The organism is Streptomyces sp. CA-106110 (assembly GCF_050936285.1).
Taxonomy (GTDB): Bacteria; Actinomycetota; Actinomycetes; order Streptomycetales; family Streptomycetaceae; genus Streptomyces.
This window is the reverse complement of the sequence record NZ_JBNJNB010000001.1, coordinates 682,248-738,816: the sequence shown is the minus strand read 5'-3', so window position 1 is coordinate 738,816 and position 56,569 is coordinate 682,248. Positions and strand designations below refer to the sequence as shown.

General features: G+C 70.9%; 56 protein-coding genes (2 of these 56 only partly in view). 39 read left to right on the top strand and 17 right to left on the bottom strand.

What is annotated here, in order from left to right; genetic code table 11:
* Positions 1 to 339, bottom strand: the 5' portion of a protein-coding gene (locus ACQEXA_RS03615) for a hypothetical protein (protein WP_432940090.1). 198 nt of this gene lie to the left of the window's left edge; only the first 339 of its 537 coding nucleotides appear in the window; the start codon lies at positions 337 to 339; the stop codon falls past the left edge of the window.
* Between ACQEXA_RS03615 and ACQEXA_RS03610 the strand changes: the two genes are divergently transcribed.
* A complete protein-coding gene (locus tag ACQEXA_RS03610) occupies positions 338 to 1,900 on the top strand; it encodes an ISKra4 family transposase (RefSeq protein ID WP_433128638.1) in 1,563 nt (520 codons plus the stop codon). The two genes, ACQEXA_RS03615 and ACQEXA_RS03610, sit on opposite strands and share 2 nt — an antisense overlap.
* Before the next feature lie 384 nt (positions 1,901 to 2,284).
* Here ACQEXA_RS03610 and ACQEXA_RS03605 read toward each other — a convergent pair whose 3' ends face one another.
* The 4 genes from ACQEXA_RS03605 to ACQEXA_RS03590 form a co-directional block, all read right to left on the bottom strand.
* Positions 2,285 to 2,506: a hypothetical protein gene (locus tag ACQEXA_RS03605; protein WP_433128636.1), complete on the bottom strand. Its 222-nt coding sequence runs from the start codon at positions 2,504 to 2,506 to the stop codon at positions 2,285 to 2,287.
* Positions 2,507 to 2,557: 51 nt separating this feature from the next.
* Positions 2,558 to 2,989 carry a DUF6233 domain-containing protein gene (locus tag ACQEXA_RS03600; RefSeq protein WP_432937973.1) on the bottom strand — a complete coding sequence of 144 codons (432 nt, stop codon included), beginning with the start codon at positions 2,987 to 2,989 and terminating at the stop codon, positions 2,558 to 2,560.
* Positions 2,990 to 3,021: 32 nt separating this feature from the next.
* Entirely contained in the window at positions 3,022 to 3,417 is a 396-nt protein-coding gene (locus tag ACQEXA_RS03595) for a helix-turn-helix transcriptional regulator (protein WP_432937976.1), read from the bottom strand.
* A gap of 357 nt (positions 3,418 to 3,774) precedes the next feature.
* Positions 3,775 to 4,056 (bottom strand): hypothetical protein, encoded by a 282-nt coding sequence (locus ACQEXA_RS03590; RefSeq protein WP_432937981.1) that lies wholly within the window; start codon positions 4,054 to 4,056, stop codon positions 3,775 to 3,777.
* A gap of 395 nt (positions 4,057 to 4,451) precedes the next feature.
* On the opposite strand from ACQEXA_RS03590, the gene ACQEXA_RS03585 reads away from it, so the two are divergent.
* Together ACQEXA_RS03585 and ACQEXA_RS03580 are read left to right on the top strand one after the other, a co-directional pair.
* Positions 4,452 to 5,381 carry a transposase gene (locus tag ACQEXA_RS03585; RefSeq protein ID WP_432937983.1) on the top strand — a complete coding sequence of 310 codons (930 nt, stop codon included), beginning with the start codon at positions 4,452 to 4,454 and terminating at the stop codon, positions 5,379 to 5,381.
* Positions 5,382 to 5,403: 22 nt separating this feature from the next.
* The gene (locus ACQEXA_RS03580; RefSeq protein WP_433128634.1) at positions 5,404 to 7,290 is read left to right on the top strand and encodes a reverse transcriptase domain-containing protein; all 1,887 of its coding nucleotides are present in this window, start codon (positions 5,404 to 5,406) and stop codon (positions 7,288 to 7,290) included.
* Between the two features lie 229 nt (positions 7,291 to 7,519).
* On the opposite strand, the gene ACQEXA_RS03575 is transcribed toward ACQEXA_RS03580, so the two are convergent.
* A complete protein-coding gene (locus ACQEXA_RS03575; protein ID WP_433128633.1) occupies positions 7,520 to 8,818 on the bottom strand; it encodes an ISAs1 family transposase in 1,299 nt (432 codons plus the stop codon).
* Between ACQEXA_RS03575 and ACQEXA_RS03570 the strand changes: the two genes are divergently transcribed.
* From ACQEXA_RS03570 to ACQEXA_RS03535, 8 genes are all read left to right on the top strand, one after another.
* The gene (locus ACQEXA_RS03570; RefSeq protein ID WP_433128631.1) at positions 8,775 to 9,326 is read left to right on the top strand and encodes a group II intron maturase-specific domain-containing protein; all 552 of its coding nucleotides are present in this window, start codon (positions 8,775 to 8,777) and stop codon (positions 9,324 to 9,326) included. The genes ACQEXA_RS03575 and ACQEXA_RS03570 overlap by 44 nt on opposite strands.
* A 491-nt stretch (positions 9,327 to 9,817) precedes the next feature.
* Positions 9,818 to 10,045, top strand: a complete 228-nt coding sequence (locus ACQEXA_RS03565) for a hypothetical protein (protein WP_432937994.1) — start codon at positions 9,818 to 9,820, stop codon at positions 10,043 to 10,045.
* A 186-nt stretch (positions 10,046 to 10,231) separates the two neighbouring features.
* On the top strand, positions 10,232 to 10,672 hold the full coding sequence (locus tag ACQEXA_RS03560) for a hypothetical protein (RefSeq protein ID WP_433128629.1): 441 nt from the start codon (positions 10,232 to 10,234) through the stop codon (positions 10,670 to 10,672).
* 205 nt (positions 10,673 to 10,877) lie between these two features.
* Positions 10,878 to 11,003: a hypothetical protein gene (locus ACQEXA_RS03555; protein ID WP_433128627.1), complete on the top strand. Its 126-nt coding sequence runs from the start codon at positions 10,878 to 10,880 to the stop codon at positions 11,001 to 11,003.
* A complete protein-coding gene (locus ACQEXA_RS03550) occupies positions 11,003 to 11,134 on the top strand; it encodes a hypothetical protein (protein WP_433128625.1) in 132 nt (43 codons plus the stop codon). The genes ACQEXA_RS03555 and ACQEXA_RS03550 overlap by 1 nt, the downstream gene beginning before the upstream one ends.
* 150 nt (positions 11,135 to 11,284) lie before the next feature.
* Positions 11,285 to 12,553, top strand: coding sequence for an ISL3 family transposase (locus tag ACQEXA_RS03545; RefSeq protein WP_433128623.1), 1,269 nt, complete (start codon positions 11,285 to 11,287; stop codon positions 12,551 to 12,553).
* Between the two features lie 197 nt (positions 12,554 to 12,750).
* Complete coding sequence (locus ACQEXA_RS03540; protein ID WP_433128621.1) at positions 12,751 to 12,876, top strand: hypothetical protein; 126 nt, start codon at positions 12,751 to 12,753, stop codon at positions 12,874 to 12,876.
* A 233-nt stretch (positions 12,877 to 13,109) separates the two neighbouring features.
* Positions 13,110 to 13,331: a hypothetical protein gene (locus ACQEXA_RS03535; RefSeq protein ID WP_433128619.1), complete on the top strand. Its 222-nt coding sequence runs from the start codon at positions 13,110 to 13,112 to the stop codon at positions 13,329 to 13,331.
* A 388-nt stretch (positions 13,332 to 13,719) separates the two neighbouring features.
* On the opposite strand, the gene ACQEXA_RS03530 is transcribed toward ACQEXA_RS03535, so the two are convergent.
* Complete coding sequence (locus tag ACQEXA_RS03530; RefSeq protein ID WP_433128617.1) at positions 13,720 to 17,460, bottom strand: carboxypeptidase regulatory-like domain-containing protein; 3,741 nt, start codon at positions 17,458 to 17,460, stop codon at positions 13,720 to 13,722.
* Positions 17,461 to 17,662: 202 nt separating this feature from the next.
* A complete protein-coding gene (locus tag ACQEXA_RS03525) occupies positions 17,663 to 18,124 on the bottom strand; it encodes a hypothetical protein (RefSeq protein WP_433128615.1) in 462 nt (153 codons plus the stop codon).
* A 194-nt stretch (positions 18,125 to 18,318) separates the two neighbouring features.
* On the opposite strand from ACQEXA_RS03525, the gene ACQEXA_RS03520 reads away from it, so the two are divergent.
* From ACQEXA_RS03520 to ACQEXA_RS03435, 18 genes are all read left to right on the top strand, one after another.
* Entirely contained in the window at positions 18,319 to 19,317 is a 999-nt protein-coding gene (locus ACQEXA_RS03520; RefSeq protein ID WP_433128614.1) for a helix-turn-helix domain-containing protein, read from the top strand.
* A gap of 578 nt (positions 19,318 to 19,895) precedes the next feature.
* Positions 19,896 to 20,030 carry a hypothetical protein gene (locus ACQEXA_RS03515; RefSeq protein ID WP_433128612.1) on the top strand — a complete coding sequence of 45 codons (135 nt, stop codon included), beginning with the start codon at positions 19,896 to 19,898 and terminating at the stop codon, positions 20,028 to 20,030.
* Positions 20,027 to 20,479 (top strand): hypothetical protein, encoded by a 453-nt coding sequence (locus ACQEXA_RS03510; RefSeq protein WP_433128610.1) that lies wholly within the window; start codon positions 20,027 to 20,029, stop codon positions 20,477 to 20,479. Before ACQEXA_RS03515 ends, ACQEXA_RS03510 begins: the two co-directional genes overlap by 4 nt.
* Positions 20,480 to 20,771: 292 nt before the next feature.
* Complete coding sequence (locus ACQEXA_RS03505; RefSeq protein ID WP_433128608.1) at positions 20,772 to 21,167, top strand: hypothetical protein; 396 nt, start codon at positions 20,772 to 20,774, stop codon at positions 21,165 to 21,167.
* Positions 21,168 to 21,325: 158 nt separating this feature from the next.
* On the top strand, positions 21,326 to 21,694 hold the full coding sequence (locus ACQEXA_RS03500; protein ID WP_433128606.1) for a hypothetical protein: 369 nt from the start codon (positions 21,326 to 21,328) through the stop codon (positions 21,692 to 21,694).
* A gap of 323 nt (positions 21,695 to 22,017) precedes the next feature.
* Positions 22,018 to 22,506 carry a hypothetical protein gene (locus ACQEXA_RS03495; RefSeq protein WP_433128604.1) on the top strand — a complete coding sequence of 163 codons (489 nt, stop codon included), beginning with the start codon at positions 22,018 to 22,020 and terminating at the stop codon, positions 22,504 to 22,506.
* Between the two features lie 261 nt (positions 22,507 to 22,767).
* The gene (locus tag ACQEXA_RS03490; protein WP_433128602.1) at positions 22,768 to 23,064 is read left to right on the top strand and encodes a hypothetical protein; all 297 of its coding nucleotides are present in this window, start codon (positions 22,768 to 22,770) and stop codon (positions 23,062 to 23,064) included.
* Between the two features lie 148 nt (positions 23,065 to 23,212).
* Positions 23,213 to 23,767 carry a hypothetical protein gene (locus tag ACQEXA_RS03485; RefSeq protein ID WP_433128601.1) on the top strand — a complete coding sequence of 185 codons (555 nt, stop codon included), beginning with the start codon at positions 23,213 to 23,215 and terminating at the stop codon, positions 23,765 to 23,767.
* Between the two features lie 143 nt (positions 23,768 to 23,910).
* Positions 23,911 to 24,336 (top strand): hypothetical protein, encoded by a 426-nt coding sequence (locus ACQEXA_RS03480; protein WP_433128599.1) that lies wholly within the window; start codon positions 23,911 to 23,913, stop codon positions 24,334 to 24,336.
* A gap of 288 nt (positions 24,337 to 24,624) precedes the next feature.
* Positions 24,625 to 24,900: a hypothetical protein gene (locus tag ACQEXA_RS03475; protein WP_433128597.1), complete on the top strand. Its 276-nt coding sequence runs from the start codon at positions 24,625 to 24,627 to the stop codon at positions 24,898 to 24,900.
* A gap of 342 nt (positions 24,901 to 25,242) precedes the next feature.
* The gene (locus ACQEXA_RS03470) at positions 25,243 to 26,466 is read left to right on the top strand and encodes an IS110 family transposase (protein WP_433128595.1); all 1,224 of its coding nucleotides are present in this window, start codon (positions 25,243 to 25,245) and stop codon (positions 26,464 to 26,466) included.
* Positions 26,467 to 26,851: 385 nt separating this feature from the next.
* Positions 26,852 to 27,922 carry a hypothetical protein gene (locus ACQEXA_RS03465; protein WP_433128593.1) on the top strand — a complete coding sequence of 357 codons (1,071 nt, stop codon included), beginning with the start codon at positions 26,852 to 26,854 and terminating at the stop codon, positions 27,920 to 27,922.
* Between the two features lie 198 nt (positions 27,923 to 28,120).
* Positions 28,121 to 29,452 carry a hypothetical protein gene (locus tag ACQEXA_RS03460; protein WP_433128591.1) on the top strand — a complete coding sequence of 444 codons (1,332 nt, stop codon included), beginning with the start codon at positions 28,121 to 28,123 and terminating at the stop codon, positions 29,450 to 29,452.
* A gap of 135 nt (positions 29,453 to 29,587) precedes the next feature.
* Positions 29,588 to 30,295, top strand: coding sequence for a hypothetical protein (locus ACQEXA_RS03455; RefSeq protein WP_433128589.1), 708 nt, complete (start codon positions 29,588 to 29,590; stop codon positions 30,293 to 30,295).
* Between the two features lie 171 nt (positions 30,296 to 30,466).
* Positions 30,467 to 30,847, top strand: a complete 381-nt coding sequence (locus tag ACQEXA_RS03450) for a hypothetical protein (protein ID WP_433128587.1) — start codon at positions 30,467 to 30,469, stop codon at positions 30,845 to 30,847.
* An 87-nt stretch (positions 30,848 to 30,934) separates the two neighbouring features.
* The gene (locus ACQEXA_RS03445) at positions 30,935 to 31,339 is read left to right on the top strand and encodes a hypothetical protein (RefSeq protein WP_433128585.1); all 405 of its coding nucleotides are present in this window, start codon (positions 30,935 to 30,937) and stop codon (positions 31,337 to 31,339) included.
* A gap of 126 nt (positions 31,340 to 31,465) precedes the next feature.
* The gene (locus ACQEXA_RS03440; RefSeq protein ID WP_433128583.1) at positions 31,466 to 32,041 is read left to right on the top strand and encodes a hypothetical protein; all 576 of its coding nucleotides are present in this window, start codon (positions 31,466 to 31,468) and stop codon (positions 32,039 to 32,041) included.
* 212 nt (positions 32,042 to 32,253) lie between these two features.
* The gene (locus ACQEXA_RS03435; RefSeq protein WP_433128581.1) at positions 32,254 to 32,664 is read left to right on the top strand and encodes a hypothetical protein; all 411 of its coding nucleotides are present in this window, start codon (positions 32,254 to 32,256) and stop codon (positions 32,662 to 32,664) included.
* Positions 32,665 to 32,745: 81 nt separating this feature from the next.
* Here ACQEXA_RS03435 and ACQEXA_RS03430 read toward each other — a convergent pair whose 3' ends face one another.
* On the bottom strand, positions 32,746 to 33,216 hold the full coding sequence (locus ACQEXA_RS03430) for a hypothetical protein (protein WP_433128579.1): 471 nt from the start codon (positions 33,214 to 33,216) through the stop codon (positions 32,746 to 32,748).
* 425 nt (positions 33,217 to 33,641) lie between these two features.
* Between ACQEXA_RS03430 and mobF the strand changes: the two genes are divergently transcribed.
* The 7 genes from mobF (at position 33,642) to ACQEXA_RS03395 (ending at position 42,517) form a co-directional block, all read left to right on the top strand.
* On the top strand, positions 33,642 to 35,024 hold the full coding sequence (mobF, locus tag ACQEXA_RS03425; RefSeq protein ID WP_433128577.1) for a MobF family relaxase: 1,383 nt from the start codon (positions 33,642 to 33,644) through the stop codon (positions 35,022 to 35,024).
* Positions 34,928 to 38,338, top strand: coding sequence for an AAA family ATPase (locus ACQEXA_RS03420; protein ID WP_433128575.1), 3,411 nt, complete (start codon positions 34,928 to 34,930; stop codon positions 38,336 to 38,338). Before mobF ends, ACQEXA_RS03420 begins: the two co-directional genes overlap by 97 nt.
* An 11-nt stretch (positions 38,339 to 38,349) precedes the next feature.
* A complete protein-coding gene (locus tag ACQEXA_RS03415) occupies positions 38,350 to 38,817 on the top strand; it encodes a hypothetical protein (protein WP_433128573.1) in 468 nt (155 codons plus the stop codon).
* A 2-nt stretch (positions 38,818 to 38,819) separates the two neighbouring features.
* The gene (locus ACQEXA_RS03410) at positions 38,820 to 39,119 is read left to right on the top strand and encodes a hypothetical protein (RefSeq protein ID WP_433128571.1); all 300 of its coding nucleotides are present in this window, start codon (positions 38,820 to 38,822) and stop codon (positions 39,117 to 39,119) included.
* A 269-nt stretch (positions 39,120 to 39,388) separates the two neighbouring features.
* The gene (locus tag ACQEXA_RS03405) at positions 39,389 to 40,756 is read left to right on the top strand and encodes a sialidase family protein (RefSeq protein WP_433128569.1); all 1,368 of its coding nucleotides are present in this window, start codon (positions 39,389 to 39,391) and stop codon (positions 40,754 to 40,756) included.
* Positions 40,698 to 41,465, top strand: a complete 768-nt coding sequence (locus ACQEXA_RS03400) for a methyltransferase (RefSeq protein ID WP_433128567.1) — start codon at positions 40,698 to 40,700, stop codon at positions 41,463 to 41,465. The genes ACQEXA_RS03405 and ACQEXA_RS03400 overlap by 59 nt, the downstream gene beginning before the upstream one ends.
* Before the next feature lie 434 nt (positions 41,466 to 41,899).
* Positions 41,900 to 42,517 carry a hypothetical protein gene (locus ACQEXA_RS03395; RefSeq protein ID WP_433128565.1) on the top strand — a complete coding sequence of 206 codons (618 nt, stop codon included), beginning with the start codon at positions 41,900 to 41,902 and terminating at the stop codon, positions 42,515 to 42,517.
* 311 nt (positions 42,518 to 42,828) lie between these two features.
* Here the strand turns inward: ACQEXA_RS03395 and ACQEXA_RS03390 are convergent, their stop codons facing one another.
* Positions 42,829 to 43,983, bottom strand: coding sequence for a hypothetical protein (locus tag ACQEXA_RS03390; protein ID WP_433128563.1), 1,155 nt, complete (start codon positions 43,981 to 43,983; stop codon positions 42,829 to 42,831).
* 347 nt (positions 43,984 to 44,330) lie between these two features.
* Between ACQEXA_RS03390 and ACQEXA_RS03385 the strand changes: the two genes are divergently transcribed.
* The gene (locus ACQEXA_RS03385; RefSeq protein ID WP_433128561.1) at positions 44,331 to 44,897 is read left to right on the top strand and encodes a hypothetical protein; all 567 of its coding nucleotides are present in this window, start codon (positions 44,331 to 44,333) and stop codon (positions 44,895 to 44,897) included.
* A gap of 210 nt (positions 44,898 to 45,107) precedes the next feature.
* On the top strand, positions 45,108 to 46,667 hold the full coding sequence (locus ACQEXA_RS03380; protein WP_433128559.1) for a hypothetical protein: 1,560 nt from the start codon (positions 45,108 to 45,110) through the stop codon (positions 46,665 to 46,667).
* A gap of 49 nt (positions 46,668 to 46,716) precedes the next feature.
* Here ACQEXA_RS03380 and ACQEXA_RS03375 read toward each other — a convergent pair whose 3' ends face one another.
* The 6 genes from ACQEXA_RS03375 to ACQEXA_RS03350 all read right to left on the bottom strand — a co-directional run bounded on the left by ACQEXA_RS03375 (position 46,717) and on the right by ACQEXA_RS03350 (position 54,637).
* Positions 46,717 to 47,412 (bottom strand): NUDIX domain-containing protein, encoded by a 696-nt coding sequence (locus ACQEXA_RS03375; protein WP_433128557.1) that lies wholly within the window; start codon positions 47,410 to 47,412, stop codon positions 46,717 to 46,719.
* Positions 47,409 to 48,590: an aminotransferase class V-fold PLP-dependent enzyme gene (locus ACQEXA_RS03370; protein WP_433128555.1), complete on the bottom strand. Its 1,182-nt coding sequence runs from the start codon at positions 48,588 to 48,590 to the stop codon at positions 47,409 to 47,411. Before ACQEXA_RS03370 ends, ACQEXA_RS03375 begins: the two co-directional genes overlap by 4 nt.
* Before the next feature lie 576 nt (positions 48,591 to 49,166).
* Positions 49,167 to 50,573, bottom strand: a complete 1,407-nt coding sequence (locus ACQEXA_RS03365; RefSeq protein WP_433128553.1) for an IS1380 family transposase — start codon at positions 50,571 to 50,573, stop codon at positions 49,167 to 49,169.
* Between the two features lie 344 nt (positions 50,574 to 50,917).
* Positions 50,918 to 51,103, bottom strand: a complete 186-nt coding sequence (locus tag ACQEXA_RS03360; RefSeq protein ID WP_433128552.1) for a helix-turn-helix domain-containing protein — start codon at positions 51,101 to 51,103, stop codon at positions 50,918 to 50,920.
* 193 nt (positions 51,104 to 51,296) lie between these two features.
* The gene (locus ACQEXA_RS03355; protein WP_433128550.1) at positions 51,297 to 52,940 is read right to left on the bottom strand and encodes a hypothetical protein; all 1,644 of its coding nucleotides are present in this window, start codon (positions 52,938 to 52,940) and stop codon (positions 51,297 to 51,299) included.
* A gap of 269 nt (positions 52,941 to 53,209) precedes the next feature.
* Entirely contained in the window at positions 53,210 to 54,637 is a 1,428-nt protein-coding gene (locus tag ACQEXA_RS03350; RefSeq protein WP_433134442.1) for an IS1182 family transposase, read from the bottom strand.
* 371 nt (positions 54,638 to 55,008) lie between these two features.
* On the opposite strand from ACQEXA_RS03350, the gene ACQEXA_RS03345 reads away from it, so the two are divergent.
* Positions 55,009 to 55,821 carry a COG4705 family protein gene (locus tag ACQEXA_RS03345; RefSeq protein WP_360974067.1) on the top strand — a complete coding sequence of 271 codons (813 nt, stop codon included), beginning with the start codon at positions 55,009 to 55,011 and terminating at the stop codon, positions 55,819 to 55,821.
* A gap of 260 nt (positions 55,822 to 56,081) precedes the next feature.
* Here the strand turns inward: ACQEXA_RS03345 and ACQEXA_RS03340 are convergent, their stop codons facing one another.
* Positions 56,082 to 56,569, bottom strand: the 3' portion of a protein-coding gene (locus tag ACQEXA_RS03340; RefSeq protein WP_433134440.1) for a transposase. 133 nt of this gene lie beyond the right edge of the window; the window shows 488 of its 621 coding nt (coding positions 134–621); its start codon lies beyond the right edge, outside the window — the gene reads right to left on this strand; its stop codon occupies positions 56,082 to 56,084.

The following is a 56,569-nucleotide window of genomic DNA, read 5'->3' as shown; positions in this document are numbered from 1 at the left end:
GGCCTCCAACTTCCAGTGGTCGTGGATGAGCTTCGCGAGTTGGGTGGGGGTGGCTTGCTCGGCGGTCAGGCTGGTGACGGCATAGACGGTCTTGACGGTGATTCTGCCGGTCTTGCGGTCGGTGCGGCGTCGAAGTTGAACCGGCTGGATCAGCGCGGCTGAGCGAGCAAGACGGCTGAGGGCCGCTTCACCGTCACCGCCGAGGTGCGCGCCCAGGTCAACGCAGGCGCCTGAACGCGCCTCACGGCCGTCAACGCCCCCTGGTAGCGGGCTCTTTCTCCCCTCTACCGTGGAGAAGTCACCATCATCCGCGCGGGGAAGAAGGAGCCCTGCTGCCATGGAACCGCACGACGTCGCCACCGTCGAGACCGCCTTCGCCTCCTCCCTGATGGCTTTCGCCGATCTTGCCGGGCACCTGTTCGACCCGGGTGCCGAACGACTGGACCATGCCGCGCTGGAGGAGGTGATCGACCACCGCGGCCGGGAAGTGCTGCGGCTGCTGCTGCAAGACCACCTGGATTTACGCGCGATCCGTGAGGAAGCCGCGGCCACCGCCGGTTTGCACCCGCTGCCGACCGGGACCGATGCCATCACCCGCACCCGCAGGGAGAAGGGGCGCCGACGCCAACTGGCCACGGTGTTCGGGATGGTGGAGATCACCCGCATCGCCTACCGGGCGTCGAGGGCGCCCGATCTGCACCCCTTCGACGCGGCGTTGAACCTGCCGGCAGGTCTGCACTCGCACGGGCTGCGGCGCCGGTGCGTGCAGGAGGCGGTGCGCGGTTCCTTCGACCAGGTGGTCACGACGGTCACCGCAACGTGCGGGCCGGTGGTGGCCAAACGACAGGCCAGGGGGCTGGTGGCGGCCGCGGCGGTGGACGTGGCCGCCTTCTACGACCACCGGATCGCCGCGCCGGCCGGCGACGACACCGTGCTGGTGCTGACGTTCGACGCCAAGGGCGTGGTGATGGTCCCCGGCTCGCTGCGCGAGGCCACCCGCAAGAAAGCGCAGGCCAAGGGCGCCGGGGTCTATCGCACCCGGCTGGCGTCGGGGGAGAAACGCGGGCGCAAGCGGATGGCGCAGATGGCGGCGGTCTACGACGCCGAACCGGCCGTACGCCGCCCACACGACATCATCCGCCTGACCGCCGACGAGGATACTTCCGGCAGCGGCAGCGGCAGCGGCAGCGGCAGCGGGCGCCGCACAGGGCCCAGGGCGCGGGGGAAGTGGTTGACCGCGTCGCTGTCGCGGTCCGCGAAGCAGGTGGTGGCCGAGGCGTTCGACCGGGCCCAGGACCGCGACCCGCACCACCGGCGCACCTGGGTGGTGCTGCTGGACGGCGACAACCACCAGATCGACCTGGTCACCGCGGAAGCGAAGCGGCGCGAGGTGGAGGTGCACCTGGTGGTCGACTTCGTTCATGTGAGCGAATATCTGTGGCGCTGCGCGTGGTGCTTCTTCACCAGCGGCCAGCAGGAGGCCGAGCGGTGGGTAGGGGTGCAGCTGCTGGGTATCTTGTCCGGTCGCCTGGAGGCGACACTGACCGCCATCCGGCAGCAGGCCGCCGCGGCCGGACTGACCGGACAGCAGGGCAAACCAGTGCGGGAGGCGGTCGGCTACCTGGAGGCGAAACGGCCCTACCTGGACTATCCCGCGGCGCTGGAGCAGGGGTGGCCGATCGCGACGGGAGTGATCGAGGGAGCAGCGCGCCACCTGATCGCCGACCGTATGGATCTGTGCGGAGCACGGTGGGGACTGGCCGAGGCCGAGGCGGTGCTGGTGTTGCGCGCGGTCGAGGCCAACGGGGACATGGACGCATACTTCCAGTTCCATATCGGGCAGGAGCTGGTGAGGAACCATCAGGCCCGCTACCAGGACGGATACGGCCTCACAGCTTGATCACCGAACTCCCCTGGAAGGACCCGCACCCTTCTCCAGCCGCGTCAAGATGGCCTGGAGGTACTGCTGTTCGTCGTCGGCGCTGATCGTCACGGGATGAGAGTATTCGCCGGGCTCGCCCGCCTGCGACCGACTTTGAAGGGCGGGTGCAGAGCGTACGCGGCTGCGAGGGCGGCCAGGCCTTCAACGATGCGGGGTGGCTACACCACCGGTCGAACTTGCGGCCGGCCTGGAGCATGATCGGCCCCGCAGCCTGTGTGGCCGGGGGCCGATTGCCGATCTGTGTGGCCACCCACTGACCTGCGGTTTCGCCGATTGGCCGATTTTCGTCGCCGCCCGAAGCGTCCACGACAGCGCCGTCAGTCGCCGAGCTCGAGGTCGGGCCTATCGCTCCGAGGGGCGATCTGGGAACGCACGACGCTTATCGGGCTTCGGAGTCGTGGGGCCGCGCCAGACTTCGCGAGCGATCCAGAGGAAGAGTAGGCCGAGGACGACAATGCCGATGCGGGCCCCGATGCTGGCCCCCGGCTGGAACACGCCGATGACGCTGCTCACGCCCGCGAACCCGAACCAGATGGCGATGAGCACTCTGACGAGCTTTCTCATGCGCGGATCGTGGGGCCGCCGTGCCGTCTCGGGAAGGCTCGTACACCGCGGTCACTCGTCGAAGGACAGGTCGATGTCCGGTCGGCAGACGGAGCACGCGTCCAGGCCCTCGCGCAGCGCCGCGAGGGCATCGTGCGCGTCGACCTGGTGGGCCGGACCGTCGTCGACGTCGCAGGCGCCGATGTGCAGGGTCAGCCGTGCCGGTTCGTTCTCGCCTCCCTGCTCGACGACCTTGAAGGCGGGCCTGTGATCGCCGGTGAAGGTCGGCAGCGAGGTGGGGCGCGGCGGCTTCGCCGGCGGCGCTGGCGGCGCCGGCGGGGGCGTGGCCGGCTGCTCGCTCTCGGCGGCCTGGGCGAGGGCCTGGGCGACGGTGTCGCGTTGGAGCCGTAGGAAGATGCCGACGGTCTCGTTGTCGGTGACCTGTTCCTCGAGCCAGGCCAGGATGACGCGCAGGCGCGCGGGATCCGGGGGCAGCTCGTTCATGCGGTCATTCTGCCTGGCGGTGTCGGGGGCCGTCAGTCGTCGGCCTTGTGGTAGCCACGGCGGCCCGCGAGGGCGCGGGTGACGGTGGCGCCGTACCAGCGGTGCGCGCGCTCGGACTCGTCGTCTGGGGCGGGCCAGCGGCCCCGGGTGCGGTCGGAGCGGATCGTGGCGGCCTTGACCCCGGTGAGGTCTTCGATCTCCCGGGCGGTGTACAGGCGGCGCGGCTCGAGCTCGACGGCCGGGCGGTCGACGTGATCACGGACGAACGCGGCGACGGAGGCCGCGTCGTACGTCTGCTGTTTCCGCGCATGCCGAGAGGGGCGACCAGGCTTCGTCCTTGTTTGCCCACGAGCTCGCTGCAGCTCTGCGGCGCCCCACCAGCCTCGCCGGAGCCGCGTGAGACCAGGGGTGGACCAGACCCGAGTCAACCTGCTCGAGTGAACGCAGGTAGGAGTCCGCGGCGAAGACGGTGATGACCCGGTGGCCTACATGCCTCCGGTGCCACTGACTGGTACTTCCTAGCGAGCGGTCGGCCCACTCTCCGTCTCAGACGGTGCGCCCCGGCCGTGAGGGACGGCTGGCCGACCGTCCTCTCAGCCGCCCCGCTCGGGGTGCCGACCATGTCGATGAGAACGGTCACCGAGGTCCACGCGCGGGTTCGAGCACACATCTCAGCACTCATGACCTGCCGCTCGAGAGGGGGCGGCACGGCGTCCGAGGGGTCGATTTCTTATGGCTTCTGGCGACGCCGATGTGGCACAGCCGTGGACTATCGCGCCTGCTCCCTACTTCACAACCCGGCGTCGCGAAGCCAGCCAGAACGCCAGAACTCCGAAAGCGACGCCGCCCACGACGGCGCCAACCGGGGCGGCGGCCAAATAGTCCTGATCGGGGCCGCCCTTGACCCACGGAATCCAGGCGCTGCCGATATTGCCGCCCACGATGAAGCCGACGATGAAGCCCACGACCACGCCAACCATCGCGCCGCCAATGCCAATGGCGACAGTGCCCCAGGTCAGACCCCTACGAGCACCCCGACCGGCGAACGCCGTTCCGTTGCGCGACATGACCGCTCCCTTCGATCACGCACCAATGTGCTAAGACCATCGTCCAACCGTGGACACCGCATCACCAGAGCCCGAGGTCATGCAGTGACCCAGGACCGCGAGGACAGCCAATCCGCGCCGGCGGCCGGCCGCTGCGACGTGTGCTTCCAGCGTGCGCGAGGCTGGTGCAAGCGTGTTCTGCCATTCTGTTCGGGCGGTGATGGACGGGATCCGCCGGGCCGTGGGCCAGCCGATGGTGCACGACCTGCGAGCCACGGTCGACGCGATCGGGCCCTTGGCCTCATGTGTTCAGCTGCGGTCGTGACCTGACGCTCCGACAGAAGAAGGGTGCCTCCCACCTGCGATGATCTGGACTGTCTAGATCAAAACCGTCGCAGAGATGAGGCACCCAGCAGGTGCAGGTTACCGAATGGGATCACCGGCTTGCCGTGCGGGCCGACGGCAAGAACCTGATCGGCCACGCGGGCGTGGTGCTGCTGCGGAAGGTCGCCGACCGCGTCGGCCTGGCCACCGCGCTGAGTGCGGCGTTGCCGAGGGGTACCGGGCCGGGCTGGCGGGATCGGGGCATGGCGCTGGTCCAGCTGGCCTGTGCGATCGTGCTCGGCGCGACGAACATCCTGGAGGCCGAGCAACTCCAGTACCACTGGCGGCCGGTGTTCCCGCGGCCGATCTCGGACAGCACCCTGCGCCGTGCCCTGGCGGCGATCGACGCCCCGGTCGCGGCCCGGGTGGAACGCGCCCGCGCCGCGATACGCCGCGTGGTGTGGATGTTGCTCGCCCTGCGCCCCGGCGGCTTCCCCTGGATCTGGGTGTGCGGCCGGGAGGTGACCGGCTGGTACGTCCTCGACCTGGACCCGACCATCGTCACCTGCACCAGCGGGAAGGAAGGCGCGGCGGGCACCTTCAAGGGCAGCTTCGGCCACATGCCGCTGGGGGCGTGGGTGGCCAACACCCGCGAGTGCGTCGCCATGCTGCTGCGGCCCGGCAACGCGCCGCCCAACGACGTCGCCGACCATAAGACGGTCCTGGCCGCAGCGCTGCGGCAACTCCCGCTGCCGCTGTGGTCGAAGCTGCTGATCCGGATCGACGGCGCGGCCTTCAGCCACGACATCCTCGACCACCTCCAGACGCTGACCACCAGTCGGCGCCGGGTGCGCTGGGTGACCGGCTGGGCCATCAACGAGAGGGACGAGCAGGCCATCGCGTTGCTGCCCGAGAAGGTGTGGACGGCCGCGCTGCGGCAGGACGGCGAGGTCCTCGAGATCCAAGGGACCCACCGGCGAATGGATCTCCTACCAGGTCGCCGAGCTGACCGGGGTCCGTGACCTGACCGGCTGGCCGCAGGGGATGCGGCTGATCGTGCGCCGGGTCAAGCCCTCGCGGCGGGATGCAAAGAAGCTGACCGCCTTCGAGAAGCGCACCGGCTGGCGATACCAGATCATCGCCACGAACATCCCCGCCCACCAGGGACTTTCCGGGGTTCCCGCCTCCGGGCAAGTGTGGTTCGTCGACGCCCTCTACCGTGATCACGCCGAGGTCGAGGACCGCGTCAAAGCGATCAAGCGGGTCGGCCTCGGGCTGCTGCCCTCGAAGTCCTGGCAGCTGAACGCCGCCTGGGTTCTGGCCGCCACGATCGCCGCCGACCTCGACGCATGGACCCGGCTCCTCCTCCTGCACGACGAGCCCGAACTCGCCGCCGCGGAGCCGGAGACGATCCGCATGAAGCTGTACCACCTGCCCGCCCGGCTCACCGCCCACGCCCGCCGGCGCACCCTGCACCTCGACCGCACCTGGCCCTGGACAGCAGCGTTCGCCACCGCCTGGCAGCGGGCCAACCAGCTTCCGGCCCACACCTTACGGCCGGCCACCACCCCGGTGCTGGCGGACCGCGTGCAGCAGGCACGTGTGAAGAACGCGCTGGAGCCCGAATGGGAGGCCCGGTTCGAGCCGCGATCCTATGGATTTAGGCCCGGACGGGGTTGCCACGATGCGATCGAGGTCATCTTCAAGACGCTGTGCGGCAATCGCAGCCAGCGTCGGTGGATCTTGGACGCGGATCTGGCCGGGGCGTTCGACCGGATCGACCACGAGCACCTTCTCGACAGTCTCGGCACCTTCCCCGCGCGGGGCATGGTCCGGGCCTGGCTGAAGGCCGGCATGATCGAGTCCGGCGAGTTCTCGCCGACCGACGAGGGAACCCCTCAAGGCGGTGTGATCAGCCCCGTGCTGCTGAACGTGGCGTTGCACGGGATGGAGAAGGCGGCAGGGGTCCGTTACCGGCCCAGTGCCCGCAGTGGCGCTGAGACGGTCAAGGGATGCCCTGTGCTGGTCAGGTACGCCGACGATTACGTGGCGATGTGCCACAGCCGTGAGCAGGCCGAGCAGGTCAAGGCCGATCTCGCGGCGTGGCTGGAGCCGAGAGGACTCCGCTTCAACGAGGACAAGACGCACATCGTCCACGTCGAGGACGGATTCTCCTTCCTGGGCTTCGACATCCGCCGCCGTGTCGACCGGCAGGGCAGCGGAAAGCTGTTCATCACTCCCAGCAAGGAGTCGGTCAAGCGGCTCCGGAAGCGGCTGTCCGCCGACGTGCGTTCCATGCGCGGCGCGAACGCGGCCGCGGTGGTGTTCCGGCTCAACCCGGTCGTCCGGGGATGGTCGGCCTACTACCGGAGCGTGGTCTCCGGCCGGGTCTTCACCGGCCTGGACCACCACGTCTGGCACCTCACCTACCGGTGGGCCAGACGCTCGCACCCGAACAAGTCGAGGGGCTGGGTCGCCAGCCGCTACTTCGGCAAGTTCCACAAGTCCCGGCAGGACCGGTGGGTGTTCGGTGACCGCGACAGCGGCGCCTACCTCACCAAGTTTGCCTGGACGAAGATCGTCCGGCACGTCCCGGTCTACGGCGGAGCCTCTCCGGATGACCCCGCCCTGACCGAGTACTGGGCCGATCGGCGACGCAAGAAGAAGGCCCCGCCCGTGGACGAGCACACCGCCCGGCTTCTGCGAGGCCAGGGCGGACGCTGTCCCGCCTGCGGGGAATTCCTTCTGCACGCCGAACACGAACCGCGCAGCCCACGCGAGTGGGAACAGTGGTTCATGACCGTTCGGCGCGTGCTGGCCAAACAGCACATCGTCGAACAGGTCGACGGCCAGGACCGGACCTCCTACCGGCTCCTCCACGCTCACTGCCGACGGCGGAACCTCGCCGGAACGGCGGTGCACCAGCCATGACGCCGACGCGGAATCCTCGTCGTCCTCGGGGCTTGCTTGAGCCGTGGTGCCTGGAAAGCGGGCATGCCCGGTTCTGAGGGGGGACCGCCGCAGCAATGCGGCGGTCCTACCCGACGCTTCCACGTCAAGTGGATGCATAAACGAGGAACGGACAAGTGCTACGTCTACACCTTCATCGCGGACCACGGCCCCGGCGTCGTTCCGTTACGCCCGACTTCGTAGTAGTTGATCAGATGCCGTAGACGGCGAAGACGTCGTTGTGGTTGAGGAGATCGCGGCGGGCGTGGGCGATGTTGGCTCGTCCGGCGAGGCGGAAGGTGCTGATGGCGAGGTTGCGGAAGCTGGCCAGTGCGCGGGGTGCTGTTCCGGTCCTGAGCTGGGAGTTGTCCTCGTGGAAGGTGACGTCCCGCACCCAGTGGATCTTGTTCTCGATGGACCAGTGGGCCCTCTCGTAGTGGTTGAGGTGAGCGGGGCCGGCGAGGCGAGCGGGCATGCTGGTGACGCCGAAGACGATCTCCTTCCTGGTCCAGGTGCCGTCGAGGCCGCCGGTGTCACGGCGCAGGCGGAAGACCTGTCCCGCGCCGGGGAAGAGGGTGTCGTCGGCTTGGGCGGTGCGGATCGTGCGGCGCTCGGTGCGTCCGTGCCCACGGTCGTCCTCGGCCTCGGTGGTCTGGGTCCACTCCGCGTCGGTGCCGGCCAGCAGTGCTTGGGCGGCGGCGCGGGCCAGCGGCTGGTTCCCCTTCAGGATCAGGACGTAGTGGGCGTCGAGCCGGTTCGTGATCAGGCGTGCGGTCTTCTTTGTGGTGTGCAGGGCATCCAGGGTGAAAACCCATCCGGGTAGAGCGAGTTGGGTCAGCAGGGTGCGGGCCGCTTCGCCCTCGCCGTGCTTGTCCGGGACCTGGGTCTGGCCGAGGACCGCGCCGCTGGCATGGGCGACCGCCCCGACCAGGAAGATGCGCCCCGATTCGGTGCGGGCGCCGGTGAGGGCCTTGCCGTCGACAGCCGCGGCGGGCAGGAGGCCGGCCGGCGCGGGGTGTTCCATGGCCCGCTGGGCGGCGCGGCGCTGTTCGCGCTCGATGGGTCCCGGGGTGCACGGGATTTTGGGCGCCGTTGCGGTTCCGGCCGCGACCTCGGTGACGTATGCGCAGGTCGCCGCGTCCAGGGCGTCGGCGTCCAGGTCGGCGAGCACGCGGCGGAAGGTGCGTTCGCTGGGTACGAGGTACTGGCCGGTCAGCGGGTCGTACCGGGCGCCGATGCGTGCCAGTTTGATCTGCGGGGCGCGGGTGGCCCACTGCCAGATCGCGGTCATGGAGTCGCCGCCGACCACCAGCGTCGCGCACGCGGCCAGTACCAGGATCACCACCAGAGGATGCCGCCGCCCTCGCTCCGCGCGCCGGTCCGGGACCTGTCGCAGCCTGCCGACCAGCGCAGACTCCACCGCCGCAGGATCCGCGGCGAGCTCGGACTCCCACAGCGCGAGGTCGGTGAGCTGGCCAAGGACAGGGCTGATCAGAGAGGATGCGGACACGAGCGCGGCTCCTGAGACGATCTTCTGGCGTGAGAACCTGAAAGATCATCAGAGGCCGCGCTCGCCTTGCAACTCGCCACCTCACCCCACGGACAAACAACCCGAAACCCGTCAAAGATCAACTACGCCGGGGCCGTGCATCGCGGACAAGCCCGTCCGTGAGCTGAAGCGGAAGATCAGGGCACTGACCCACAGGAGGTCGCAGGTCCCGTTCGCCGCCGTGCTGTCGAGGATCAACCAGATCCTGCGCGGCTGGGCCAACTACTTCAAGCACGCCGTCGCCAAGCACACCTTCAACGCCCTGCGTTCGTTCGTGTGGTGGCGGGTGGTCAACATGATCACGTATCGGCGGCGCATGACGTGGACAGCCCTGCGCCGACAGTTCAAAGGCCCCCAGGGCTGGCGGCAAATCGCTCTGGATGGAGTCGAACTGTTCAACATCGCCGCATTGGCGGTCACCCGCTACCGCTGGCGCGGACTGAGCATCCCGACACCATGGGCCGCATAAAGATCATCGCCTCAGCGGCAGTGACCCGTGGAGAGCCGGATGCGGTGAGAGTCGCACGTCCGGTTCGGTGAGCGGCTCGGGGAAACGGAGCCGGGGAAACCCTGCTACCGCGCCCCGAGTCGACTCTCCACCCTGTCGTGGATCTCCCAACACCGCCGCTGCGTACGTGACTACGAGCGCTTACCCGAGCACCACGAGGCCATGGTCCTGTGGTCCATGACCATCCTCATGCGGCGCAGACTCGCCCGCGTCAACGCGCGCACAGCCCGGAAATGATCAGTTCACGGACAGGCACTCATTGCCGGGGGCGGGCCATCGGCCTGTCCAGACCGCGGCCCGCGACGGCGCCGCGCGCACCGGCAGGGCGCCAGGCATCCGGCGGGCCCGACTGCACCGCGCCGCGCTGTCCGAGGTCACGGGTTGCCGGGCTTGCTCCCTCTGCCGGGAGTGTCTCCGTCACACTCCCTGCTTCTCGAGAGGACACCTGGCCCATGCATTCCACATCCGAGACCGTGACGGTTCCTCAGCACCCCAACGGGGACCTGTTCACGATCGCCCTGTTCACGGTGGACGGCACCGCCTACGGCCCCTACGTCGGTCTGCCGCTCCACTCCTGGATGATGCCGGATTCCGCGCACCTGTTCACCCGCGCCACGGCCGAACGCATCGTCGACGACCTGAACGAGCGCGACGCCGACTGCGGCCTGACCGGCCAGTAGGGCGCGGACGGATCCCTGACGTTCACCTGGGACGAGCGCTACCGCGACACCCCGGGCTCCCAGACCGTCCTCCCGGACGAGTACGACCGTTTCGAGATCGGCGGACTGTGGCCGTGGGACGAGTGGGAAGACCACCACGAGGCCACTCCCGGGCAAGAAGCGTTCGCCAACGGTGCCCTCCACTACTTGGAGGCCGACGAATCCGAAGCGCAGGACGAGCCGCTGAAGACCCCGTACGCCCGTGGCCGCGCCGAGGCGCACGCGGTGACGCTGCACCTGGAGGAGCACCCCGATCAGGCCCTGCGCCGTGCCCTGGCCGTGCACGGGCTGAAGGCGTATCTGGACGAGGACTGCGGCAATTCGTGGTTGCGGATCCCGTTCGACCAGACCCGGGACTGGGACGGGGTGGGCTGGCACCTGGTCGTGTTCGTGACGGTGGACGGCGACGACGCGACGTTCGTCGACGAGCCGGTCGGGGACCGCACCGCCCACTGGCACCTCAACCGCGGTGTCGGTGACGGGACGGGGCGGGAGACGCGCCTCCTCGTGAGCCCCTACACAGCCACGGATCAGGTCGCCAAGGTCATCGCCGCTCTACTGGGGACGCCGCAGCGCCACGAGCTGTGACCTCACGGCCGGGGCGCGACGGTCACTGCCGCTCCCCGGCACCTCACCGCCCCGTTCGGACCGGCCGCTCCCCGGCGCCGGCGGGTTGCGGGGCTAACCCGCCGCCCGGCGAGGGTCGTTCCTGCCGGACCGCACTCACGCAGCCCCCTCTTCCCGGGTGCGGTCCGGCACCCCCAAGGAACGCCGACCACGGAAGGGCCCCCGTATGGCCAACCCCAACGACCCCGGCGCCCGAACGCGACGGCAGCGGATGCCGGACGACTACACGGCCCAGGAGATCGCCCTCTTCGAGAACTGCGAGCCGCCTGGGAGAGCCTCGACAACGGCGTGATGCCTCTGGTGCGGGCCCTGTACTCGCTGCCCGGCATCGTCACGATCTCCTCGTGCGAGGGCCACCCCGAGCGCGACGGCGATACCGCCGAGTCGCACGTCGGATGGAAAATTCGGGCTCTCCGGGCATGAGTGTGGGCTGGTGGGTGGGATCTCGGGGTCAATGTATTGATCGGGTTGGATCGTTCCGCCTGGGGTGGTGAAACGTAGGACGCGCACGGGGCGGACCGTAGATTCGGAGGCTGTCGAAGGCCGTACCGAAGCTACAGGAGTCCACGCACCGTGCGCGTCACCACCGCATTCAACCGCCTCCTGGAGCTTCCTGGCGTGAGCGTCACCGACGTGTCGTTCGGCGAGGACCGGGTGATCGTGGACGTGGCGCTGACCCGCCGGTGTCTGGCCTGCCCGGAGACCGGCTGCGGTTTCACCACCCGCACGCGTTACGACACCAGGCCGGTGTCCTCCTGCTGGAGGCACCTGGACCTGGGCCGCTGGGGCCTGGTCGTCCGGGCCGGCCTGCGCCGCCTGCGCTGCCCCGAGCACGGCGTCAAGATCGAAGCCGTGCCCTTCGCCCGGCACCACTGCGGCTTCACCCGCGACTTCGAGGATGTCATCGCCTACCTGGCCACCCGCACCGACAAGACCACCATCACCCGCCTGCAGCGCATCGACTGGCACACCGTGGGCCGCATCTGCGCCCGCGTCGTCGCCGACGGCCTCGACGAGGACAGACTCGACCACCTGGTCACCATCGGGGTGGACGAGGTCAGCTGGAAGAAGCACCACAACTACCTGACCCTGGTCACCGACCACACCGGCAAGAAGATCGTCTGGGGATCCGAGGGCAAGGACAGCGAGACCCTGGACGAGTTCTTCGATGAACTCGGCCCCGAGCGCGCTGCAGAACTGGCCGCGGTCAGCATGGACATGGGGCCGGCCTTCGCCAAGAGCGTTGGCGAAGAAGGCCACGCCCCGCAGGCCGTGATCTGCATCGACCCGTTCCACGCGGTCAAGCTCGTCGGTGACGCCCTGGACGCCGTGCGCCGCGAGGCATGGAACGAGCTGCGCCAACTCGGCGATCAGGCTGCGGCAAAGAAGTTCAAGGGCGCCCGCTGGAGCCTGCTGAAGAACCCGGAGAACCTCACCGACGAGCAGGCCACGACCCTGCGCAAGCTCAAACGGAAGGGCGGCGGAGTCTGGCGAGCCTACCGGCTCAAGGAATCCTTCCGCGCGATCTTCGCCGGGGACCTGGACGCCGGCGAGGCAGGCGAGTTGATCGACCGCTGGATCTCGCAGGCCCAACGCTCCCAACTGCCCGCGTTCATCAAGGCAGCCAAGACCATCCGCAAGTTCCGCGACGGGATCCTGGCCTCCATCCGCCTGAAGATCAACAATGGTCGGGCCGAAGGCCTCAACAACCACGTCAGGCTACTGATCCGCCGCGCCTACGGCTTCCACACCGCCACAGCCGCCCTCGCCCTCGTCATGCTCACCTGCGGACCCATCACCCTTGTCCTACCCCACGAACGACCCCGAACCCGGACCGGCTGACCCACATCCATGCCCGGAGAGCCAAAATTCGTTCCGCCGACCCAGAAGCCAGTATCAGGGACGCCGGACCCTCACCCGAGGGATGGCTGGTCACCGAGTGGTTCACCTCGCACCTCCAGAGCATGAAGGCAGCCGGATTCCCCATCCGTCACTTCTTCCAGTCCCCTCCGCCCTACCTGAACCGGCCAGGCCGGTCCATGACGTTCTGGATTCGCGGAGCGGTGACCGGCGAGCGGACCCTGACCCCCGAGCAGTACCTGAAATGCCTGATCCACGCCTGGGACCGGACGGGCTACGACTACCCGATCACCACGGGCACCTGACCGTCTGCCGCGCCACTCCGGGCCCGCCCCCGCCGTACGTGTCCGGCGGGGGCGGGCCCGACCCGTTCCACCACGCGCCGGCCATCGCGCGGCGGCCGGGTGGTGGGTTGCGGTGGTAACCCGGCGCCGGGTGAGGGTCGTTGTTGCCGGGCCCCACCCCCGACGTCCCCTCCCTCACCTGGGGTGTGGCCCGGTACCCGGTTGGAAGTCTCCGTATGAAGGGTCCACACATCGTGCTCGACAGGCCGTGTTCTTTGACTCAGGAAATCCACGCCGAGTACCGCGCCGAGCAGGAGTTCACCTGCGAAGGCTGCCGCGCAACGATTGCTTCCAAGGACGTGGGCTGCCACGCCGAGGATCCCGGCAGTGAGATGGTCGGGGGCCGTCAGTTCCTTGTGGTGACCGTGGTGGTGTTCTGCGATGGCTGCCACGAGGACAGCCGCTGCGACTGCTGACATCCGCAGAGCCGGAAGCCGCCGCTCCTAGCGCCGACACCCCGTCTGATGGCCCGACCCCTCTTCTCCGGGGCGGGCCATCAGGTGTGTCCGGGGCCGGTACGCCGTGCAAGCGCGTGCGGGCGGGCAGCGGCCGTCAGGTGAGGTGAGGCGAGGTGAGCGCGGAGCCAGGCAGCGGTGACTGCGAGGGATGCGAGGGTGTCGAACTCCGGGTCCTCGTGGCCGGCGCCGGCCCGCAGTTCAAAGCGGCTGCTCGCCCTGGCATGACTCAGGGCCTGGTGGAGCGACAATGCCCTCGCACGGCGGGATCCCGCCCGATCGGCTGATCGGACGGGATCCCGTCGGGTTTTGGCGGACACGGCGGGGCCGAGTGCCTGCCCGCACAGGTTCACTGCGTGGCGGACCCGCTCACCTTGAGGGTCACGGGGACAGGCGCCAGCGCGTATGGGGTGTCGTCCTCCTGCTCGAGCGTCGCCGTGTACGTGCCGGCCAGGCTGAGGTCCTTCGCGTCCAAGGTGACGGTCACCGTGGCGCTCTGACCCGGCTTGAGGGTGACCCGCTGGGGGCTTTCCGACAGCCAGGTGACATCGGATTCGGTCTCGTCGTAGCCGCGCAGGACTTCGGCTGTGGCGACCACGTCGAACTCGCTACGCACGTCCTCCTTCACTCCCCCGGCGCGGTACATCCCTGTGCTGCCGCCGCCTCGGGTCATGGTGGTCGGCGTGTCGGGCAGCGCGCTCCAGGTGCCCTTCTGCGGGTCGTAGGCGTACCCGTGCGGCGTGGAGACGTTGATCGAGCCCTTGGGTGTACTTCCCCCAGAGAGGAGCAGTTGACCGTTGGCCGCGGTGTAGGAGGATTGGGCCAGCGGGATCGGCAGGTTGGCTATACGTGCCCAGCTATTCGAGGACGGGCTGTACACGAAGGCGTCCTTGACCGCCCCGAAGTTGGTGAAGCCGCCGGCGCAGTACAGCTTGCCGCCGATGGCGCCGCAGGCGCCCCCGGTGATGGTCTGGGGGTAGGCAGCGGCAGTGGACCAGGCGTTGGTCGCCGGGTCGTAGACCTGGACGTGGGTGGTGCCGTTTCCGCCTCCGACGACGTAGAGCCGTCCGTCGAGTACTGCGCTCGCCGCGCCCGAGGAGGGGGTGGGCTCGTCGGCGGCCTTTGCCCAGGTGTCGGTCGCCGGGTCGTAGACCTGCGTCGTGGCGATCGCCCTCCCGGACTGGCTGCCGCCGGCGTAGTAGATCTTGCCGTCGATGACGCCGTGGGCGGGCGCCTCGCTGGCCTGCGGCGCCGAGGCGCGCTGGCTCCAGGTGCCGGTCTGCGGGTCGTAGGCGTACAGGGAGTTCAACTCCCTGTCGTACTGCTGTGCCCCGAGCGCCGAGTACACGGTTCCCTGGACGGTGTCGACGGCGTTGTCGTAGACCGCCGCCGGCAGGTCGGCGATGGGCTGCCAGGCGCCAGCGGGAGTACCGGAGTTCGGCGATCCGGGTTCTGTACCGGTGCGTTCGGCCGCTGTCCAGGTGGCCGGCGCGTTACCGGTGTTCTTGATGGTCAGGCGCTTGGTGACCTGGTGGCCCGACTGCACGTCGGCGCTGATGGAGCTGGTGTCGACCACCAGGTGGCCTGCTTTGAGGACGAAGTCCTGCTGTACGGCCTTGTCCGCGGCGATCTTCACGGATTTTTCCGTCTGCGTATAGGAGGGCATGGTCGCCGTGAAGCCCTGGTTGCCGCTTCCCGGTACGAAGGCGGCGTAGAAGCCGTCCCCGATGGCGGGGTCGTCGGGGGTCGCCGACGTCATGGCCCGCACTGAGGAGTCGGCGTTGGTGACCGTCGCCCCGACGATGCCCTGACCGGTGTTGCCGTCGGCCACGGTGCCGCTGATCAGGCCACCGGGCACGGGAGTGAGGACGCGGTCCACCATCGAGACGTCGTCCACCTCCCAGTAGACGCCGGGGCTCGTGTAGTGGAACCGCACCCGGACGTCCGACTGCCCCGCATAGCCGGTGAGTGGGATCTCGACGTGGCTGGGGCCGAAGACCCACTGGAACGTCTGGTGCCAGAGGGTCGTCCAGGTCTTGCCGCCGTCGGTGGAGACGTCGACATCACCGGTCTGCGTGGAGCTGCCCCGGTAGTCGGTGTCGAAGGCGATTTCCGGCGAGACGTCCTTGGACAGATCGTAGGCGGGACTGATGAGTTGGGTGTCCTCGGCCATGCGGGGACTGGGGTAGTTGCTGTCGGCGATGGCGAAGCCGCCGGTGCCGCCGGTGTGGTTTGTGCGATGGCCCGGGTCGCCGAAGACCCAACCCTGGTTCGTTCCTGAGGCGTTGACCACGCTCCAGCCTTGCGGGGCGGAGTCGGTAGAGTCGAACGGTTCGGTGTTGCTGGTCTTCAGGCTGAGCGTGTAGCCCGGGTTGTTGCCGCCCCAGGTGTCGCCCTTCAGCGCGAAGTCGGCTTTGGCGCTGCCGGTGGAGACCGCCACGTCCCTGGTCACCGGCAGGTATCCGGGTTCAGCGGAGGTGACCTGCAGGGTGTACGTGTGGTTCTCGGGGAGTTTCACGGTGTACGCGCCGGTTCGCGGATCGGTCCACACCGGGCCACCGGGCACGCCCTTGACCGAGATCTCGGCATAGAGCGGCCACCCGTGGCCAGCACCGTCCCGTACCGTCCCGGAGACATTCTCGACCGCCAACTGCCGGAGCCTGGCGTCCAGCCGCGTGCTGCCGCCGTCGGCGACCATCGCCGACACGGTCGCCTGGGCATAGCCGTAGGCGTCGATCGTGATGGTGTACGTGCCGGGCTTCACGGTCAGGGTGTAGGCGCCCTGGGCGTCGGTCGTGGCCGTGTAAGGTCCGGAGCTGACCACCGCCCCGGAGACGGGCTTGCCGGCGTTATCGGTGACCGTGCCGGACACCACGCCGTGCGCACCCAGTCGGAAGGCGTCCAGCCCGTCGGGGGTGCCGAGGCCCGTCGGGCCGTCGTAGCCGGTACGGGCTGTGCACAGGTAGGAGGCGGCACCGGCGCAGGTGCCGTCGTTCCCGCTGGTGACGTCGTTGAGTGCGGACGACGGAGCCAGGTACGGATACTCGTTCGGCTGCGTCCCGGCCACCGGGGTGCCCGCGTCGGCGTATGTCGCCGTGATGATCGGTGCCGCGGCGCTGGTTCCGCCGATCACGATCCAGCCGCCCCCGGAGGTGTCGTAGACGGCGAGTCCGGTGGCGGGGTCGGCGACCGCGGAGACGTCGGCGACGGTGCGGTGGGTGCAGCCCGAGTCCGTCTGGAAGGACGGCTTCGGCTCGTAGAGCGAGCAGCCCGACCCCGGGGCCCCTTTGCCTTGGCCGCCGTTCCACACCGACTCCGACCAGCCGCGCGCGGTGCCGGGGTCGCGGACCAGGGAGGTCCCGCCGACCGACGTCACGTGCGGGGAGGCCGCGGGGTACGAGACGCCGTAGCCCTCGTCGCCGGAGGAGGCAACGATCGCGACACCCGGGTGGTCGAAGTGCCGGTCGAGGGAGGTCTCCGCCGGGTCCTCCGGGGAGAACTGGTAGTTCGTCCCCCACGAGTTGGAGACGTACTTGGCGCCGAGCGCCACGGCCTCGTCCTCGGCCGCGAGGAGGTCCGGCTCCGTGGCGCTGTCGGCCTCCACGAGCAGGATGTGGGCCTTCGGGGCGGCAGCGGACACCATGTCGAGGTCGAGCGAGATCTCGCCCGACCAGCCACTGTCGGCGATGGGGTAGTCGCTGCCGCCGCGCTGGTCGACCTTGCTGAAGCAGCCGTTGGCGGTGGTGCAGGCAGGCAGGCCGAACTGCTGGCGGTACAACGCCAGGTCCGCTTCGGCCTGCGGATCGTCGAAGGCATCGACGATCGCGATGGTCTGGCCGGCACCGCCGTCCGACGGCAGCTTGTAGGCACTCTGCAGATCGGCCGGGCCCAGGCCGCTGGGCTCCGCAGCGGCTGCCCGCAGCCCATTGAACGGCTTGACGTCGGTACGCCGCAGGGCAAAGCAGGTGAAGTCGCCAGGCTTGGCGGTCCCGCACAGGCTCTGTACGTTCCCGACGGGCGAGGGCTGCGCAGGGGCGGCCTGGACTGGTGCCGACGTTCCGGCCAGCCCCGCGACGGCGGAGGCGAGCACGGCGAGGCCGGCGAGTATGCGCCGGCCTGAACGTGGCCCAGATGGTTGTCGTGATCTCAACGAGTGCTCCATAAGTCAGCGGTTCGCACCGGTGGGGGCCGGACCGTCCGGCTCCGCACGGCGATCAGGTGCAGGTAGGGTTGGGTGTGAGGGTGAAGTTGGCCGTCCTCGTCTGCAGTTTGACGATCTTGACTGAACTGGTCTACGGAGCCCAGCCGTCCTTGGCAGCGATCAGGGTGAGCGGGTTGTTCCGGGGGTCGAGCCAGAGCACGTACTGACCCGAGCTGTCGGTCTTGAGCGTGTAGTTCGCATTCCCGGAGTTGATCTGCACCGTCGCCCCGGCCAGCGGACTGGAGGCCGCGCTGCAGGCGGCACCGGCCACGGTGCCCGTGATCTTGCCCCAGCTCTTCAGCGGGTCCACCGTGAGCGTCACCGTCACCGGCGCCATCCTGTACGGGGTCTTCGCGCCGACGGGGAGGGTGGCCGTGTAGGAGCCCGGCTGGGAGATCGCAGGGACATTGGCGTCGAGCGTCACCACGAGCTTGGCGCTGGCCCCGGGCTGGATAGTCATGTGGGGATTGTCGTCCGAGAGCCAGTTGACTCCCGGCGTGCTGGTGCACTGGCCGTAGCCGGGCAGCACTTCCGCGGCCTGCGACACAGACATGAGTGCCCCTCCCCAATCGTGCCGGCACCGAGCGTCGCGGTAGTCACGGGTCGTCATGACGGGATTTCGCATGGTTTCCGTGGTTTCCGTGCACCTGGCACACCGGCGGCGAAACGGTAGCAGCGGGACGGCGCGCCACGGTGCCCGATTCGGCCAGGTGCCTGTTCCGGACGCAAGGGCCTATACTCACGGCCGTGACGGACACCGGAGAGCGGGGCGCGTGGGACTTGGTCGGTCTGTCCGACCTGGACCAACAGGTCTACCGACGGCTCCTGTTCGACCCCAGAGCCGACACGGAGTCACACGGCGACGCGCTGGGGTGCTCGGCCGCGCAGGTACGCGCCTCGCTCGACCGTCTGGTCTCCTTGGGCCTGGTCCGCCACGACACTGGGACCGGCGACCGTTACCAGGCAGTGGACCCACTCGTCGGCCTCGCCGCATTGGTGCGGGAACGCCGACATGCCCTGGACCGGCTAGAGACGGCGTCGTACGAGCTGTCACGGGTGTTCACCGCCGGACTGATGCGCACCGAACCACGACGGCTGTTCGAGGTGGTCGAGGGACCCACGGCGACCGCGAGGCGCATCCACGACCTGCTCGGCTCGGCGAGGAAGGAGGTCATCGGGATCGACAGCCCGCCGTACGTCGCGCCGAGCAGCGCACACGTCAGCGACGCCGAACTCGGCCTGCTGCGCCGAGGCGTCCGGTTCCGCTCGCTGTACGCCAGCCAAGTCCTCGACGAACCGGCGCTCGTCGCCCGTATCCAGTGGATGGTCGAATCCGGGGAGGAAGCCCGGGTACTGCCGCAGGTACCCATGAAGCTGCTGGTGGTCGACCGGGAGATCGCCGTGGTACGCCTCACCGGCGAGGAGACCGCGCCGGAGACCCTCTCGATCGTGGCGGCGCGTTCAACGCTGACTGACGGCCTGCAGGCGATGTTCGAGCAATTCTGGTCTCACGCCAGCCCGATCCGGTTCGGGTCGGGCCGCCATGGCGCCACGCTGGCGCGCGACGTCGACACGACCGAGCTTCTCGACCTGCTCACCGCGGGGATGAAGGATGAGTCGATCGCACGCCATCTCGATGTGAGCGCACGCACGGTCCGCCGTCGGATCGCTGCGCTGCTCGACGAGCTCCACGCCACCGGCCGGTTCCAGGCTGGTGTCCGCGCGGTCAAGCGCGGCCTGCTCTGATCCACGCGCCCGTGCTGACGCGCGACTCGATGCTCAGGTCGCCAGTTTCCACCAGTGAGCTGCGGAAGCCGGTCGGGAAGACGCAGGACTGACGGGCGTCAGCCGGATGCCGGTGCCCGGGCTGTGGATTCCGCCGTCGGCGAGGGGATGCGGGGCATCCGCCGGGTGACTACTGGTAGTTCGCTAAATCCGGCAGTAGAGATCAAGACCGTGTCCGGTGGTGACCGCGTCGATCAGGGCCACCTTCACCCCGACCTGGCGCGACCCGCCCCCGCCATCCCCGACCAGCGGGAGCGTCGATGAGGGAACTCCTGGACAAGATCGAGACCCGGCGGCAACTCGTCCGGGAGACGGTCGAACGGCTGCGTGAAGAAATCAGGCTCTCCGGTCGGATCCGAGGGTCTGCGGTTATGCGGTTTGACGGCCTGGTAGGTGGGGGCGGTGTCCGCCGAGGCTGAGCCTCGATCCACCGCGTGGTGATCGGCCTGTGGACGGAGAAATATGAAGAGGTGCTTGCTGACCTGCGATGATGTGGGTTCCGCGCTTCCACCACGCACGATCGGCAAGGCACCTCTGAAGTGAAAGTCTCCCACAGGCCCGCGGAGCTGTTCGCCGTGTTCGACGACGCCGACCTGATCGCACATGCCGGGCTGGTCCCCACGATCCGTTTGGCGAGCGGCGCGGGCTGGCCGCTCTGGTGGCCGCGAAGGTGAAGTTGACCGGCGCGAAGAACGGCGCCGGGACGGCGGCCGAGGCGAAGGTCATGAGCATCGACGTACGCGGCACCGAAACCCTGCACACCAGCCCGCCACCGCAGCCAGCCGCCGCCGTACTGCCCACCCTGGCCCCGCAGGCGGTCAGCTTGGTCATCGCTGGTCGGCCGATCAGCGAGTACCGGACCGTGCGCGAGTACCCCGGCCATTCCCACAGCAACGACGTGATCGTCGGCTACGTCGTACGCGAGACCATCCGCGACGGAAACCCCCTTTTCCACGGTGAGCCGGACGAGCACGGCCACCATGCAGGCTGCGGCTACGACGTGTTCGCTGTGGACGGCGCGCACCGCTACGCCGAGACGTTCCCGGCACGGGACGCCTTCCGGCAGCAACCCGGCGGGTACGCGGTCGTCGACACCCTCTACAAGTGCGGCTGCCGCTCCTGACGAATCCCGAAACGACGCCTGTCGGCCCGGTACGGCGTTGCAGCGGTGCCGGGCCGACTGCATGCCCACCGGCCCGGCGCAACCGCGCCCGGCGCGGTTCCGGTTCCTGGCCGGTTCGGTTCCGCCGCCGGGCGCAATGCCGGTTGTTGGCCGGTGGGTTGGCGGGGGTTGCGGGGGTTGATAGCGGGCGGGTCAGGGTCTGCATCAGCCGGGCCGGAGCAGCGGTGATTAGCCCCGCTCCTTCGGCCCGGACCCACCCCCCTTTCTTCTTCCGTTCTGGAGGTAGTTGTTCATGTCCACGTCCATAGCCGCCCCCGCCCCCGCCGCCGCTACTCCCGCCGCCGCGACCGTTGGTGGGCGGGTGTGTCACCCGCAGATCCCGGCCCAGGCCGGTAACGCGCCCGTCCGGCAGGCGCTTGCCGCCGGGGTCCACCCGGCCAGCCGCCTGCCGCTCCTGAACCCCGACACCCCCGACACCCCCACCGGGTGTGGTGGCTGCGCTCTGGCCTACGTCCTGCCGCTGGCCGCCCGGGACGGCCAGACCGCCCCCACGAGCCGCCTGAAGTGCTCGAAGGCGCCCGTCAGCAGGCGTGGCCGCCAGGGTGTCGACCTGCGGCCGGGCACTCCCGCCTGCACCAGCTACACCACTGCCGAGGGCGGTGAGAGCTCCGGCGCCGCCACTGCCTGACCCGTCCCGGGCGCGCGCCTCCTCGATGGCCCGACCCCTGTTCCCGGGGGTTGGGCCATCGGCTTGTTGCGCGGCTTGCTCCCGCACCGGTCACGGTCCGGCCTGGGCTCCAGGCGACCCGCCTGGCCTACCCCAAGACCTCGATTCGAGAAGGACGGATGCCGATGATCCCCGTCGCTTTGCTGCTCCTGGCCCTGTTCCTGCACGCACTGCCCGCAGGCGTGCTCCTCGTGGAAGCCATCGACGATCCGGGCCGCCCAGGCGCCTCACACCCCGTCAGGGCGTTCCTGCTCGGCCTCATGGTGCGGGAGCAGCCACGCCGTCCCGGGTTCGCCCGCGTCTACGCCCTCGCCGCGGTGCTCCTCGCCGTGGCCGCGGTGCTCAGCTTCGCCCAGTACGACCCTCGCTGGGCGAGCATCGGCTACGCGGTCCTTGCTGGTCTCACCCTGCTCGGCGCGATCGCGTGGAGCGTGCCGACCGGCCAGCCCGCCGCCCAGGACCCCGGCAGCCCTGACACCACCGCCTGACCGCCCGCGACGCTCGATAGCCCGATCCCTTCCCGGGGGTTGGGCCATCAGCACGTCCGGACCGGGGCCCGGGCGGGTGGGGGAGTGTCGTACATCGGCCGCGTCGAGTGCCGCGTTCCATCACCCTGCCCGCCGGTGCCCGGCCGGGCGGCCCGATCCCGGCCGGACCGGCCCGCGCCCGCACGGTGCGGGCCATCACGCATACCCGCACGTCATCACGGGCTGGTGGGGTTGCGGCGGTAGCCGGCTGCGGTTCCACGGTCATGACGGTCCGGCAGCACGCCGGGCACTCTCCTCCGCCCAGCAGCAAGGGAGCTTCGGCCATGACCACGCTCGTCCAGGCGCCGTCCGTGACCGCCCGTATCACCCCCGACAGCACGATCCCCGGCGCCCCCACGACCGTCGCGCCGACCGGCCCGGCCGCCTACACCGTGATCGTGCTGGTGAACGTCGCCGAGAACCACTACGACGGCTACCAGGTCGGGCACCACGTCGCGGAGGTCACCGCGACCGAGCACGACACCACGCCGCTGGCGCTGGTGTTCCACGCCGCCCCGTACACGAAGGTCGACGCGGTGGCCGACGCCGCGTGGGTGGTCGGTAACCGGATGGGAGCCGACGACGCCGGGCAGACCTGGCCCCGCGATGTGCGGTCGGTGTCCAAGGGTGACGTCCTGGCCGTCACCGCCCCGGACGGCACCACCGTCCACCTGTGCGTCGGCTCGACCCGTTTCTCCCCGGCGGAGCCGCCGATGCCGCACTGCATGGTGCCGCTCGCCGGAACGGACGCCTCCAGCCGCCGCCGGACCTGACCGAACCGGATCCGCGCCGTCGGGCCCGCCGCACCCCTCACCCGGGCGTGCGGCGGGCCCTTGCGTGTACCCCCGGCCACGGTGGCGCGATGCCCGGCCGCCCCGAATCCCGGCTGGCCATGCCGCTGTTGCGGGCCTTGCTCCAGCCGCCGTCATCGTCCAGACACCGGGCCGCGCAGAGGCAGCCGCCCCGCCCCGGCAAGCAGCCACCGCCCGGCCTCGGCACCCGCCCCCTGGCCCGACACACGATGAGGACGACCCATGCCGACGCTCACCCGTCTCACGTCCCTGACGTCCACCAACCGGCCCCGCCCCGGCGCAGGCATCGGCCACGGCGACATCGTCCAGTTCACCACCCGAGGCGGTCTCCGCTCCGAGGGCATGGTGACGTCGAACGCCTCCACCCGCGACAGGAACAACATCAGCTGGATCACCGTCCGGGACAAGAACGGCCGCGCCCACCCCGCCCAGTTCTCCGAGTGCGTCCGTGTCGACCCGCCGATCCAGCCCGAGGACGACAGCCCCCGCCGCCCGTTCGACGACCGCAACGGCCACTGACCCCCCGAACCCGGCACAGCCCCCGCACCCCGCCTGCCGGGGGGCGGGGGCTGCCGCATTTGCGTCGCTAGCCGGCCGCGCCGCCACCGTCCGTGCACACCCAGCCCCGCCAGCACAGGCACTCGACCCCGAAGGAGCACACCCCCGCATGGCCGAACGACTCGAATGGGCCGACCACACCAGCAGCGCTGAAATCCTCTTCCCCGGCGAGGACATCGACGGTGCCACGGTCGACAACGGCGAGATCGCCGTCGCCTTCTGGACCGGCAGTAACGGCATCGCCCTCAGCGGCCCGCCGCAGGACCTCGCCCGCCGCCTCGAACAAGCCGCCACCGTCGTCCGAGCCGCCGCACGACTCCTTCAGGAACCGCTACGCCATCTCCCCGACGGACTCGACCCCTGGGCCTGGATCCTCCTCGGCACCGACGCCGACTCCTGCGAGGAACACAACAACACCCTCTGCCGCACACCCGGCATCACCGTCGCAGACCCGCGCCGCGTCACCTGCGGCGACTGCATCACCGTGTGGAACGCCCGCTGGTCCGGCGAGTTCGCCTTCCCCGTCACGCTGCGCATCCCCGCCGACCCGGCCGACTCCCGGATCGGGGACCACCTGCCGTACGCGTCCATCACCTGGATCAGCACCACCGACGACGGCAACGGGCAGGACCCGCTGCCGGACCCCGACGAGCCCCGACAGTGACACCAGCGACGCCCCCGCACCCCCGCCTGCCGGGGTGCGGAGGCCGTCGCGTTTGCGCCGGTAACCGGCCGCCCCGGCACCGTCCGTGCACACCCGCCCCGGCCAGCACGGGGCCGACGCCACGAGAAAGGCGCCCACCGGCCATGCACCAGCCCGACCTGCCCATCCAGACTGACGACACCAGCCCAGGCCGCCGTCACGCCGCCGACGCTGACGAGGTCACCCACACCCGGGTCCACGTCCTCGGCCTGGATCCGGTCCCGCCGATCAGCATCAGCCACGACGACGACGGAGCCGCCGTCGTCCACGCCCGCTGCGCCTGCCCCCGCATCGCCGACCTGGCCGCCCAGTTCGAGCACATCAGCCTCGCCGCCGCCGACTGGCTCGACCAGAACACCCGCCCCTGGCGCTTGTGCCCCACCTCCCAGACCCGCGTCACCGCCCCCACCGCCCACGGCCGGATCACCGCTACCCACCGCAGCAGCGACGGCACCGCCCTGATCGAGATCGAACAGCCCGACGGGCAGCGCACCACCGTCCCGCTCCACCAGGTCACCACCCAACCCTGACCACCCAACCCTGACCGCCCAACCCTGACCGCCCCAACCCGCCGCCGCGCCACCGTGCCGGGCACGCCACGCCCGCCCCGGCGCGGTGGGCCCGGGGGTTGCGCCGCTTACCGTGCCGCGTACGACAGTGGCCTCGGCCGGGAACGCCCCGCACGAACCCCCTCTCGTCGCTGGCAGGCGACCGGCCCCGGGCCGGGCCGCGCCGTAGTGCGGACCCCCTCCCTTTCCGCACCGCGCGGCCCGGCCCCCGCCCGTCCCACCACACCGTCACGCACGAGAGGTCACGACATGAGGAACCGGTTCACAGGACTGGAGACCGAACCCGTCGCCCACAACGGCCGCAGCCTCGGATACGTGGAGACCCACGGGCCCAACGCCCACTCGGCTGTGACGTCCAAGGGAGGACGCCTCACGGCGCCCAACGACCGGGGAGCGGGATTCTTCTTCCCGTCCGTGCAAGCGGCCCGCACCGCCCTGATCAAAAAGTTCCAGCGATCCCCGTGGCCCACGATTCCCGCCCAGGCCACACCGCGTCAGACAGCGGGCCGCCCGCGCCGCACCTGAGCCGACCCCCGCGGCCCCGGCACCCGCGCATCGGCGTGGGGCCGGGGCTGTCTCGTGCCATCACCGGCCGCTGCCCCCCGTTACCTTTTCCGTGGCCCCGCAATGGGGCGCCTGGCCCCCGGGCCCGGTATGGCTGTTTGCCCCCTGTCGAGGTGATGACCTGGGGGGTGTTGCCGCCGGGCTTTGGGGCACCGCTTGACCGCTGATGAGGGGCCTGACGACCGCCTGGCCCGGTGCAACGCCGGACCGCTTGTGGGCGGGGATGTCTGCGTAACGTGGTTGCCGGCGTGTGGTGCCGCAGGGACGGCCGGGGGGAGCACGAGTGACGAGGGGCACGCGTACATGGTCGACACCGCCGGGATAGATCTCTTCCTCGGCCTGGACCTGGGCAAGGAGTTCCACCACGCCCACGGTCTGACGTGCGAAGGGAAGACCGTCCACGACAAGAGACTGCCGAACACCGAACCGAGGCTGCTGGAGCTGTTCAGCCGGCTGGTGACGAAGTTCGGCACCGTCCTGGTGATCGTGGACCAGGTCGCCAACATTGGCGCGTTGCCGCTGACGGTGGCCCGCGCGGCAGGCTGCCGGGTCGCCTACCTGCCCGGCTTGTCGATGCGCCGGGCCGCCGATCTGCATCCGGGCGAGGCCAAGACCGACGCCCGTGACGCCTACGTGATCGCTGAGACCGCCCGGAGCATGCCGCACACCCTGCGCGCGGTGGACCGTGACGACGAGGCGCTGGCCGAGCTGACCATGCTCACCGGCTACGACAACGACCTGGCCGGCGAGGTCAACCGCACCACGAACCGGCTGCGCGGCCTGCTCTCCCAGATCCATCCTTCCCTTGAACGCGTCCTCGGCCCCCGCCTGGCCTACCCCTACATCCAGGTTCTCCTTCAACGGCACGGATCCCCGTCCAGGCTGAAGAAGCTGGGCCGTGCCCGCTGCGAGGCCCTGCTCAAGGCCCACGGCTCACGCAAGGCCCACCACCTGACCGCAGAGATCTTCGACGCGCTCGCCGAGCAGACCCTTGTCGTTCCGGGCACCGAGGCCAGCGCCGTGATCGTGCCGGGACTCGCCGCCCAGCTCGCCGCCGCCCACACCCAGCGCCGCCAGGCCGAGCAGGAGATCGCCGCCCTGCTGGAGGCCCTCCCTCTTTTCCACCTCCTGACGTCCCTGCCCGGCCTGGGCGTCAGGACCACAGCCGCCGTGATCGTCGCGATCGGTGACGGCACTTCCTTCCCCACCGCCGGACACCTCGCCTCCTACGCCGGACTCGCCCCGGCCACGAAGTCCTCGGGCACCTCCATCCGCGGCGAGCACGCACCCCACCGCGGCAACCGACTCCTCAAACGCGCCCTGTTCCAGGCCGCGTTCGCCGCGATCGGCTGCAAGTCCGACCCGTCCTCCCGGATCTACTACGACCGTCAACGCGCACGCGGCAAGACCCACACCCAGGCGATCCTCCGCCTGGCCCGCCAGCGCGTGAACGTCATCCACGCGATGATCCGCACCGGCGCCCTCTACGAAGCACGCACCCCGGGCGACGTCGGCCTCGCCGCCTGACGACCCCACCGCCCCGCCCTCCAGGCCCCATCACGCCCGCGCACCGGCATGGCCACTCCGGCTCCGCCGGCCACCGGGCTGCCCATCAGCCACCCGATCCACCGGGAACGTCCCGATCCCGCTTCGCGGGACGTTCCCGAAAACCAGGATCAACCCCTGCGAACCGACCCCACCGGGGTTGACGAAACAGATAGGGGCACCCCCCCCCGCACCGCCGAACCGGCGCCGCACGCTCCGCCCCTGGCCGGCCGGGGCACCCGCGTCCGGCCCGGTGGCCCGGGGGATTGCGCCACTAACCCGCCCTCCCACCACCGTCCCTGCCTGCCGGGCCACGCCCCGCACACCAGTCCACCGCCCGTCCGTTCACGCAGGGAGCCCACCGCGCATGACCACCACCAGCACCATCCCCGCCGCCGACACCGTCCCGGCCGTCGACTTCTTCACCCCGGGGGCCAGCTACCTCCAGTGCCAGGACCTCTTCAAGGCCCCCGAGCAGACCGCCAACTTCCAATGCGTGCACGTCGCCCGCCACCCGCGTCCCGGCGCCGGTCTGTACGCCTTCGGTTTCCGCCGCATCAACCACCCCGACGCCGGGTGGGTGTCCGTCGCCCTGACCGTGGCCGACTTCCCCGACTGGACCGCCACCACCACCACGGCCACCGCCACCGACGACGCCGTCGCACCGGCCGCCGACTTCCTCATCCCGGGGACCGACTACACCAACAGCCAGGACGGCTCCAAGGCGCCTGTGGAGACCGCCGTCTTCCGCTGCGTGCACGTCGCCCGCCACCCGCGTCCCGGCGCCGGTTGGCGCGCCTTCGGTTTCCACCGCCCCAACCGCCCTGACGCCGACTGGAAGCCCTTCGCCGTGACCGAGAGCGACTTCCCCCGCTGGACCGCCCTCCCCGCCACCGCCATGCCCGCCACCACCGCCACGCCCGCCGCCACCGCACCGGCCACCAGCACCGCACCGGCCACCAGCACGGCCGCCGACACCAGCACAGCCGCCGACGCCGCGCTGGCCGTAATCGACCCGGACTGCCCGGCCCCCGGCGAGGAGTACCCGTTCAGCATCTCCGACCTCGCCCACGCCACCGCCCGACTCCTCGGTGACGGCTGGAGCGCCGAGTCCGGCCCCTGGGGCACCTCCGGCACCCTCTCCGGCCCCTACACCACGTCCTTCGAGTGCGCCGTCGACTACGAAGGCGACCTCGTCATCCGGTACAAGAGCTACCCCGACGACGGCTTCCCCGACGAGCCGGACCTCCCCGACGACGTCCGGGACTACAAGGACGGCGTCTACCTGTACCTGGCCTGCGCCACTGACGGCCTGGACTACCTCGCTCAGCTGTCTGCCGCCGCCATCCGCGCCGTCACCGGCCAGCGGGACACCGGCACCGCCACCGCCACCGACACCGGCCGCCACCTACCCCACGGCGAGGCCGAGGAGGCCTGACCCGAAGACCGTCGCGCTCCGGGGGCCCGGCCACCGAGCCGCCCCCGGAGACCACCCCCGAGCCAGCGCGCGGCGCCCCCGGTCCGGCCATCAACCGGCCGGGGGCGCCCGCGGCTTGCACCGCTAGCCGGCCGCCGCGCCACGGTCGCCCCACACCACCCCCGGCAGGCCGACCGGCCACGACGCAAAGGGACTCCCATGCCCAACCCGACCGCCCCCACCGCGACCGCGACCGCGACCGCGACGCCCGGCGTGCACGCCGTCAGCGCCCACGCCACCCACCTCGACGTCCGCGACGCCACCACCGTCCTGGCCGCCGCCGACCTCACCGTCCTCACCCCCGACACCCCCAACATCACGGGCGTCCGGATCCGCCCCGCACACCACCACACCGGCGACGCCCGGATCATCGTCGTGCCCGTCGTGGACGGCCAGGAACAGCTCCCCCCGGCCCACCCAGCCCACAACGACCGCCGCGCCACCTGGACCCACCTCATGGCCGCCACCCGCCTGGCGCTCACCGCCGCCGGATGGGAAGGACGCGGTGAAACACCCACCGGCGGAGAGTTCCTCGCCCACACCCCCGCCGTACGGATGGCCCGCGCCGTCCTCACCGCCGCCGGAATCCCGCTCCTGCCGACCGGCGCCAGCAGCGGCGCCGGCGCACTCGTCCACCCCGTCGACGGCGACCAATACCAAGTCCGCATCGCCGCCTGGGCAGCAGGCCACCGCCACACACCGCTCTACCCCGCTGACGAGTCCCCGGAGGCAGAAGCCTGGCGCACGCTCATGCGCCAGGTCCTCGCCGCGATGGCCGCCGCCAACTGGCACGACACGACCAGAGGCGCCATCTACGACTGCGCCCAGCACGTCGTCCCCGACGACACCACCCTGCTCCCGGAACGCCCCACCCCCGTCCTGGGCTGCGACCCCGAAGAAGACGCCACCGTCCACCAGATCGCGCGCCTCCTGCGCGCCGAAGGCTTCATGCCGCTGGCCGCCTTCGCCCGGCTGGACGGCCCGGCATGGGGATTCGGGGTGAGCAGCACACCCGCCGCCCCCGACCACGTGATGGTCACCTACGACCACCGGGGGCTCGCACCGGTCTCCGCCCGCTTCCAAGGCCACGACGTCCCGAAAGTGCACGCCATGCTCGCCGCCTACGAGGCCACCCTGAACCGCCATGGCATGACGTGCGCCAACACCGACGCCGACGGCACCGTGCTGTGGGTGAACCGGCCCACCCCGCGCTCCGCCCGCGCCCGTATCCACGTGGCCGACACCACCGGCTTCGCCTGGCTACCCGACCTCACCGCCACCTACCAGCACGAGACCCGCCGGACCGACGACCAGCCGTGGGAGCCCCAAGCAACCGTCACCCAAAAGTCCATGCTGTCCGTGCTGGAACACGGGCTGCGCCGGGGATGGCTGACCGCCGACGTCGAGGACCGCACCATCTACGCCACCCTCACCGACCCGTACGACGAGTTCGCCCGGTACTCCCGCTACGTGCCGTCCGACACCCCCTGACCGCCCACCAGCCCCGCACCGGTCCCGCGCCCGCCCCGGCCCGGGACCGGCACGCGGCGTTGCCGAGCTAACCCCCACCCACCCGACCGTGAGCACGTCCACGCAGCCACCAGCTCACAGAGTCGGAGTCCCACCATGAGCCGTCCCAACCCCGAGCCCGAATCCAGCGACCGCTCGTTCACCTTCCTCGCAACCGCCTGCGTCCTGGTCACCATCGAAGCCAGCGACGAGCAGGCAGCCCGCGCCGCCTACGAGAAGATCAACGACGAGACGTTCAGCATCAACGTCACCACCCGCACCGGCCACCAGCTCGACGACGTGTCCCTGGAAGACACCACCCCCGAGCTGTACCGGGTCGACGGGGAGGAACCCGTCGAGCAATGCCCGCGCCCCGGCTGCGGGGGCCACCTCATCAACGGCCGGTGCACCGACGGCGACTGCTACGCCGCCGCCCACGAGCGCACCTTCACCTTCGCGCTCGCCCAGGTCCTCGCCGCCGCCGAACACGCCACCGCCGCCACCACCCACACCGAGTGCGACGAGCAGACCGAGCACCCAGCCCACCTGTGCTGGCTCAAGAACGACGGCACCGCCCTCGCCAGCAACGGCCACGACCCCGACGCCACCCACACCGTCTACGCCGACGGCTGGGGACCGGGCACCCACCCCGCCCTCGGCGACGATGACGACCCCTTCCACGCCATCGACCTGCACACGCCCACCGACGACGCTCCCGCCTTGCTCGACACCCTCCGCACCGCAACCGCCAACGGCCACACCGAATTCCTGCTGCGCATCACCCACGACGGCACCAGCCCCACGGTGTCCACGACCACCCGCTGACCCACCACCCCCGGCGACGGCCCCGCACTCCGGTACGAGCGCGGGGCCGTCGCCGTACCCGAACACCGTGGTTGCGCGACTAACCCGCCCCCGTCCCACGGTGCTCCGGCAACACACGGCCCGGCCCACTCCCGCCGGACCGCACACCCCCTCCCATCGAACGGAGCCACCGTGTCCAAGACCACGGCACTCGACGAGATCACCGAACCCGACGAACTCCGCGCCCTGCGCGCCGACGTCTCCGAGCGTCTCGCCGTCGCCCTCAACGAGCAGCACGGCGACGCCATCGTTCCCGGCCGCCGCGTCCGACTGGTCCGCATCACCCCCGTCTGCATGGTGAACCTCACCGGCATCGTCCAGGCCGACGCAACCGGCAAGAAGAAGACCAACCGCTACGACGTGCTGCTCGACGAGAGCTCCACTGAAGCCCTCCGCCAGGACCCACGCGTCGACAACACCCGCCGGGCCACGCGCCCCGAGCCCGGCGTGCTACGCCAACTGGTCACCTCCGTCCCGACCGAATGCATGATCCTCGCCGACCGCGACAGCTGACCGTCCCCACCTCACGCGGCCCCGCGTCGGACACCCACCGGCGCGGGGCCGCCCGCCACACCGCGACCGCAGACAGGAAGGAAACCCGTGACCGCGACCGGCACCGGGATCGTGCTCCGCTTCCCCGCCGCCGACGTCCTCACCGCCGCCGAAGACGCCGCCACCGCCACCACGTACCGCACGTTCTTCGGCAACCCCCCGTCCGGCCCCTACCTCGTGTTGACCGCCCAGTACGGCATCTACCTGATGAGCAACGCCCTCAAGCCGGAAGGCACCACCGCCGAACGCGCCTTCGCCGAAGGCTGGAACGAGGACACCGACCCCACCGGATACCTCCCCTTCTGCGGCGTCATCGACTTCCTCCCGCTCAACACCCCCACCGAAGACGGCAACACCCTGCTCGAAGCCCTCCGCACCGAGCCCGCCGACAGCAACCACCTCGTGCTCGCCTTCAACCGCGCCTTCACGCGCTACACCGCCTACATCGGATAGCGCCCACCCCCACCGCGGCCCCGGACCCGGACACCCACCGGGTGCGGGGCCGCGTCACGTTGCCGCGTTAACCCCGCCCCACGCCACGCTCCGGCACACCCCGACCGCCACGTGAAAGGAACCCCCATGCCCGAGCCCGCCGACACGGACACGGCCACCGTCGCCGCCACCTACGTGGACATCGCGCAGGCCGCCGACGGCCGCGTCGCCCGCGTCGCCCTCCACGACGGCCCACCCGACCCGGACCCCCTCATCTTGTCGGCCGCCATCCGCACCGTCTGGCAACACACCCCGCAGGACGGGCCCGCAGCCACCGAGGTCTTCAACCTCCTGTGCTCCGACGTCTACCGCGACGACGACCCCTCCCAGTGGGCCCAGGCCGACACCGCCCGTACCGCCTTCCACGCCGAGAACGCCCCCGAGCGCGTCCTCCTGCGCACCGTCGAAGCCCACCTGATCCTGGCGGGCCACACCACCGCCCACACCGCCCCGGCGACCGTCGAAACCCACGGGATCACCCTCACCGACAACGGCGACACCTGGTTCTTCTGCCAGGCCTACGGCGATACCTGGCAGGCCGCCGTCCGCAGCAACGGCCACTCCATCTACGACTGGAGCATCCTCAACGAGGCCATCGCCCCGCCCACGGCCACCGCCCAGGAAGTCGCCGACGCCATCCGCGCCCTCCTCGCCGACGACTGACCCCCGGCCCCCCTTTCTCGCGGCCCCGCACCGGACCTCCGCTTCCGGTGCGGGGCCGCCGCATGCCCGCGATCCCGCCTCCGGCACCCCCGACCCGCACCCGCGTCCCGCCCCCCGGCACACACCCCCCACCACCCGCGCCCCGGCCGCCCCGGCACGCCTACGGTCGCCTTGCCAGCCCGCCGCCACCAGCACCGAAGGGGGGACCGCCCGTGCAGTACGAGACGACGATCAACGAACTGCCGAAGATGCAGGGCCTGTTCACCGCCGTCGACCACATCACGGTCCTGGAGACCGACCCGAACACCGGCCGCAGCGAGGAGGTCTCCCTCCCGCCGCCCCTGATCCGCTGCAAGGAGCGCCGCGACGGCACCACCGAGTGGATCCTCACCCCGCCTGGCATCCCCGAGCGCATCCACGTCGCCGACCAGGCCGCCGTCACCGTCTACATGAAGGACGTCGACACCGGCCGGTTCACCGGACACATCCCCCAACCCCAACCCCAGCCGCAGGCCGTCGCCCCCGCGCCCTGGCCGCAGCAGCCCCACCAGGCCGCCCACCCCGCGCCGCCGGCCACCCCGCAACGCCGCGCCGCGCCCTGGTCCCAGCAGACCCCAGGCTGACTCCGCGCGAACAACGAACGGCCCCGGCCGCCGCCCCCCGTGGTGCGGCAGCCGGGGCCGTTCCCACGCCCGGACAGGCCCTCAGCCAGCCGCCTCCGACCAGCCGGCCGCCACCGGCACCGTCTCCTCCCGCGCCCCCGGCTGCTCGCCCTCGCCGGACCCGTCCTCCGGCTCACGGCCCAGCCGCCGCAACTCCTTGATCCGGTCCACGCCGACCCCCAACCGGTGCGCACACCCGGCCACCGTCTCGCCCTTGTCACCCATCGCCACCACCACCCGCGCCCCCACCAGCCGCGCCTGGCGAATCCGCTCCTGCCCCAGCTCCCGCACCCGGCGGACCTCCGCCTCCACCTCGGCCGCGACCGCGTCCTCGTCCTGCCGCGCCAGCTCGAAGTCTGCGGCCAGCTCGTCGTACTCCGTCTCCCGCCGCAGCCGCTCGGTCTCCGCCGCTTGCGCCGCCTGCCGCTCCTTCGTCACCCGCGACGCGGCCAGCTCCAGCGCCTGTCGGCGCCGCGCCAGCTCACTCCTGCCACGCCCCTTGCTCCCGGCCACAGGCCACCTCCCGGCCACAACGGCCCGCCCGGCGCGGACCACCTTGTTCGGGAAGTCTCGGCCGCCCCGACCGGCCGCGCCTGCGAGCGAGCGTGGACGTCCCGCGCCGTAGCACGGCTGCCTGCGCGCCTGGTCCCGCCCACGGGACGGGCACCTTGGACCCCGAGGGGGGCGAGGGTGTGCTGCTGGCGGGTGGTGGGGGAGTGCGGTTGGTGGTCCGGGTTGCTGGTCGAGGGGTGCGGGTGGTCCCCGGTCCGCCGGCGTGCTGGGCCGCACACCTCTAGCACTTTTGCTTCCGGCTGCGCGGACGACGCGGGATTTCCCGTGGGGCGGGACGCGTCGGCAGATCGTTTCCGAGGGCTTGGGAGGTTCGCGGTCGGGCGCGGTGCGGGCGGTGTGCGGGCGGTTGGACTGGCGGTGTGGGGATGACGGCGAAGCCGATCACGGCGAAGGGCTACCGGTATTACCGGCAGAGCATCGCGGCCGGTGACGGCGCTGGGAACGGCGAGGCGACGGTGTCCTCGAGCGTGCCGGGGGTGCCGCCGGGGGTGTGGCACGGGCGGGCGGCTCGCGCGCTGGGCCTTGCGGGTGTGGTGAGCGAGCAGCAGATGGCTGCCCTGTTCGGGCTCGGCATGCACCCGGACGCGGAGGCGATCGCCGCCGGGGCGCTGGCTCAGGGCGCCTCGCTCACGCAGGCCATGAAGCGGGCGAAGTTGGGGCCCGCGGTGCCGCAGCTGTCGGAGCTGTCCGCGCTGGACAAGGAGATCGAGGCGGTCCTCGAGGGTGCCGCCGAGCGGTTGTGCCGCCCGCTGACGAAGGCGGAGACGCGCACGCTGCGGTTCCGGACGGCGGCGGCGGCGTTCGAGGCGGAGTATCACCGTGCGCCGGCGGATGGCGCCGAGCTCGGCCGGTTTCTGGCCGCGCGGACCGGTCCGCAGCGCCAGGCGCGCACCGGCTATGACCTGACGTTCGCCTCCGAGGAGCTGTCGCTGCTGTTCGCTCTCGGCGGGCCCCGGGTGCGCGGCATCGTGCTGGAGGTCCTGGCCGCGGCGCGGTCGCAGACCATCGGCTGGCTGGAGGAGCATGCGCTCGCGGTGCGCACCGGCCCGGGCGGCGTGGCTCAACTGCGGGCCGAGCCGGGCCTGCTGGCGACGGTCTACCTGCACTACGAGTCCCGTGCCGGGGATCCGATGCTGCATGAGCACGTGGTCATCAGTCCCCGGGTCAAGGGCCCGGACGGGCGCTGGCGCAACTTGGACACGCGGCTGCTGATGCGGGAGATCGTCGCGGCGAGCGAGCTGTTCAACCAGCGCGCTCTGGAGCTGGTGTGCGCCCGTCTGGGCCTGGTGGCCGAGGAAGTCGTGGTCACGCCCGGGCAGCGGCCGGTCATGCGGATCGTGGGTATCGACCGGCGCCTGCGGGCTCAGTTCGCGCAGCGGGCCGGGCAGGTGCGCACCATGGCGCAGAGCCTGTTCGACGACTACCGGCGCCGGCACGGGCGGCAGCCGGACCAGGCCGCGCGGACGCGGCTGCAGGGGCGGGCCACGCTGATGACCCGGCCCGGCAAGCGGACGGCGCGGTCCCTGGATGACCTGCTTCAGGCCTGGCGGCGCCGGGCGATCGCCGCAACCGACGTCGCGACCGTCGACCACCTGCTCGCCTCGGCGCAGGTGGCGGCCGCCCGCCGCGCGCAGGACAGCCCCCCGTCGACGTGGACGGCGCCGCGCAGGACGTCCTGGCCTTGGTCGCGCAGCGGCGTACCACCTTCCGCCGCCGCCACGTCCTGGCACAGGCGCGCCGCTACCTGATGCGCACCCTGGCCGGGGCCACCGCACCCCCGCAGCTCGCCGAGCAGATCACCGACCAGGTCCTCGCGCACGCCGACTGCCTGGACATCACCGTGCCCGAGATCAACCCGGCGCACCCGGAGCTGCAGCGGGCGGACGGCTCGAGCATCTACCGGCCGATCGGCTCCCAGACCTACACCACGCACAGCCTGCTGGCGTCCGAGAACCGGCTGCTGGCCGGTGCCCGTAGGCAGGTGATCGGGCCGGTGGGGCGGGGCACGTTCTACCGGGTCGCCGCCTTGCACCGGGGTCCGCTGGATGCCGGGCAGTGCGCTTTGGCCGCCTCGTTCGCGCTGTCGGACCGGCTGCTGCTGGCCGGGCTCGGGCCGGCGGGTGCGGGCAAGACGACCGCGATGCGGGTGGTGGCGCGGGCCGTGGACGCGGCGGGCGGCCGTCTGGTCCCGCTCGCCCCGTCCTCCCGTGCGGCGAAAGTCCTCGGCGATGACCTTCAGCTGCGCTCGCACACGCTGCACTCCTGGCTGTATCAGCGGGCCCGGGCCGCCGAAGGCAAGGACGTCGGCAAGGACTTCGGGCTGCGTCCGGGCGATGTGGTCCTCATCGACGAGGCGGGCATGGCCGGCACCCTGCTGCTCGATCAGGTCCTGGCCGACGCGGCGGCCGCGAGGGCGGTGGTGCGCCTGCTGGGCGACCCGCACCAGCTCGCCGCGGTGGAGGCCGGGGGAGCGCTGCGGCTGATCGCCCGTGCGGGCGGCGCCACGGAGCTGGACCGGCTGCACCGCTTCCGCACCGACGGCGAGGCCGATGCCTCCCTGGTGTTGCGGGACACCGACGACGTCCGGGCCGCCTTCACCTGGTACCGGGAGCAGGGCCGGATCGTGGCCGGCACCTACGAGGCGATGTGCGATGCGGTGTTCGCGGCGTGGGCCAAGGACACGGCAGCGGGCCGCACCACGCTGATGACGGCCGCCGACACCGCCACCGTCACCGCCCTCAACCGGCGGGCGCAGGCCTGGCACATCGCCGCCGGCGACGTCGACACCCGCCAAGCGGCCGTGTTGCGCGCCGGGCAGCGCGCGCACGTCGGCGACGTCATCGTCACCCGCCTGAACCGGCGCCGGATGACCCTGCGCGGCGGCCGCGATTTCGTCAAGAACGGCGACACCTGGACCGTGAAGAAGGTCCTCGACGACGGCGACATCATCGTGCGCCACACCCGGCACCGGGGCCGGATCAGGCTGGGCGCCGACTACGTCGCCGCCCAGTGCGAGCTCGGCTACGCCTCCACGATCCACCGCGCGCAGGGCATGACGGTGGACACCTCGCACGCCCTGGCCTCGGTCCGCTCCGGCCGCGAAGGCGTGTATGTGCAGCTGACCCGGAGCGCCCGCACCAACCGTCTGTACGTCGCCATCGATGACGGCGACCACCTCGACGACGTCCTCGCCTCCATCGCCGCACGCCGGCAGGCGCAGGTGTCGGCGACCGAGTCGATCGCCGCCCTGTACAAGGAAGTCGGCGCGCCAGGTCAGCTGTCCGCCGAGTGGGCCGACGTCACACTGCGCGCCACCACCGCCCGGCTGACCGGTCTCCTCGAGCACACCCTCGGCCCGGACCGGGCCGCGATGTTCATGGCGGCCGACGCCTACCCGGCGCTGGTCCGCGCCCTGGCCGATGCCGAACGCGCCGGATTCGACCTTCCCCGCATCCTTGAGGCGACCGCCCGCCCGCGGGGATTCGCCGACGCCGACGACCCGGCGGCGGTGCTGACCTGGCGGCTGCGCCAGCGCCTGGCGGACAGCGTCGCGGCCCAGGAGACGGCCCGCGACAGCGACCTGGCCGCCCTGTCCCTGGCCCAGCTCGACAGCCTGCACCGGCTGGCCGCCGCGCACCGGGCCGATGCCATGGACGAACTGAAGGCGGCCGACGCCGCCTTCACCCACCTGCCCGCGCCGGTCACCACCCGGACCGGACGCACCCATCCCGCCTGGCCCGAGCGGGAGATGGGACCGCTGCCCCGTGGCGAACTCGCCGCCCAGATGGCCACCGTCCGCGCCCAGCTCCGCCACGCCCAGGCCACCGGCATCCCCTTGACGTCGGCCGCCCGGGCGACGCTCGAGGCACTGACCCGTGAATCGGTGCTGCGCCGCACCCTGTCCTGGCGCGAGGGCGCGCGGGAGGACTACCAGCGCGAGCACGCCTCCACCAGCCCCCCTCCGCGCACCCGGTCGCTGGCCGACACCCGCCGTGCGATCGGTGAGCGGCGCCTCCTGACCGCCCGGCGGCACACCGATGCCAAGGCCCGCCTCGCCCGCGCCCAGGCCGTCCAGGACAAGATCGCCGCTGAACTGCGGCTGCGTCAGCGCCTGCCCGACACCGTGCCCTACCGGCCCACCCACCGCGGCGAGATCCCCGACTGGGTCGCCGACCGGCACGCCCTGGTGCATCCCGGCACTCCCGGCCACTGGCGGGACCATCTCGCCGAACGGCACCGGATCCTGGCCCGCGCGCTACGCGAACGCGGCCAGGCGCTGGCCGCCGCACCGCCCACCTGGGCCCGCCCGCTCGGCCCGCCGCCGCCCACCAGCGCCCCCCACCGCCGTGCCGTGTGGGCCACCACCTGCGCGCTGGTGGAGCTGTGGCGCACCCGCAACGCCATCACCTCGGTGCCCGGCCTGGGCCCGCGCCCGCTCGATGCCGATGCGGCCGCGGCATGGGACGACCTCGACGCCCGGGTCCTCGCACTGACCGGACGCCGCCGCCCCATCCCGCACCTCCCGCCTGCCGACGCGCCCGCCTCGCAAGTCCTGCACGCCGCCCTCGCCCAGCTGGACGCGCCGCCCCCGTCCGGGGCCCTGCCCGACCATCCAGCGCTGCGCGACCCGCTGGCCGCCGCACCGCTCAGCTACGCCGCCCTCGATGCACGCCTCGCCCGCCAAGCTCTTGCCGCCGTCCTCGGCGGCCAGCGGGCACCGGAGTCCTGGATCGAGGAGATCACCCCGCCCGGCGAGGACGACGAGGACGAGCAGCACACCTGGATGCGGCTCATCACCGCGCTCAGCGACTACCGGCGCCGCCACCACCGCGCCGGACCCGACATCCTCGGGCCGCGCCCCAGGGGCCTTAACGGTGAGGAATGGGACCACCTCACCGATGCGATCGACCTGTACACCCGGGCCCGGATCGAACGCCGCCTGGAGCAGATGCGCGAGCGCACCGCCGCCGCCCGGGCCGCCCTCCTGCCCCCCGGGGCACCCTTGCGTGAACAGGCCGAGACCGACGCCCGACAGCCCGGCCACCGGCCCCCGACCCGATAAGAAGGCACCCCATGGCAGCCCATCGCCTGCACCCCGACGGCCGCCTCCTCGCCCACGGCCGCGCCACCGTCTCGGTCACCGGACCGGGCACACCCTGGCCTCGCCGCGCCGCCTACACGGCACTCTTGGTGGCGGGCGGCCTCATCCAAGCCGCCTGGCTGTGGCTGCCGTTGGAGACGGCCACGCACACGACCGGCCACGGCATCCGGACGCTTGCCGCCTACACCCTCGCGCTCGCCGTGGTGGGTGCCCTGCTGCTGGAGAGCGGCAACATGCGCTGCGCGGCCGCGCGGTCGTCCCCGCCACCACCACCGTCCACTACCCGCACCACCACGGCGGCATCTGGTGGGAGGCCGGCAGCCCCCCGGCCCGCTCACCCCGCGCATCCGCCCGCCCCGCCCTTTCGCCGGACCTGCCCGGCCTGCCGCAAGCACTCACTCAGACCGGCCGACCGCGTTAGATTCCTGGCAGGTTTGTAGGCATGACCAGTGGCGCACACAACGAGGGTTCGACGCTCGCGCACTACAACCGGCTCGCCGCCTCCTATGACGTGAACTGGACGCACTCGCCCGAGTTCCGCACGTGGATGCTCGGCGCTCTGCGTGCACGGCTCGCCCCGGTCCAGGGGGAGCGGGCCATGGACCTTGACTGCGGCACCGGGCTCTACACGGACGCACTGGTGGCGACCGAACGGCCCATCACGGTGGTCGACCCGTCGTTCGCGATGCTCTCGCAGCTTCTGCGCCGGGCCGGCGAGGGCCGGGTTCTGCCGGGGGTGTAGCTCGTCTCCAGGGAAGTGCTGAGCTGGGAGAACGCTGGTCGGTGGTGCGGGTGGGGTAGGCGGACTTCTTCGGTCCGTCCCCTAGCCAGCCCCTAGGCCCGGGGGAGTACCGAGGCGCGGTGGATGGGGACCACAGGCTGATGTCAACGGACCGCAGTCGTCGCAGTATCGGGTGCGGTACTTCGTACGAGCACGTGGCGCGCGGGCATTCCATGGCGTGAGCACGGCTCAGTCGAGGGGGGTCTGAAGTGGGTGTGTTCGGTCCAGGCATGCGACGGCGGTCCTTCGTGGCGGGGTCGGGAGCGGTGATGGCGGATCTGGTGGGCAGCGGGCTGTCGTGGGCGGCGCCTTCGGCGCGGCGTGCGGGCGCTACAGCGGTGCCGGTGGACGTGCGGGTCACGGACGACGGATTCGGCGCGCACATCGAGCCCGTGCTCGCGGTCAACCCGCGTGTCCCGCACAACCTGCTCGCCGCGTGCCGGGTCTTCACAGGGACGCGGATCGGCCTGGCCGCGTACGCATCGTTCGACGGAGGCGCCACATGGCGCCGGCACGGGCTGATGCCCGGCCTCGTCCCGGATTTCGACGGCAATCCGACGGTGGCCTTCGACGAGCACGGAAACGGTTATGTGTGCGGTGCGGTGGCCACCCAGGAGCCGTCGCGGCACGGCGACGCCCGCCTGTGGCGCACCGCCGACGGCGGCCGTAGTTTCGACCCGCCGGTCACCGTGGTCTCGGGTGGTCCCGACTTGGTGGACCACCCGTGGCTCGCGATCGGGCGCGGGACTTGTGGCCGGCCCGCGCCCCTGTATGTCGCCGCGAGGATGTACGGCAGCGCCGACGACCATCTCGTCCTCGCCCGGTCGCTCGACGGTGGCCTGAGCTTCGCGCCCCCGGTCAGACTGGAGTCGGTCACCGGCACGGCCACGGCCTCGGTGCTGGCCGTCGCACCGGACGGCACGCTCACGGCCGTGTACCTGGCGAGGTCCCCCTCCGACCGTATGGTCCTTCGGGCCGTCTCGTCGCGAGACCACGGCGAGAACTTCACTGTGCCGGCCGACCTCGCCGAGGTCGTGAGCACGGGACCGGGCCTGGGAGACGTCACGATCAAGAGCGGACCGTCCGTCGCGGTGGCACCGCGCAGCGGTCGTATCGGCGCGGCGGTGACGGGCTTCGACGACGCCACGGGCAGGTCGAGTCTGCTGCTGATCGTCTCCAGTGGCTCCGGCGGACCGACGCGGACCGTGGTGTGGGCGGAACCGGTGGCGGTGGCGGCCAGTGACGAGACCGTGTACCTGCAGCCCCAACTGGCCGCCGACGACGAGGACCGGATCGCGCTGTCCGTTTACGCTCTGTCCATCGCGGCGGCGCGGATCGACGTCCTGCTCTACATCTCGGAACCCTTGGATTCCGGATCCGCTCCGGTCCGCTTCGGGGCACCGTTGCGCGTCACCACGCGCTCCTTCGAGCCGCGGCAGGCCGTCAACACAGGCGATACCCGTTGGTTGGGCAACTACCAGGGGCTGGCCGCAGCCCGCAGCCAGGCATTCCACCCGATCTGGACCGACACCCGCACAGGTGACACACAGATCTTCACCGCCGCGGTTCGCCGCCAGGGCGTTGCCTCCTCCGGATAGCACCCCGGTCGAATCGCGCGGGCATCGCGGGGGCATCGCGGGGGCGACCGCCGAGCGTGTCGGCTGCGATTCGTCTCCGCCGCAGCTCGACATCACGCAAAGCACCGCAGTCAATCGTGAGCTCACCCGATCCAGCGGACCGCGATCTTCCCTCAGCGCGAGCTACACCCTTCTGCCGGTGTGCGCAACGGCCGAAGAGATCGCGTTGAAGCAGGAGAGCGTCCCTGAGACCGCCTACGACGTGATCCTGGCCAAGGAGGTCCTGCATCATGTGGCGGCCGAGCAGCGGGCCGCAGTCGTCGCGGGCGTGAGTGAACTCCTGGCTCCCGGCGGGCGGTTTCTCGTAGCGATGCTTCCCCAGCAGACCGACTATCCGCTGTGGCCTGCTGCTCGCAAGCAGACCGACTATCCGCTGTGGCCTGCTGCTCGCAAGCGGTTCACGGTCCTGCAGCCCGACCCGATGGACATCGCACATGCCATGGAAGATGCCGGGCTGACAACCGAGGTCAGCTACGACACGTTCCCGCTCTCCTTCACCCGCAGCCGGTACCTCAAGATGGTGCGCTCCCGCTTCATGTCGCTCATGGCCGGCTTCGACGACGCCGAAATCGAGGACGGCATCGCGCAGATGCTTCAGGAGCACGGTGACGCCGACAGCTTCAGCTTCGCGGACCGGTTCGCCTTCGTGCTGGGGCGTCGCGGGGCATAGCGAAGCCCCGGTCCCGATCCGCCCGCCCCGCACACACCCTGCGCGCCGCCGGCGTCCATGCCCAACCCGTCGGCTGAGCAGCCGATGCGGCCCGCGACCCGGATCCGACACGGCCGCGTGCCCCGGGAGGAACCAACTATTTCGCTGGCCCGGCAGCCCGACGCGCTGCTCCTGCCGTATCAGGCAACGCTCGCCCTGTTCACGACCTAGCGCAGGCGCCCGCCCCTGGGCGTGCGGCCGCGCTCGGCTCGCTGGCGCCCCTGGTGCGACGGGAGTTGGAGTGGCCCGACTCGCCCGGGAATCTGCGGGGGCCCGGTGACGCCAGAGGCTAACTTGTCCTGAAGACAGCGGGAACGCGGCCAAACCGCCGATTCGTCGGCCCTCATGCGCAGAGAGGGGCGGCGACTGCCGCTCACGCCAGGCGCGCGTCTGGCGTGAGCGGCGTCCCGGGCCCGTTTCCTCACCAGCGCGCCGAGCTCTTCGGCGCCATCCGCCTGGAGGTCATGCATGGTTGCTTGGAGAACTGCCCGCGCTGTGGCCGCGGCCGCGTCGCTCACCGCGCTGACGCTGGCCAGCTCCAGTGCCCCGGCGTCGGCGGACACGGCGCCGGGGATCGTGTTTCGGGTGCCGGTGACCGGGGCGGCCCTGAATCTGGCCGGCCCCTGCCCGCGCTGACCTTCACCGGCTTCGCCGAGGTCACCTACCCCCCCGGCCCGATCTTCCCCCCCATCCCGATCGTCCCCCCCAACCCGGTCAGGCCGGTCAGCACCGTGCTGCGCGACGTGGTGGGCACCGGCGGCGGCGTCTCCTGCGACGCCCGCGGCGCCGAGACGTTCCAGCTGAACCGGGCCACGGACACCCTGACGTTCACCGGCTCCTACACGCTCCACCCGGGCGCCCCGATCCAGCCGCAGAACGCTTTGTGCGCGGGCCACCAGATCGGGGTGCAGTACGTGGCCCACCTCGACTCCGCCGGGCAGGTGATCGGCGTGCCGGCCGCAACCTTCGTGTGCGTCGAACTGAACTGCAACAACGAGAGCGACAACCCCTAGCCGCAGCGGGCCGGACACCCCCAGGACGGTCGCCTACGCAAGGCCGTGAACAGGGCGGACCATTGCCTGACACGGCACCACATCCCTGCGCATGGCTACCTGGACCGACGCCGTCACCGCGCCCGCCGAGCCGACCCTGCTGCCCCGGGACGTAGAGCCCGGCCCAAGGCTGAGCGCGTTCGGCGCGACGGACGGGTGATGGGTGGCGATCACCCGGGCGGTTGAGTTCCTGCCGTCACCGCCGCCTTCGGCCTGAAGGACTGCGACCAGTTCGCCACCGGGGCCGGGGGCGGATGCGTTGGCGGGCGGGGTCAGATGAGCCGGTCGCGGTGGTGGGCGGCGGTGTTGCGGACGAGTTGGGCGAAGCGTTCGCGGCTGCGGTTCTCGTGCTGTTCGGCCTGTTCGTCGTCCCATTCCTCCACGTCGTCGGTGTCGGGTTCCTCGTCGTGGTCGAGGTCGTCGTACTCGCTGTGGAGGAGCCAGCAGCCGTGGATGCCCGTGAGGAGGTCTTCGAGGAGGTCACGTGCGGGGCGCTTGGGGTCGAGAGGGGTCAGGCGCAGCGCGACGTCAGTGAGGTCGGGTTCGTCGTCGCCGGTGTACTCCGCGAGCGTTTCCTCCAGATCCTCGAGCGCTTCCCGCAGGGCGGTGGGGTCGGGCAGTAGGCCGTCGGCGACGTGCATGGCATGGCGGACGAGGCTGGTGACGACGTCGTGCGGGGGGACACCGTCGTTGATGAGGCCGAGGACGAGGGTGGGTGTCTCGTGGGGGAGGGCCTCGATGTTGTCGGCTTCGAGGACTACCTGGGTGGGGTTGAGTCTGGATGCCTCGGCGGCCACGTCGGCTGCTGCGGCGAGCCAGTGGGCCGCCGCGACAGCGGCCGCGGTCGGATCGACACCGATGAAAAGTTCGTCGGGGCCGAAGGGGTCCTGCTGCAGGAGGTGGTCAGCGGCGGCGACCTGGACGGGGGAGGCGTCCTCACGGCTGAGGAGTACGGCCTGCTGGGCGCGGCCGCTGAGGTCACCGAGCTCGGCGCTCTCCACGGCCGCGAGTTCCACGGCGGCTTCGGCGGCAACGGCCTTCACGAGCTGCGGGTCGTCCAGGTGGTGCAGGGCGCGTCCGACACGGTGAGCGGATTCGAGAAGGCTGCTGTAGGAGACGACTATCGAACCGCCGCTGGGCAGATTCGGCCGGGTGATCGCGTCGACGACTTCGCTGAAGCCCTTGCGCTCCTCCTCACGGCGCCAGCCTTCACCATTGGGTTCCAGGGAGTCAGCGGCGCTGGCGGGATGCGTGTAGGTGCTCCATGCGGCGCTGGAGAACTGGGTGAGAGCCTGGGCCAGGCTCAGGAGCCTGCCGGTGTCGACGCCGACCGGCAGAGCGGCGATGCTGCTGGCCAGGTCGCCTTCGCCGGTTCCCCAGGTGGCTATCAACTCGTGCCGATCGGATGCGACACAGTAGCGGGTCATGAGGCTGCTCCTCCACGGACATGCGCTGCACGGTGCTGTGTCTGAGCCTATGAGACGGGCCATGGAGCCCACGACGGATGGCCGGCGGGCTCACCTGCTGCTTCACCAACCGGGCGACCGTCGACTACTTCCACTTCGAGGACGAGCGCCGGTCCCACCGCTTGCCCGTGTCGCCGGCCGGTACTTCGGCCCGGATCTGGTGCACGGGCGGACCTGGGGCTGAAGGGGCGAGCCTGCCAGGAGCGCGGCAGCCCACGGCGGAAAGTTCTACGGCGAGCGGGCTCCGGCTACGGCAGGTGGGTAGCCCATAGTGGACCGACATCCCCGAACCCGAGGAACGGAAGTCTGTGACGACCGCGTACAGCGAACCCTCGACCGGACGCACCCCTGGACGGGCGTGGACGATCCGGATCACCGGCCACAGCGACCGCTCGGCCACCGTCTCCTGCAGCACCGGCGGCTGCCAGATGCCGCCCCGGTCCAAGAACGTCGCCGCGCTGCGTGCGTTCGCCGCCCAGCACGCGGCCGCCCACGCCAGGGCCGCCCGGGTGCGCCCCGATGCGCACTGTCACTGCCGCGCCGACGGCTGCGCCGCCCATGAGGCGGCCAAGGTGAGCTGCGCCGGCGCGGTGGTACTGATCGTGCGCCACGATGCGGCCGTTGGCCGGGTGTGGAGCGTCGAAGAGGTCTGCCAGACGTGCGCGGCGCTCATCCCGAACGCCGCCGTCCACGCCCGCGCCGCGCGCCCCGCACCCACCGCGTCCGCGCACACGGTGCCGGCCCCCGCCCGCTCCAGTGTTCCCGGCGGGTTCTCCTCACCCGGCGCGGAAGCCGACAGCGGCCGGGAGGCAGTGGCGCGCCCGCGCCGGGCGCCGCGCGGCGGGCGCCGCTCACCCCGCGGGCAGGCGCACTGACACGGCGTCACAATCCGGTGTCCAAGGGGACGGCGGCCGTGCCGTGAAGTGGGGCGGCGGGCGTCTTTTCCCGCCGGGCGGAATGTAGCCGCCGCTGGTTGCCTGCCCGTTCTCGTCTGGCGGGAGCGCTCTCGGGCACGGCGGCGGCCGGCCGGTGATCGCGGGCAAGCTGCGGCCAGCCGCTGTTTTCGCCGAGCAGAAGGTCCCGCCATGAGCGAGCAGACGATCCCCCCGTCCGACGACCTGCGCGCCTTGCTGGCCGAGGCGGGAGCGGATGCCTACGTCCTGGCCTACGCGGACCCCGTCACCGATCCGGTCTCCTGGGATGTGCCACCACCACTCGCGGGGATGACGGGCGTGGCGCGTTCGGCGGCCGTGCTGGACCGCGCCGCCATGCAGGAGGTGTGCCGGGGGCGGTCGGAGGCCCTGCGCCGCTGGCTGCAGCTGGAGGACGGACAGCGGCAGTTGGCCATCATCGCCATGGACGGGGACGAGCTGCGCGAGTACACCCCCGGCGACTTGGCCGCGGCCCTGGCTCCCTCGGGCGAGGAGCGGGTCCCCAACTGGCTGGGCAGATGGCTGGTCCGGCGGTATTTCGAGGCACCGCCGGATGAGGAGGCCTGGACCGCTGTGGCGGCGGCCTGGACCTGCCACATGCGTGCCCTGGCCGGCAATCCGCCGCCCGCGGTCCTGTCCGAGGTCCTGGACCGTGCCGGTGAAGACCAGGCCACCCGGGAGCTCGTCACCAGGACCGGGCTGCAGCTGACCGGCGTCCTGGACCGGATGGAGTGGTCGACCTACCGGCAGCGCAGCGACCTGGTGGAGGACTGGCACACGCTCAAGCGGCTGTCCGCGGGCGTACCGGCACTCACGGCCAGCGCCGACTGGCTCCTGGACCAGGTCGCCCTGCGCGACGCGAACGCCATGCAGCTGCGGGCGGTGCTGGAGCCGGACATCACCGACCACCTGCACGACCTGCGCCGCAGCGAGGACAGCGCACAGGAGGCCGCCCCGGCGCTCGATGCGCAGCGCACCGAGCAGCTAACCCACGCCCGCGACCTCGTCCGGGCCTACACCGCCACCTCCTACTTGGGACGGGAAAGGGAAGCCGACGAACTCTTCAGCGCCTTCGCTGTGCCGACGCGCACGCTGGAGGTCAGCGACCCGGCGCGCCTCTGGCGGCAGCGGTCGGTCACCGCGCGGGGCGCCCTCGCCGCCATCGAGGAGCAGTGGCTGGCCGTGATGGACAGGTCTGCCGGCGAGTACCGGGCCGGCCCGGAGCGGCGACACGCCGAGCGGGTCTACCTGTCCACGCTGGAGGCCCAACAGCATGCCGTGCACGACGCGCTGGGCCGTGCGGATCGCGCGGCACCGGTGCCGCCCGGTGTGCCCGAGGGCCTTCGCGAGGTCGCCGGCCACCTGACCGCGCGGCGGGTGGCCGACGCGTTCGGCTCCCTCGAGCGGGCCCGCACGGTCCTGGACGGCCAGATCGCCTACCTGCGGCAGGAGCCCATCCCCGCCCACCGGCGGGAGGAGACCGCCGCCGAACTGGCTCTGCTGGAAGGCGTCCGCAGCGCCGTGGATGCGGCCTCGGCGCAGCCGGGGCTCGACGGGCAGAAGATCCAGGACTACGTGGACCGGTTCATGGCCGCCCGCCCGGCGCAGCCCTCGGCGCGACCGGATCTGTCACAGGGACCGGAGCGCCGCGTCGGTCACGCGCCGGTCCAGGCGGTGATGCCGCAACCGGGGACGGGCGGGATGCGGCCATAAGAAGTGGTGAAGGGCCTCGTGCTGAGAGCCTCCGGCGGCGCCGGGGGCGTCAGGCCAGGAGTCCGGCGCGGCGGGCCCGAAAAAGCGCGGCGATGGTGCAAGTGTCGGTGATCTCCCCGGCCTGGGCGAGCTGTTCGGCCTCATCGGCGGTGACGGTGCGGATCTGACGGATGCCTTCGGCGCGCGCAGGGTCACCGACCGCGTTGACGCGCGCCGCATACAGCGCGATGGGCTGTCCCAGGATCCCAGTGTCGGGATGCACCGCGCCGAGCGGAGTCAACTCCCGTGGTGTGGCACCGATTTCCTCGGCGAGTTCCTTGGCCGCATTGGACGCATCGCTCAGCTTGTCGGTGCCGCCGCCGCGCGGGATCTCCCAGTGCCAGGAACGGGTGGCATGCCGGAACTGCTCGATGAGGACCACTCGGAGGCCGCTGCCGCTGCCGAGAAGGGGGAGAACGGCCACGCCCGGCAGCGGGGCGAGCATGCGCAGGTACGTCCCGTGCCGTCCGTCGGGGAACGTCACCTGATCGCGCAGGAGCATCCACCACCGGTCGTGGTGGAGGACCTCGCCCTCGGCGCCCGGCAGGCCGGGGATGGTGATCGCGCCGTCGCCGGGCGGCGTGGCGAACAGCTCGGGACGGTCCTCGCGCAGCTGTATGTAGGCGCCCTGCGGGGTGGAGTCCGTCCGGTCACCGGCCTTGCCGGGCACGGCGGGCGGCATGCCGGGGGAGGGGACTGCGCTCATGCGGCGGCCGCCAGCCGTGCGGCGGCCAGGTCGATGGCGAGCTCGTTGACCGCGGCGTAGGTGACGTGGCCGACGGTGACGATGTGCGCGATGTCGCCGGCGCACGCGAGGTGCCACTTGCGGACCACATGAGCGGAGGGCCGGGCGAAGGTCACGGTCAGGGACCCGGGCAGCCGGTCCGGGCCGGCGCCCGCGTCCTCGAACTGGTCGACGGCGTAGGCGGCGACCTCCTGGCAGCGGCTGATCAGGGCCGCCATGCCGGTGCGTCCCAGCGAGCGCAGGCGGGCCCACAGCAGCAGCGCGGCCAGTCCGCTGCGGGAGCAGGCCAGGGTGCGGTCGGTGGCCGCGATGTACTCCCCGCCGTCCCGCTCGGGCAGCAGCTCACGCCGCACCAGGGAGATGCCCGCGGGCACCGGCATTCCCAGGATCTTGTGCCCGCTGACGTTGAGGGAGTCGGCGCCATGCGCGAAGCTCCAGCTCGGCTGCGGGCTGGTGTGCGCGGCGACCAGCCCGCCGCCCGCGGCATCGACGTGCACATACACCGCACCGGCCGGCTCGGCGGCCGCGCGCAGCGCCACGATGTCGTCGACGGCGCCGCGCATCGTCGTCCCGCAGGTCGCCACGACAATCGCCCCGCCCGCCCGCCGCCGTTTCCGCAGCACCTTCAGGCGCAGGTCCTCGGCGTCCATCGTGCCGTCGCGTCTGGAGGCCACGGTCACCACCTGCATGCGCAGCAGCTCGCACACCCGCCGCACGCTGTAGTGCGCCTGGTCGCAGGCATACACGACCGCTGCGGGCAGCGCCTGGCGGGCGGTGGCCAGTCCGTGCAGGAGGGCCTCGCTGGACGCGGATGCCACGTAGCCGTAGACGTCGGAGGGCCGGGCCCCGGCGATGCCCGCCATGTACGCCAGGACTGCCCGCTCGTGGGCTTTGGCGGCGATGTTGGAGGCGTCGTGCGAGTAGGGGTCGCCGACGTTGTTGAAGAACACGCTGAGCAGCGGGGCGAGGCCCTCGAGGGAGAAATCGAGGTCGCCGGGGAAGCCCAGGACGTGGCGTGCCTCGTGGCGCAGGCCGCGGGCGAGCTGGTTGAGGTGGCCGGTGTCGGTTGCGGGGCTGGACGGCAGGTCGCCGATGGCGAGGTCCGCATCGGGCAGGATCTGGGTGTCGCGGGCGGTCACGTCATCGGCTCCATGCGGTGGGGGCGTCGGCAGTGCACCCGCCCATCTACGCGGGCCCTGGCCGCGCGCGGGCCGCTCTGGCGGGCCGGGCACCGCCGGACGGGAGGATGCGTCACACAAACCGCTGACAGCTCCCGCCGGGCGGGCCGGGCCCACCGCGCATGATGCCCGATCAGATGCCGGCGGCGGGCCCAGGAAGGCACTGACCGCAGACATGGTGGCGGCTCCCTGCGGTCGAGTCAGGAGGCCACCGACGTGCCGCCGAAAGGGAAGAACGCCCAGCGACGGTCCGCTCATCCGTGGGGAAAACCCTCAACCGTATGAAGCAACTGGGTGAGGTGGAAAACGTAGCACCGGGGATGCTCCGGGCCGTGCTGTCATCCCGGGCTGCTTGATCCCTTTGGGCACGGCCCCAACGCGCTAAGCCTCGATCCACCGGTCGGCTTTGAAGGGGTCTTTTGAGGTTTCGAGGGTCGGGCGTTGGGGCTGTGACTGGACGTGGGCAGGGGGTATTTGCTGGTCTGCCCAGCGTTTCCACGGTTCTGCTCCGGTCGGGCCCCTGGCGGGGCGGGATGGTCAGTGACGTCGGGCCGCCTCGGGTGGCGGGTGGACGGTGTCGAACAGTCGTGTCCAGGCGTGCTGCCAGGGCCATCGCTGCGGTAGGTGCAGGGTGAGGCGGCGGGCGGAGCGGGCGATCCTGGCGGGGACGTGGACGAGGTGGGCGCGCAGGGTGGCGGTGGTGGCTTTGGCGTGGAAGGCGGAGGTCAGGGCGCCGGTGGCCCGCAGCAGGTTGTAGGCCATGGCCCACAGGGTGAGCCAGGCGGCGTTGGCGTGGAAGTGCCCGGACGGCAGGTGGGCCAGTGCGGAGTTCTTGCTGTCGGCGATGACCTGCTCGACGACGGCGTGGTGGCGGTGTTCCCGCTCGGCCTGGAGGGTGGGGGCGGGGTTGTCGGTGAAGAACGGGTGGTAGCGCCAGGCGGGGAAGAGTTCGCCCTGCTCGCCGATGGTGTTGGGTTTGGCCAGGTCGCGGACCCGGCGCACGATGAGGCGGGCGGTGACCCGGTCTGCTTTCTTCCGGCCGGCGAACGCGGTGTAGGCGGGTATCTCGGCGACTTCGGCGTCCGAGATGAGCTCGCCGCTCTCCGGGTCGGGCACGGCGGTGGGGTAGGTGATCTGCTGCCAGGCGGTGTCGTCGATGGCGGCGATGGCCCGTTTGATGGAGGGGTTCATGCCGGTGGTGAGGGAGAAGCGGGCGCCGGCCCGGCGGCAGGCGGCGATGACGCCGGCGTTGTAGAACTGCGAGTCGGCGCGCAGGATGCGCAGGCCTGTGCAGCCGGCCTCACGGGCGGTGGCCAGTGCCTCGCTGACGAGTTTCGGGGCGCCGCGGGAGTCGGCTGCTTTGCCGCGGCGCATCCGCACGGTGGCGATCACCGGTCGGGAGGTGGGGGTGCAGATCGTGGCGAGCAGGGGGTGCAGGGTGCGGATGCCCTTGAACCGGCCGTACTCGCCACCCTGCTTGGTGCGGCCGTAGACGCGTTTGTGAGTGGAGTCGACGTCGATGAACGCCTTCTCGCCCGCGCTGGGCAGCAGTGGGGTGTTCGCGGCCAGCGCGGCCAGGAACTGGCGGTGCACCGCGTGCAGTTGGAGGGCATGACCGTGGGTGAACGAGCGCAGGAATGTGCCCAGCGTGGACGGGGCACGGATACCTGCGAACAGCAGGGGCATCGCACCGTGCCGCAGCACGTCCAGGTCGTCGATGCTGTCCGCGCCCGCGGCCATGCCGGCCACGATGCTGGTGACCTTGGCGTCCGCCGCGGCACCCGCCCCGTTGTTCGCCCCCCTCAGCTTCACCTTGTCCGCCGTCAGACGGGCAAGCCCGCACCGCTCAGCCAGCCGCATCACCGGGACCAGCCCGGCATACGCAACCAGATTCGCCTCATCGAACGCGGCGGACACCGCCGAAGTGGCATGGGAAGATTGCATCTCGCGGATGCACTCCGATTCTGTGGACATGGAGCCCTAGGAAGTCCCATCATCCCAGCTCAGAGGGCATCCGCGTCTTCATGTCCAAGCCCTGGACCGGCTATTGCCCGGTGGATCGAGGCTAAGCAGGCCTCCCTCGATTAGCGGTCGGGGGAGGCCGCCCAAACACGCGAACGGACGCTTCTCCTGACAGGGTTCCGGTCCGTCGTGCACGTTCACTCTAGCGCCGCCAACGGTAGCGCTAGAGAGAATCTGTGCCGTCACGCGATGGACCGTGCACGTCTGACCTCAAACAGGCAATTGAGGATCAGCCATGGGCGCATTGAGTCGTATTCGGATCCGGGTCAGAGCGCAAGGCCCAGAGTGCGCTCCAGCCGGCAGACCGTCAGGACATCCGGCCAGCCAGCTCCCGCCAGCAGATCGCCGATGGTCTGTCTGCCGACGTCGCTCTGGGTAGCCAGCGCGCGCAGCGAGAGGTCGGGGCGCTCCCCGAGGGCGGCGTCAAGGCGGCGGGCAATCGTCTGAACCACTGCGGCGGCAGGCTCCCCGACGATCCGGACGTCCGGCCACTTGTCCGGGTCGACGGAGCCGGCCGGATGTGGGCGTTGGGGTCCCACGGCCCATCGACGAAATGCGGCGTGCCACGTGACAAAAGGGCTGTCGGCTCGTGCCGACAGCCCTAGGTCTCCTTGGTGGTCAGAACACGTGCACTTTGCTTGAGTTTCATCCGGCTTTGAGTCGGGCGGTGCGGGTGTAGTGCGCGACGGACTTGTCGATCACGGCGAGGGCGTCGCGCAGCGGTGGGGGTGCGGGTGGGGTGTTGGCTGCCAGCAGGGGTCGTAACAGCCGGTCGTGGACCTTGGTGTAGAAGATCGCGACTCGTTGGCCGTCGTCGGTCAGCACGTAGGTGTTGGTGTGCTCCAGGCGGCGGATCAGTCCGTTGCGGCGTAGCCGGGCAAGGTCGTAGCCCATCTGATTGGTCGAGTATGGGGTGCCCAGCAGGGCGCTCACCTGGGCGCGAAGGCTCCGGTTGGTGAACCCGACGACGGTGGTTAGCAGGATGGACAGGGCGCCGGCCAGGGCCATGACCCGGGGGTCGCCGAACCGCAGGGCCGGGGCCCTCCTGCCGTCGGTGGTCACCGAGGGCAGCGCGACCCGCTCAAAGGCTGGGCTCGCAAGGACGCAGCCCTGGCCGACGCGTTCAGCGTGCAGCAGTCGGGCGTTGACGGCACGGGCTTTGGTCTGAAGTTCCTCGAGGTGGTCCAGGCGGCGCAGGACTGCGAGGTCCTTCGGGGAGTTGACGACGGTCTCGATGCGCAGTGCTCGGCCTTCTTTGAGGTACTGCTTGATCCTGGAGTGCTTGTAGAACAGGTTGACCGTGACGTCGACGCCGCGGGTGACCACCTTGGTGGCGAACCCGGTCTGGGTGTCCGAGCGGATGCGTCGGTCGAAGATGTAGGAGATCTCGTCCGGGCGGCCCAGTCCGAGGTTGTCGCTGACCAGGGCGTCGAAGAACGTTCGAGCGTTGCGGGGTGCGTCGAAGACCAGGGTGCGCGAGACCTCGATCTGGCGCATGGGCAGCTCCCACCAGTAGCCGCCGTCGCGTTCGCGTGGACCGAAGGGCAGGGGCAGTTGGGCCATCCAGCGTTCGAAGAACACGGCGATGGCGCCGGAGTCCAGCCGGTCGCAGATCGCCTGTAGTCCGGGCGTATCGCCGCAGGAGGCGAACCCGTTGGACAGGGCCGTGAACGCGATCCCGGCTTGGGCGGCCTGCTGTTTGGCCCACTCGTGGCCGTTGACCCACACCTTGATCGGGTAAGGGAAGTAGGAGCAGATCTTGATGAACGCCGGGCCGAAGTCGGAGTCCCACAGGTAGAAGTAGAAGCAGGTCACCCGCCGGTCAGCCTTGTCGAAACCGAAGCACACGGCTCCGGGTGTGGTAGCCCGGTCGTAGCCGGTGAACACCCGTTGGAACTCTTGGGCCACGCCGATCGCGACCACCTGTGGGCGACCGGACGCCTGCGCGGCGGCCAGGTACGGCTTCATCACGTCGGCCTTGCGGGCGTCCTTCGCGAAGCGGACCACCGGGATGTGCTCGTCGCGGGCAAAGCGGGCCACTGCCGCGCGGAAGCGGTCGCCGATCTGCCCCAGCAGTGCCGGCGAGGGGGCCGGGTGACCCAAGTGCCCGGTGAGGAACGTCACCACCTGGCCGCCGACTTGAAGGTTCGGCACATAGCCGTTGAGGTAGATCCGGTCCAGGCACTCCAGATCGAGCGCGACATGTCCGTCGAGTACGTCGTGGACGGTGACTGCTCCGGCTGCGTTGCCCGCTGCGATCGCCCTGCGCGCCTGTGCACCAGCCGTCACCCTGACCACCGCCCAACCGAGCACACGAACCAGCTGCTCGCAGCGTCCACCCACCCACCGCGGCTGTCATTCGAACGCCCGGACACCCACCTCGGCGGTCCGAGGCTGGCCTCACTGGGAGCGTGTCTCAGTAACCGGCTACTGGCCCGGTGGTCGTGATCGGCGGGATCGGTTGTGATCGTCCGTTGGTGGTCTGAGGTGCTCGGGTGGGTCGTGTGCCGCTGAGTTTCATGGCCCGGTGGGCGTGGCGGGCCGGTGAGCCCGGCTGGTCAGCCGGTCACGGTAGCGAGTCCTGCCGTTCCGGCGTGTCGGAAGATCTTGCGGAGGTTGTGGCAGGCGGCCAGCAGTCGCCACTCGCCGCGGGCTCCGTCTTCGCCGCGCAGGTGGAGTTGGCGGCCGTTCTGGCAGGTCATGATCTGACCGAAGACGGGTTCGACGATGACTTTTCGGCGGGCGTAGGCGGCTTTACCGAGCTTGGTCCGCAGCTTTCGGGCCATGCGTTCTTTGAGCGTGGCGTCCTTGGGGATGCGTCCGCGGGGTGCGGGTGGGACCTGTTCGTCGTGGGCGAGTCGGCCGGTGGCCATGAAGGTGTCGGTGCCGCAGGCCAGTTGGCGGTCTTTCGCCGCCTCAAGGTTGGTCTCGGAGCAGTATCCGGCGTCGACCAGCGCTTGCTTGGGATGCGTGCCGGTGTTCGCTGCGCACTGGTCGAGCATCGTGGTGTAGTTCAGCGCGTCCGAGGGGTTGCAGGTGACGTCGGCGGCGGTGATGACCTGGTGTTTATCGTCCACGACGGCCTGGGCGTTGTAGGCCTGGATGTAGGCGCCGTCGCTGTTCTTCATGATCCGCGAGTCGGGGTCGGTGAAGTTGGCCTGGGCCTTGGACTTGGGCCGGGCTGTGGCGGCAGCCTTCTGTCCCGCGTCGGTGACGGCCTGCTCGTCGCTACTGCCGGCGCGCTCCTGGTGGCGGCGTTCTTTGTCTTCCGCGTGGCGGCGAGCCTTCTCAGCCGCTTCGGCCTCGATCTGCGCGCGGGCGGCCTGCAACTTGGCCAGGCGCTTCTCGCGCCGGTCCAGCTCAGCGGGCAGGTCCACATCCTTGCCGTCGGGCCCGAAGACCTCATCCTCGGCTTCGTCGGTGGCCTCCGCGTCAGCGAGCAGGTCCCCAGCCCGAGCCTCCAAAGCGGCGATCTCGGCCTCGAGCCGCTCTTCCTTGTCGACCAGGCGGCCGTAGCTCATCGCCTTGTGCTGGGATGCGCTGGCCTCCAGCTTGGTGCCATCCAGCGCGACGCGGCCCATCTTGACCATTCCCAGCTTCTGGGCGAGGTGCAGGGACTGGGTGAACAGACCCGCGAGCGCGTCCAGGTGGCGGCGGCGGAACCGGGCGATCGAGCGGAAGTCCGGGGCCTGATCAGCGGCCAGGAACCGGAACGCAACGTCATCGACGCAACGGCGCTCGATCGCCCGCGAGGAGCGGACCCCGGTGGTGTAGCCGTAGATCAGCAGCCGCACCATCAGCCGCGGGTCGTAGGGCGGGTAGCCCCGCTTCTCGGTGTAGTCCGCCAGCACCGGCCCAAGATCGAGGACCTCGTCGACCAGCTCGGCGACGAACCGGGCCAGGTGGTCCTCGGGCAGCCACTCGTCCAGCGACGGCGGCAGCAGCAGGACCTGGTGCGGGTCGAACGCCCGAAACGTCTTGTCCACCGCTGCCGGGCGGGCCTGCGGCCGCTTGTTCTCCACCGGCTCGACCTCGAACAGCCCATCCCCACCACGCATACCAAAATCATCCCGTACGAATGATCACGGACCGCGCGCGGGTCGCCGGTTACAGAGACACGTTCCTAGCGCACCGGAAGGAGGAGACCCGCAGCACCCGCGGCGAGTGGACGCCGACGACCACCGCGACGACACGCGGCTCACCGGCCTGACCCGCAACAACCAGCCCACGGAACGAACTGTCAGAAATCGAACACTCCAGCCGAACCACTCACGCCGGCGCGCGCACGTGAATGATCGAAGTTACTCTTCGGAGCACCCGAGGTCAGACGGAACCCCAGGCCGGCGAAGGGAGAAGAATGCTCGTAGAGAAAAGCACGGCCATGCGCGGAGTCCAACCGGGTCTGTTGACCAAAGTCCCGGAAGTCACGCTCACATTCTGGGTGGCGAAGCTGGGGACGACGGCATTCGGAGAGGCATTCTCCGACTACGTTTTCTTCAACGACTACATCGGGAGGAACGCGGTCATTCTCATGGCCATGGCCCTGCTGGCAGGCTGTTTGATCGTGCAAGTGGCCACAAAGAGGTACATCCCGGTCGTCTACTGGCTGACGGTGACCGCCGTCAGCATCTTCGGCACCATGTCGGCCGACTACCTGAACCTGAACCTCGGAATGCCGCTGTGGGGTTCCACGGTCATGCTGCTGGGCCTGCAGGCAGTGGTGTTCATCGCCTGGTACACCAGCCAGAAGACGCTGGACATGCACTCCATCAACACCCGTCCGCGCGAGGTGTTCTACTGGCTCACCGTCATCTTCACCTTCGCCCTCGGCACGGCTGCCGGTGACTTCGCCGCCGGCCCGCTCGGCCTGGGTACCCTCGCGTCCACGTTCGTGTTCCTCGCGGTCATTCTGCTGCCGGCCGCGGGGTATCGGTGGCTGCGGTTCAACGAGGTGTTCGCCTTCTGGTTCGCCTACACCATCACGCGCCCGCTCGGTGCGTCCTTCGCCGACTGGCTCGGAGTTCCGGCCCCCTACGGCGACGGCCTCCAGCTCGGGACGGGCCCGATGAGCCTGGCCACCGGGGCCGTACTGGTCGCCGTCCTCGCCCTGGTCATCACCCGGCACCGGTCGGAGACCGCCCGGCAGAACCCGCTTCCCGAGGTGGGATGAACGAACACGCTGTACTTCCGCGCAGTGTTCGTGGGGTCGGACGGCACCCGCACCATCGTGCTCCAGCCGGCGGCCTTGCCTTACAACCCTTCACCGGCGCGGACCCCTGCGTGCCGGGGAGGGCCCGTGGCGCCGGTCCGGCATCTCCAGCGTGCCCGACAACGGGCAATTGGCCGGTGGGTCGTGATCGGGGTGATTGATTGCGGTCGCCCGGTCGCCCGGTCGGGCGGCGGGCCCGGGGTCCCGACTGGCCGGGCTGGTCACCCGGTCAGTGCGGTGAGCCCCGCAGTTCCAGCGTGTCGGAAGATCTTGCGGAGGTTGTGGCAGGCAGCCAGCAGCCGCCACTCGCCCCGCGCCCCGTTCTCGCCCCGCATCAGGAGCCGGCGTCCGTTCTGGCAGGTCATGATCTGGCCGAAGACGGGTTCGACGATGGCCCTGCGGCGGCTGTAGGCGGCCTTGCCGGGCTTGGTTCGCAGCTTGCGGGCCATCCGCTCCTTCAAGGTGGCGTCCTTGGGGATGCGTCCGCGGGGTGCGGGCGGGACCTGCTCTTCGTGCTTGAGTCGGCCGGTGGCCAAGTCCGGGGCCTGGTCGGCGGCCAGGAACCGGAACGCGACATCGTCGGCGCATTTGCGCTCGATCGCCCGGGACGAGCGGATGCCGGTGGTGTAGCCGTAGATCAGCAGCCGCACCATCAGCCGCGGGTCGTAGGGCGGGTAGCCGCGCTTCTCGGTGTAGTCCGCCAGGACCG

Bases quoted from the DNA above. Each gene is read 5' to 3' on its own strand.
- ACQEXA_RS03610 (WP_433128638.1), top strand. From the start codon at position 338: ATGGAACCGCACGACGTCGCCACCGTCGAGACCGCCTTCGCCTCCTCC.
- ACQEXA_RS03500 (WP_433128606.1), top strand. From the start codon at position 21,326: ATGCCGATGATCCCCGTCGCTTTGCTGCTCCTGGCCCTGTTCCTGCAC.
- ACQEXA_RS03460 (WP_433128591.1), top strand. From the start codon at position 28,121: ATGCCCAACCCGACCGCCCCCACCGCGACCGCGACCGCGACCGCGACG.
- ACQEXA_RS03455 (WP_433128589.1), top strand. From the start codon at position 29,588: ATGAGCCGTCCCAACCCCGAGCCCGAATCCAGCGACCGCTCGTTCACC.
- ACQEXA_RS03365 (WP_433128553.1), bottom strand. From the start codon at position 50,573: ATGCAATCTTCCCATGCCACTTCGGCGGTGTCCGCCGCGTTCGATGAG.
- ACQEXA_RS03565 (WP_432937994.1), top strand. From the start codon at position 9,818: ATGCATTCCACATCCGAGACCGTGACGGTTCCTCAGCACCCCAACGGG.
- ACQEXA_RS03550 (WP_433128625.1), top strand. From the start codon at position 11,003: ATGCCTCTGGTGCGGGCCCTGTACTCGCTGCCCGGCATCGTCACGATC.
- ACQEXA_RS03375 (WP_433128557.1), bottom strand. From the start codon at position 47,412: ATGAGCGCAGTCCCCTCCCCCGGCATGCCGCCCGCCGTGCCCGGCAAG.
- ACQEXA_RS03390 (WP_433128563.1), bottom strand. From the start codon at position 43,983: ATGACCCGCTACTGTGTCGCATCCGATCGGCACGAGTTGATAGCCACC.
- ACQEXA_RS03470 (WP_433128595.1), top strand. From the start codon at position 25,243: ATGGTCGACACCGCCGGGATAGATCTCTTCCTCGGCCTGGACCTGGGC.
- ACQEXA_RS03505 (WP_433128608.1), top strand. From the start codon at position 20,772: ATGTCCACGTCCATAGCCGCCCCCGCCCCCGCCGCCGCTACTCCCGCC.
- ACQEXA_RS03495 (WP_433128604.1), top strand. From the start codon at position 22,018: ATGACCACGCTCGTCCAGGCGCCGTCCGTGACCGCCCGTATCACCCCC.
- ACQEXA_RS03525 (WP_433128615.1), bottom strand. From the start codon at position 18,124: ATGTCTGTGTCGCAGGCCGCGGAAGTGCTGCCCGGCTACGGCCAGTGC.
- ACQEXA_RS03475 (WP_433128597.1), top strand. From the start codon at position 24,625: ATGAGGAACCGGTTCACAGGACTGGAGACCGAACCCGTCGCCCACAAC.
- ACQEXA_RS03410 (WP_433128571.1), top strand. From the start codon at position 38,820: ATGACCAGTGGCGCACACAACGAGGGTTCGACGCTCGCGCACTACAAC.
- ACQEXA_RS03415 (WP_433128573.1), top strand. From the start codon at position 38,350: ATGGCAGCCCATCGCCTGCACCCCGACGGCCGCCTCCTCGCCCACGGC.
- ACQEXA_RS03440 (WP_433128583.1), top strand. From the start codon at position 31,466: ATGCCCGAGCCCGCCGACACGGACACGGCCACCGTCGCCGCCACCTAC.
- ACQEXA_RS03555 (WP_433128627.1), top strand. From the start codon at position 10,878: ATGGCCAACCCCAACGACCCCGGCGCCCGAACGCGACGGCAGCGGATG.
- ACQEXA_RS03540 (WP_433128621.1), top strand. From the start codon at position 12,751: ATGACGTTCTGGATTCGCGGAGCGGTGACCGGCGAGCGGACCCTGACC.
- ACQEXA_RS03605 (WP_433128636.1), bottom strand. From the start codon at position 2,506: ATGAGAAAGCTCGTCAGAGTGCTCATCGCCATCTGGTTCGGGTTCGCG.
- ACQEXA_RS03490 (WP_433128602.1), top strand. From the start codon at position 22,768: ATGCCGACGCTCACCCGTCTCACGTCCCTGACGTCCACCAACCGGCCC.
- ACQEXA_RS03580 (WP_433128634.1), top strand. From the start codon at position 5,404: ATGCGGCTGATCGTGCGCCGGGTCAAGCCCTCGCGGCGGGATGCAAAG.
- ACQEXA_RS03590 (WP_432937981.1), bottom strand. From the start codon at position 4,056: ATGTCGCGCAACGGAACGGCGTTCGCCGGTCGGGGTGCTCGTAGGGGT.
- ACQEXA_RS03465 (WP_433128593.1), top strand. From the start codon at position 26,852: ATGACCACCACCAGCACCATCCCCGCCGCCGACACCGTCCCGGCCGTC.
- mobF (WP_433128577.1), top strand. From the start codon at position 33,642: ATGACGGCGAAGCCGATCACGGCGAAGGGCTACCGGTATTACCGGCAG.
- ACQEXA_RS03405 (WP_433128569.1), top strand. From the start codon at position 39,389: ATGCGACGGCGGTCCTTCGTGGCGGGGTCGGGAGCGGTGATGGCGGAT.
- ACQEXA_RS03480 (WP_433128599.1), top strand. From the start codon at position 23,911: ATGCACCAGCCCGACCTGCCCATCCAGACTGACGACACCAGCCCAGGC.
- ACQEXA_RS03345 (WP_360974067.1), top strand. From the start codon at position 55,009: ATGCTCGTAGAGAAAAGCACGGCCATGCGCGGAGTCCAACCGGGTCTG.
- ACQEXA_RS03485 (WP_433128601.1), top strand. From the start codon at position 23,213: ATGGCCGAACGACTCGAATGGGCCGACCACACCAGCAGCGCTGAAATC.
- ACQEXA_RS03380 (WP_433128559.1), top strand. From the start codon at position 45,108: ATGAGCGAGCAGACGATCCCCCCGTCCGACGACCTGCGCGCCTTGCTG.
- ACQEXA_RS03600 (WP_432937973.1), bottom strand. From the start codon at position 2,989: ATGAACGAGCTGCCCCCGGATCCCGCGCGCCTGCGCGTCATCCTGGCC.